Genomic DNA, 55,544 nt, shown 5'->3' on the forward strand with positions numbered 1-55,544 from the left:
CCGCGCAGCAGCGCGCGCTGGAGCCGCTGTCGGCCGAGTGGAACAAACTGGAAGGCCTACGCAAGCAGAAATGGCTGGAAATCGCCAACCGCTTCGCCTCGATGAAGCCGGACGAGCAACAGCGCGTGCACGAACGCATGCGCGACTGGCTGCGCCTGACGCCCGACCAGCGCCGCCAGGTGCGCGAGAACTTCGCCCGCACGCAGAAGATCACCCCGGGCCAGAAATCGGCCCAGTGGGAGCAGTACCAGCAGCTGCCGGAAGAGCAAAAGAAACAGCTGGCCGACAAGGCGCCCAAGAAACAGGTCGCCAATCCGCCCACGCCGACCCAGAGCAAAGCGCCGGTCGTGGCGCCGATCAAGGCCAAGCCGCCGGGCGCGGCATTGGTTCCGGGTACACCGGGCGCCGCCCCTGGCGCCACCGTGCCAGGCAGCGCCGGCAATGCCGGCAGCCCGGCAGCCGGCCTCGCGGCAGGCGGCAGCGCCGCGCAGATGCCCGGCGCATCCAACGTCGTGCCGGGCTCCATCCCGCCAGCCGCAGCGCCCGCCGCCGTCCCGGCAGCAGCCAGCGGCACCGCCCTGAACAGCCAGCCCGCATCCGCCAATGTCAAATAGCGCCCTGCTCGACCAGCCCGCACCGACCGTCAAACGCCGCCTGATCTCCATGGTGTACGAGCTGCTGCTGGCGTTCGCGGCGCTGTTCCTGCCCTTCCTGATCTTTGAAATCGCCTCCGGCGCGTCGCACACGCAGACGGCCGAGCACATGCGCCAGATGCTGGCCTTCCTGGTGCTGGGCGCCTACTTTATCCACCAATGGGTGCGCCAAGGCCAGACCCTGGCCATGCGCACCTGGCGCATCAAGGTGGTGCTGCCGGGCCACGCCCACGTGCCGCCCAAGATCGCCGCGCTGCGCTATTTGCTGAGCTGGGGCTGGGTGCTGCCCGCGCTGCTGGTGAACTATGCCTTCAGCCTGAACCGCTGGCAAGCGCTGAACGCGATCGGCGTCGGCATCCTCGCCTGGTCGCTGACGGCCTTCCTCAGCAAGGACCGCCAGTTCCTGCACGACCGCCTCGCCGGCACCCGCCTGGTGCAGCTGCCTAAACCCGAGAAGAAAGCGGTTAGCGCTCAAGCAAGCTGACAAACATCGCTGCCCCTGTGCAGCCAGTTAGTCATCAGAACGAAATACCATGCCCGTCGATGTCATTACGAATGAGTACGCTATCGGAACACTGAACGATGGCGACGGGGTGCTTCATACCCAATATATCGGGACCTGCACCGCGCTCGTTGGACGCGATGCCGTAAGCGGCACAGTTTTTCTCTGCCACCTGAACACCCCTCGCAGTATCCTTGCCCTGCCTGAACTTGTGGTCCAGCTGCGCGCGATGGGCCTGGATCTGTCCAACTTTCAGCTTTACAAACTCGGCGGCATCCATCCCATGTATATGTGGCTAGGGTCGCTGCCAATGGCCGTGCTTGGCTGGCTTTGGGCACATGAACCTGGCTTCGCCGCGATCTGCGCGCTGCTGCCTTTTCTCTTTGCCCTGACTCGCCTTAGCCTGCGATATCAGTTGTGGCGTACGGGTGCATTCACACATCGTCCGCGCTCACTAGGATATTGCAGGAAAAGGCTCGGCTTGGGCAGGACCAGGGTGACGGTAGTGGCTTCGCGAAAAGACCTGGCGCCAAGAGTCGAGTCCTACGCGGACGATCCACGAGACGATGAATTCGCCACCTGGACTTACAAGTGGACCAAAATGCGCAAGGCGGCAAACTCCGCCTGATCTTGAAAGTGCTGTGTGCGGCCGTTGCAGGCCGCCCCCGGTTCAGAAGCGTTCGAAGCCCTGCAGGTAGCGCCACTCGCCGAGCGGCAGGCTGGACATGGCGATGCGGCCGATGCGGATGCGCTTCATGGCCACCACTTTCAAGCCCACCAGCTTGCACATGTGCTGGATCTGGCCCGGCTTGGGCGACTTCAGCGCGAAGCGCAGGCGCTGCTCGTTCTGCCAGCTGACCTTGATCGGCGGCAGCGGCTTGCCGTTGTACGGCAGGCCGTGGTTCAGCAGCGCCAGGCCGTTGTCGGCGATGCTGCCCTCCACTTCCACGATGATTTCCTGCTCCAGCCCTTCGCCCAGCTTGCGCGTGATGCGGAAGTCCTGCGTCAGCACCACCAGGCCGCTGGCCACGGTCTCCAGCGGCGATTCCAGCGACAGGTTGGCCAGGTGGCGCTTGAGGAAGCGTTCGCCGCGCGCGGACTCGGCGCGGGTGGCTTCGCTCAGCAGGCTGAACACCGGCGGGCCTTCCTTGTCGATGCCGGCGCTGATGCCGGGCGGCTTGTTGAGCAGGATGGTGACCGGGGCGATCTCCAGCAGCGTGGCGTCCTTGTCCAGCTCCACGGCCTGTTCCGGCGCCACGCGCGCGCCCGGCTCCTCGACCAGCACGCCGTCCACGCGCACGAAGGCGCCTTCGATGTACAGCTCGGCCTCGCGGCGCGAGCATGGGAGCATGTCCGCCACGCGTTTGGCGAGGCGGATGGTGTTGTCTTGTTCGGTCATAAGTTGTTGAAATAGGCCGCGAAAACGGCGGCCGTGCGTTCGAGGCCGGCGCGCGGCGCATCGAGATGGGTGACGAGGCGCAGGCGCGGCGCCATGGAGACGCGGATCTGCGCGGCATGCAGGGCGGCCTGCAAGCCCGCCGTGTGCTGCGGCGGCACGTCCACGTAGAAGATATTGGTTTGCGGGGTGCTGACTTTCAGGCCGGGGATCCTGGCCAGCTCGGCGGCCAGGAAGGCGGCGTTGGCGTGGTCCTCCGCCAGGCGGCCCACGTTGTGCCGCAGCGCGTACAGGCCGGCCGCCGCGATCACGCCGGCCTGGCGCATGCCGCCGCCCAGCATCTTGCGCCAGCGCTTGCCCTGCCCGATCAGCGCGCGCGAACCGCACAGCACCGAGCCGACCGGCGCGCCCAGGCCTTTCGACAGGCACACGGACACGCTGTCGAAGCCCTGCACCGCGTCGCGCAGGCTGAGGCCCTGCTGCACGGCGGCGTTGCAGATGCGGGCGCCATCCAGGTGCGTGGCCAGGCCGCGCTGGTGCGCGTAGGCGGTGGCTTGCGCCACGTAGGCCGCCGGCAGCACGCGCCCGCCGATGGTATTCTCCAGCGCCAGCAGGCGCGAACGGGCGAAATGCACGTCGTCCGGCTTGATGTTCGCTTCGATGTCGGCGATGGCGACGCTGCCGTCGGCCTGGTTGGGCAAGGGCTGCGGCTGGATGCTGCCGAGCACTGCCGCACCGCCGCCTTCGTAGCGGTAGGTGTGCGCTTCCTGGCCGACGATGTATTCGTCGCCGCGGCCGCAGTGGGCCAGCAGCGCGATCAGGTTGGACTGGGTGCCCGATGGCGCGTACAGGGCCGCTTCGAAGCCGAACAATTCGGCGGCGGTGTCCTGCAGCAGGTTGACGGTGGGGTCGTCGCCGTAGACGTCGTCACCGGTATCGGCGGCGCGCATCGCGTCCAGCATGGCGGGACTGGGGCGGGTTACGGTGTCACTGCGAAGGTCTATCCACTGCTCACTCATGTTCCCGCCCTTTTCGTCTATTCAGCTTTGGCTAACTGCTCCGCAAAGAAGCGATTGCCCATTTCTTCCAGTCCCAGCGTCTCCAGCACCTCCTGCAAGCGCTCCGTCGGACGGCGGCGCGGCAGGTTTTTGTAGCTGGCGATGATGAGTTCATTTTTCATCGAGTGCTCCCAGCCAACCAGCTCGGTCACGTTGACGTGGTAGCCATGCGCCTCCAGTTGCAAACAGCGCAGCACGTTGGTGACCTGGCTGCCGAATTCGCGCGTGTGGATGGGGTGGCGCCAGATTTCGGTCAGCGGGCTTTTCAGCTGCTTGGCCTTGTTCTTCTTCAGCACCGTGGCCACTTCGGCCTGGCAGCACGGCACCAGCACCATGAACTTGGCCTTCTTCTTCAGCGCGAAGGCGATGGCGTCGTCGGTGGCGGTGTTACAGGCGTGCAGCGCGGTGACGATGTCGATCTGCTCGGGCAGCTCTTTCGACTCGGTCGACTCGGCCACCGACAGCGGCAGGAAGGACATGCCCTTGAAGCCGAACCTGGCGGCCAGCTCCTGCGAGCGCGCCACCAGCTCGGCGCGCGTCTCGATGCCGTAGATGTGCGAGCCGTCTTCCAGGTGCTTGAAGAACAGGTCGTAGATGATGAAGCCGAGGTAGGACTTGCCGGCGCCGTGGTCGACCAGCGACACGCCGGGACGCAGTTTCCCCTCCTGGGCCTGTACTTCCCTGAGCAGCGGCTCGATGAACTGGTACAGGTGGTAGACCTGCTTCAGCTTGCGGCGGCTGTCCTGGTTCAGCTTGCCGTCGCGCGTGAGGATGTGCAGCTCCTGCAGCAAGGCCACCGACTGCCCTTCGCGGATCTCGGGCATGTTGGCCGCCACTGTGACGGTGTCGCCCAGCGGCGCCGGCCTGGCCGGCTTCGCTGCGGTCTTCACTGCTGTTTTAAGCTGCTTCATCGATCCACGCCTGCTGGATCGCTTCCAGAACTTTTTCGCCGCCACGGGTGTGGTCGTCGTCGAAGCCATCCAGGTCCACCACCCAGTTGTGCAGGTCGGTGAAGCGGATGGTGATCGGGTCGATCTCGGGGTATTTGTCGTACAGCGCTTCGGCGATGGCCGTGATGTCACTCCATTTCATGCTGCGCTCCTCAGTGCCCGCCTTCGCTGGCATGGTTGATGGTGTACTTCGGAATCTCGACCACCAGGTCTTCGTCCGCCACCACCGCCTGGCACGACAGGCGCGACACCGCTTCCAGGCCCCAGGCCTTGTCCAGCAGGTCTTCTTCGGTTTCGCTGGCTTCGCTCAGCGAATTGAAGCCTTCGCGCACCAGCACGTGGCAAGTGGTGCAGGCGCAGCTCTTTTCGCAGGCGTGCTCGATGTGGATGTCATTTTCCAGCATGACGTCGCACAGCGTTTTGCCGGCGGGAGCTTCGACTACCGCGCCTTCAGGGCACAGCTTGGCGTGGGGCAGGAATACGATTTGAGGCATTGTGTTCTTTCAGATTTTTCAACTTAACCCGCGACCTGGTCCAGCGATTTGCCGGCCAGTGCGCTGCGCACGCTGCGGTCCATGCGGCGCGATGCGAATTCTTCGGTGCCGCGCGCCAGGGCTTCCACCGCCAGCTTGACGGCCTGGTGGTCCACCGTGCCGTCCACGGACTGCTGCAGCACCGCGCGCGTCTGCGCCATCAGCGCGTCCACCTCGATGCGCTCGGCGTCGTCCAGCAGGCCCGCGTCCTCGTCCAGCGCGGACTGCGTGGCCAGCAGGATGCGCTCGGCCTCCACCTGTTCTTCGCGCAGCGCGCGGGCCTTCATGTCCACGTCGGCGGACTTGTAGGAATCCTGCAGCATGCGCGCCACGTCGTCGTCGCCCAGGCCGTAGGACGGCTTGACCGAGATCGACGCTTCCACGCCGGAGCGCAGTTCGCGCGCCGACACGGACAGCAAGCCGTCGGCATCGACTTGATAGGTGATGCGGATGCGCGCCGCGCCGGCCGCCATCGGCGGAATGCCGCGCAGCTCGAAGCGCGCCAGCGAACGGCAGTCGCTCACCAGCTCGCGCTCGCCCTGCAGCACGTGCACTGCCAGCGCGGTCTGGCCGTCCTTGAAAGTGGTGAACTCCTGCGCTCGGGCGCAAGGAATGGTGGAATTGCGCGGGATGATCTTCTCGACCAGGCCGCCCATGGTTTCAATGCCCAGCGACAGCGGGATCACGTCCAGCAACAGCCAGTCGTCGCCCGGCGCGCGGTTGCCGGCCAGCAGATTGGCCTGGATGGCGGCGCCCAGCGCCACCACCTTGTCCGGGTCGATATTCGCGTGCGGGATGGTGTGGAAGTATTCGCTCACGGCGCGCTGCACATGCGGCATGCGCGTGGCGCCGCCCACCATCACCACGCCGTCCACGTCGTCCGCGTCCACATTGGCGTCGCGCAGCGCTTTCTTGATGGCGTTCATGGTCTTGCCGACCAGGTGCCTGGTGATCTCGGCGAAGGTCTCGGCGGTGATCTTGAGATGTACTTCCTCGCCTGAACTCAGCGCGGCATCCACCGTCACTTCGGACTTGGTGGACAGCAGTTCCTTGGCTTCGCGCGCCTTCACCATCAGCACGGCGGTGTCTTCATCGGACAGCGGCGCCAGTTTTTCCTGCTCGTGGATCCAGCAGAACAGGCGGTGGTCGAAGTCGTCGCCGCCCAGCGCGGAGTCGCCGCCGGTGGACAGTACTTCGAATACGCCCTTGCTCAGCTTCAGGATGGAGATGTCGAAAGTGCCGCCGCCCAGGTCGTACACGGCGAACAGGCCTTCCGAAGCGCTGTCCAGCCCATAGGCGATGGCGGCGGCGGTCGGCTCGCTCAGCAGGCGCAGCACGTTCAGGCCGGCCAGCTGGGCCGCGTCCTTGGTGGCCTGGCGCTGCGCGTCGTCGAAGTAGGCCGGCACGGTGATTACGGCGCCTACCAGGTCGTCGCCCAGCGAGTCTTCGGCGCGCTGGCGCAAGGTGGCCAGGATCTGGGCCGAGGTTTCCACCGGCGACTTCACGCCGGCCACGGTCCGCAGCTGCACCATGCCGGGTTCATCGACGAAGTCGTACGGCAGGTTCTCGGCGTAGGCGATGTCCTTCAGGCCACGGCCCATGAAGCGCTTGACGGAGACGATGGTGTTCTTCGGGTCGGTGGTCTGCGCGGCCTGGGCCTTGTAGCCGATATTGGCGTGGCCATTCGGCAGGTAGCGCACCACGGAAGGCAGCAGCGGGCGGCCCTCCTCGTCGTTCAGCACTTCGGGGATGCTGTTGCGCACGGTGGCGACCAGCGAATTGGTGGTGCCCAGGTCGATACCCACCGCCAGCCGGTGCTGGTGCGGCGCGGTCGACATGCCGGGTTCGGAAATCTGCAGTAGTGCCATAGGTTCTCGTGCTGTATGCCTGGTGGCGAGTTACGCCTCGAGGGCGTCGAAGGCGAAGCGGACTTCTTCGCCGAATTTTTCAAGGAACATCAGCGCGCGCACGCCTTGCGCGGCGGCGTGGAAGTCGCCAGCCGTGATACTGCGCTCGATGTCGGTCAACTGCTCTTTGCGCGCGGCGCGCAGCTGGCCGTCCAGCTTTTCCAGCAGTTCCAGGTCCTTGCCGCTGCGCGCGTCGTCCAGCTCTTCGCGCCATTCCATCTGCTGCATGAGGAAAGCCGCCGGCATGGCGGTGTTCGACTCGGTCTGCAAGTCCACGCCATTGAGCTCGCACAGGTATTGCGCGCGCTTCTGCGGGTTTTTCAGGGTCTGGTAGGCTTCGTTGGCCCGCGTGGCCCATTGCATGGCGACGCGCTTTTCTGCATCGGTGGCGTTGACGAAACGGTCGGGATGGACGCGGCCCTGGACGTCGCGGTAGGCGCTGTCAAGCGCCTCCTTATCGACGGCGAACTGCTGCGGCAGGTGGAAAAGTTCGAAGTGGTTTTGCACGGCGCATTACAAAGAAACTGCGGGTTTAGATACGGAAGCTTTCGCCGCAGCCGCAGGCGTCTTTTTCGTTCGGATTGTTGAACTTGAAGCCCTCGTTCAGGCCTTCGCGCGCAAAGTCCAGTTCGGTGCCGTCGATGTACGGCAGGCTTTTCGGGTCGACGAACACCTTCACGCCGTGCGACTCGAACACGCTGTCCTCGTCCGTCACTTCGTCCACGTACTCCAGCTTGTAGGCCAGACCGGAGCAGCCCGTGGTGCGCACGCCGAAGCGCAGGCCGATGCCTTTGCCGCGGCGTTCGATGTAACGGTTGATGTGCTTGGCCGCTTTTTCGGTCAGGGTAATTGCCATGCTGTCCTCCGGCGTTTAAGCCGCTGTTGCCACTGGTGCCGCGTGTTTGGCCTTGTAGTCTTCAACTGCCGCCTTGATGGCGTCTTCAGCCAGGATGGAGCAGTGGATTTTCACCGGCGGCAGCGCCAGTTCTTCGGCGATGGCGGTGTTCTTGATGGCCAGCGCCTGGTCCAGGGTCTTGCCCTTGACCCATTCGGTCACCAGCGACGACGAGGCGATCGCCGAGCCGCAGCCGTAGGTCTTGAATTTCGCATCTTCGATCAGGCCATCGGCGCCGACCTTGATCTGCAGCTTCATCACGTCGCCGCAGGCAGGCGCGCCCACCATGCCGGTGCCGACCGATTCGTCGCCCTTTTCAAAGGCGCCGACGTTGCGTGGATTTTCGTAGTGGTCCAACACTTTTTCCGAGTATGCCATTTTGATGCTCCTGTAATCTTAAAATTAGTGCGCTGCCCATTGGATCGAATTGATGTCGATCCCTTCTTTGAACATGTCCCACAGCGGCGACAGTTCGCGCAGCTTGCCGACCTTGGACTTCATCAGTTCCACCGCGAAGTCGATATCCTTCTCGGTGGTGAAACGGCCGATGGTGAAACGGATCGAGCTGTGCGCCAGTTCGTCGCTGCGGCCCAGGGCGCGCAGCACGTAGGATGGCTCCAGCGACGCCGAGGTGCAGGCCGAACCGGACGACACGGCCAGGTCCTTGACCGCCATGATCAGCGACTCGCCTTCCACGTAGTTGAAGCTCACGTTCAGGTTGTGCGGCACACGGTGTTCCATGTCGCCGTTGATGTAGGTTTCTTCAATCTCCTGCAGGCCGGCTGCCAGGCGGTCGCGCAGCGCCTTGATGCGCGCGATTTCGCTCTCCATCTCCACTTTCGCCAGGCGGAACGCTTCGCCCATGCCGACGATCTGGTGGGTCGGCAGGGTGCCGGAGCGCAGGCCGCGCTCGTGGCCGCCGCCGTGCATCTGCGCTTCGATGCGCACGCGCGGCTTGCGGCAAACGTACAGCGCGCCGATGCCTTTCGGGCCGTAGGTCTTGTGGGCGGTGAAGGTCATCAGGTCGACCTTGGTCTTCTGCAGGTCGATCACCACCTTGCCGGTCGCTTGCGCGGCGTCGCAGTGGAAGATGATGCCTTTCGAGCGGCACAGCGCGCCGATCTCGTCGATCGGCTGGATCACGCCGATCTCGTTATTGACCAGCATGACCGAGATCAGGATGGTATCCGGGCGGATCGCCGCTTCCAGCTGGGCGATGGTGATCAGGCCGTTGTCCTGCGGTTCCAGGTAGGTGGCTTCGAAGCCCACGCGTTCCAGTTCGCGCACCGTGTCCAGCACTGCCTTGTGCTCGGTCTTCACGGTGATGATGTGCTTGCCCTTGGTCTTGTAGAACTGCGCCGCGCCCTTGATGGCCAGGTTGTTCGACTCGGTGGCGCCGGAGGTCCAGATGATTTCGCGCGGATCGGCGTTGACCAGCGCAGCCACGTGGCCGCGCGCCTCTTCCACCGCTTTTTCAGCGGTCCAGCCGTACATATGGCTGCGGGAAGCGGGATTGCCGAACTGCTCGCGCAGGTAGGGGATCATCATGTCGGCCACGCGCGGGTCGATCGGCGTGGTGGCCGAATAGTCCATATAGATCGGGAAGTGCGGCGCGGTCTTGAATTCAACCGGGGCTACCTGGGCGACGTTTTTTTCTGGGGCGTTCATCTATTACTCCAATCAGCGTATCTGCGTACTGCGAATCTATTAACCGACGGCGGCGTTGCGGTGCATCACCACCACGGCCTGCTCGGCGTGTTTTTGCCTTTGTTGATCGACCAGATCCTGCAGCGATACGGAGTCCAGGTAATCGACCATTTTTTCATTCAATGTGGCCCACAGTTCGTGGGTCATGCAACGCGCGCCGGTGGCGGCGTCCGCCCCATGGCAGTTTTCCTTGCCGCCGCACTGGGTGGCGTCCAGCGGCTCGTCGACGGCGATGATGATGTCCGCCACCGTGACTTTGTCGGCGCGGCGGGCCAGGCTGTAGCCGCCGCCGGGGCCGCGGATCGATTCGACGATCTCGTGGCGGCGCAACTTGCCGAACAGCTGCTCCAGGTAAGACAGCGAAATGGCCTGGCGCTGCGAAATGCCAGACAGCGTGACCGGGCCTTTGCCTTGGCGCAAAGCCAGATCGATCATCGCAGTCACTGCAAAACGGCCTTTGGTGGTCAGACGCATCACAACCTCGGTTCGGTTAAAATATCGTTCCTTCCAAGCAGTCGAAACCCTGATTAGTTGAACGATTTAGTCAAGTATACCAAACTTGACCAATTTTGTCAGGCACCCCTGGCAAGCCGCTTACTTGCCCTTCAGGCGCGCAGCAGCCGCAACGGCCCGAACAGGGCGTGCATGTCGCGGTTGCCGATAAATGACAGGTTATAAGGGTGCTCGGCCACGATCTGCGGCAGCGCCTGCACCACGGGCAAGCGGTTCAGCTGCTCGGCGATCTTTCCCCACAGGATGAGCGTAGGCTGGGCCGGCTCCAGCGCGGCGATCACCGTTTCAAAGAACGGCAGCCAGGCTTTCGCGTCTTTCACGGGAGCAACATGCGGACGGAACACCAGCGAGGCGTTCAGCAGCAGGAAGCCGTGCCCGATGAGTTTGTGCTGGATGCCGGCCAGGGTCTGGGTCGCCTGCGCGCTGCCGCGCGCCTGGGCGGCCACGGCGGCCAGCGCCGCGCCGGCGGTGTTGTCGGCGGCCAGCAGGCCGTCCGCCACCAGCAGCATTTTCATGAAATTGCGCAGCGAGGTGGCCTTGTTGACCGGCTTGGCCAGGCCGCCACCCGCCTGGTCCGACCACAGCCCTTTGACGGCGCCGTCCATGAAGCAGACGCCGGTGGCGCTTTCCGCGCGCGGATAGGGCCCCTCGCCCACCAGCACATAGCGCACCCGGTCCAGCGGCAGCTCGAAAGCGGCGAACAGGCGCAATTCAGTGGGCAGGTAGTTGTCCGCGGCCAGCGCCGGCAGATAGGCCGGATCGGCCGCCGCCATCGCTTCCAGGCCGCGCAACAGGACCGCACGCCAGGAGGCGTCGGCACGGTCCAGCGCTTGCAGTATGGGGGCTGGGAGGGGCGGTGTATGAGGCATGGGGCAAGATTTTACCTTAGCCCCGCATTCCCCGCTTGCGGCCGCCCCGGCAGGGCCGCTGAATCAGCTCAGCACGGTGGACTGGTTGATGCCGATCAGCTCCGCGCCGTCGGCGTTGGCCACGGCCAGATGGGTTTCGGCGGCCATCGCGGCCACCGGTGTCGGAACGGGATTCCAGTAGTTATCCACCAGCGACTTGATCACGCTTTCCGCCGTGGTGGCGCCAACCGCCCCCTCCAGCACGCGCACCTGGGCAGCGGCGGCGGCGCCGCTGTATTTGGCGATCTCGGCCGGCGTGTCGATGACGGACGTGAAGTAGGTGGAGAACAGCATTTTGTTGGCAATGGTCGCCTTGTCGGCCGCGTTGGCGCCCTCCTTGCTGGCGGCAGCGATGATCTGCGTCGCCACCGTGGCGCGGGTGACTTCGTGGTTTTTCAGGGCATCGGTCCAGAACGTCAGGCCGGCCAGCAAGGGATCGCGTCCCAGCAGATGCTGGTAGGCGGCGGTGACAAAGACGGCATCGGTGACATTGCCGTACAGGGCTGCCGACTCCGCGCTGCCGCTGAAATTGTTCAGGACGTCCCGCACGCCGCTATGGGTGTTGTAGGACGCCTGCAGGTCCGTCAGATTGGTGGGCGCGTTGGCATTGGCCAGGTAGGTGGAAAGGGACTTCAAGCCGTTGTAGTCGGCTGGACGCCAAAGGTTGGCCAAATAAAGCTGTTGGGCAAGCAAGGTATAGTCTTCTGCGGTGGCCATGTTTATCCTGGATAGGTGGACTGGCCACCATCATGCATGCACATTGAAGATATTGCAAATATCATAATACTAGTTACTGCAACACGAGTCCGGCCGCCAGCGCCAGCATGATGCAGCCGGTCAGTGCTTCGATGGTTTTCCAGACCAGGGGGCGCTGGAATACATCCGACAAGCGGCTGGCGCCGAAACCCAGCGCCGTGAACCAGAGCAGCGAGGCCGTCATCGCGCCCACCGCGAAGCTGGCGCGCTGATGGGCAGGATAGTTGCCGCCCAAGGTACCCAGCAAGACCAGCGTATCCAGGTAGACGTGGGGGTTGAGCAGCGACAGCGCCAGCACGCTGACCAGGGCGCGCTGCAGGCTGGGCGGCACCGCGCCCGCCTGCAGCTGCAGCGCGTCCGCGCGCAGCATGGCGGCCCAACTGCGCAGGCCGTACCACACCAGGAACGCCGCCCCGCCCCAGCGCGCCAGGCCCATCAGCAGCGGCGAGTCCTGGATCAGCGCACCCATGCCGGCCACGCCGGCGCCGATCAGCAGCACGTCAATCAGGATGCAGGTCGCTACCGTTACCGCCACATGCTGGCGCCGCACGCCGACCCGCAACACGTGGGCATTCTGGGCGCCGATGGCCATGATGAGGCTGGCGCCGAGGCCCAGGCCGTTGAAGAAGACGTGCGTAGTAAACATGGCAAGCTCGCTGATGAGTGGGGATGCACGCATTTTCCATGGCTTGCCGCCGTAGATGAAGCTGGATTAATATTGTTCAGGATACTTAAGAATCGCTAATCTGGAGATTGCCATGCTGCCCGACACCCGCCAGGCCGAAGCCCTGCTGGCCATCATCGACACCGGCAGCTTCGAGCAGGCCGCCGCGCTGCTGCACGTGTCGGCCTCGGCCGTGTCGCAGCGGGTCAGCGCCATGGAGGTGGCGCTGGGCACGCCGCTGGTCATCCGCAGCCGTCCCTGCCGCCCCACCAGCGCCGGCCAACGCCTGGTGCAATACCTGCGCCGCAGCAAGCTGCTGGAAGACGAATTTCTGTCCGCCATGCAAGAGGAGGACGCCCGCCCGCTCAGCGTGTCGCTGGCCGTCAACAACGATACGCTGGGCACCTGGCTGCTGCCGGCCCTGGCGCCTTTCCTGATCAAGGAGAACATCCTGCTCGACCTGTCACTGGACGACCAGGACCACACGTACACGCTGATGGAGCGCGGCCAGGCGCTGGCGGCCATCTCCACCGAGGCGCAGCCCATGCGCGGCTGCGTGGCTCAGCCGCTGGGCGTGATGCGCTACCGCATGCTGGCCTCGCCCGCCTTCGCCGCGCGCTGGTTCCCGGGCGGCCTGAGCCGCAAAGCGGCGCTGACGGCGCCAATGATGGTGTTCGACCGCAAGGATTTGCTGCAAGCGAACTTCATGCAGCGCGAATGCGGCCTGCTGCCCGGCAGCCATCCCTGCCACTACATCCCCGCCAACGAAAGCTTTCTGCGCTGCATAGACCTGAGCCTGGGGTACGGCATGGTGGCCGAGCAGCAGGTGGGCGACCGGCTGGCCAGCGGCGCCCTGCTCGACCTGGCGCCCGGCAAGTTCAGCGACGTGGCGCTGCACTGGCACACCTGGCGCGTGCAGTCGCCGCGGCTGGAGCGCCTGAGCGCGGCCATACTGGAAGCTGGACGGCGCAGCCTGCTGCCGTCGTGAACGCGCAGCGGCGCCCTGCGGCGGCGCCTGCCCCGCACGGAAAAATGGCTATAATTGCAAGCAATTCACTCAGAGGTGCCCCATGCCGCCGTCTCCCGATCTCTCCAAACTGAAAATCGACCGCGACGCCCAAGCCCAGCTACCGGGCCAGCGCGCGCGCCGGCGCAAGTGGATAAAGATCGCACTGGTGCTGCTGGCGCTGGCGGCGGCGGGCGTCGTCATCAGCCGCCAGGCCGGCGGCAAGGCGGACGTGGAAACGGTGACGGTGTCGCAGGCTTATCCCTCGCAGAACTACACCTTGCTCAATGCCACCGGCTATGTGGTGGCACAGCGCAAGGCGGCGCTGTCGTCCAAGGCCACCGGACGGCTGGAGTGGCTGGGTGTGCTGGAAGGCTCGCGCGTGAAGAAGGACGAGATCGTGGCGCGGCTGGAGAACCGCGATGTGAGCGCCACGCTGGGCCAGGCGCAGGCCAACATCAAAGTGGCGCAGGCCAACCTGGAACAGGGCCAGGCCGAGCTGCAGGACGCGCAGCAGGCCTACAAGCGCGCCGGCGAACTGCTGGGGCAGAAGTTCATCGCGGCGGCCAGCTACGATACGGCGCAGGCGCGCTACAACAAGGCCAGGGCCGCCATCGCGGCGCAACGCGCGGCCATCGCGGCGGCGCAGGCCAACGCGCAGGCCGCGCAAGTGGCGCTGGACCAGACCGTCATCCGGGCGCCGTTCGACGGCGTGATCCTGACCAAGAGCGCCAACGTGGGCGATAACATCACGCCCTTCTCCTCCGCCGCCGACAGCAAGGGCGCGGTGGTGACCATCGCCGACATGGACACGCTGGAGGTGGAGGCGGACGTGTCCGAGTCCAGCCTGTCGAAGATCAGGGCGGAGCAGCCGGCCGAAATCCAGCTTGACGCCTTCCCCGAGCTGCGCCTGGCCGGCGTGGTGTCGCGCATGGTGCCCACCGTGGACCGCAGCAAGGCCACCTTGCTGGTGAAGGTGCGCTTCATCGACCGCGACCCGCGCGTGCTGCCGGACATGAGCGCCAAGGTGGCGTTCCTTTCCAAGCCGGTGCCGGCCGAGGACAAGGCGCCGGTGACGGCCGTGCAGCCGGCCGCCATCGCCACGCGCGGCGGCAAGCCGGTGGTGTTCGTGGTGGCGGACGGCAAAGCGCGGCAAGTGGCCGTGAGCAGCGGCCGCAAGGTCGGCGAGCTGGTGGAGGTGAAAGGCGTGAAGCCGGGCGACAAGCTCGTGTCGAACCCGGACGCCAGGCTGCAGGACGGGCAGGCAGTGTCGGTGGCGAAGAAATGACCGCGCCCGGCAGCGAAGCGCTGGTGCGCATCGAGCACCTGGTGAAATCCTACCGGCGCGGCGGCCAGCACGTGCCGGTGCTGACCGACATCACGCTCGACATCCAGGCCGGCGACTTCACCGCGCTGATGGGACCGTCCGGTTCCGGCAAGAGCACCCTGCTGAACCTGATCGCCGGCATCGACAAGCCGGACTCCGGCCTGCTGCGCGTGGACGGCCTGGACATCGCTTCCATGTCCGAGACCGACCTGGCGCACTGGCGCGCGGCCAACGTGGGTTTCATCTTCCAGTTCTATAACCTGATGCCGGTGCTGTCCGCGTTCGAAAACGTGGAGCTGCCGCTGCTGCTCACGCCCCTGTCCCGCCGCGAGCGGCGCGAGCGGGTGGCGCTGACGCTGTCCATGGTGGGCCTGTCGGAGCGCATGGACCACACGCCCAACGAGCTGTCCGGCGGCCAGCAGCAGCGCGTGGCCATCGCGCGCGCCATCGTCACCGACCCCACACTGATCGTGGCCGATGAACCCACCGGAGACCTGGACCGGCAATCGGCCAGCGACGTGCTGGCGCTGATGCAGCAGCTGAACCGCGAACTGGGCAAGACCATCATCATGGTCACCCACGACGCCCATGCGGCGCAGCAGGCGCGTACCCTGATCCACCTTGAAAAAGGCGAGCTCATCGCCACGCCCGGGTAGCCGGCCCGCGCCACGCATCTGTCACGCAAATGCCATGTACCTGCTCAAGCTGATCTTCAAGAACGCCCTGCGCCACAAGCTGCGCACCGGGCTGACCGTGCTTGGGCTGGTGGTGGCCACGCTGTCCTTCGGCCTGCTGCAAACGGTGGTGGACGCGTGGTACGCGGGCGCCGAGGGCGCATCCAACACCACGCTGGTCACCCGCAACGCCACCTCGCTGGTGTTCCCGCTGCCGCTGGCCTACCAGGCGCGCCTGCGCGCGGTGGACGGCGTGACCGGCGTGGGCTACGCCAACTGGTTCGGCGGCGTCTACAAGGACCCAAAGAACTTCTTCGCGCAATTCGCCATCTCCGGCCAGAGCTACCTGGACATTTATCCGGACTACCTGCTGCCGGAGGAAGAACGGGCCGCCTTCCTGCGCGACCGCAAGGGCGCCATCGTCGGCCGCAAGCTGGCCAACCAGTACGGCTTCAAGGTGGGCGACACCATTCCCATCAAGGGCACCATCTATCCCGGCCAATGGGAATTCGCGGTGCGCGGCATCTACGACGGAAAACAGGAGTCGACCAACACCGCCACCATGTTCTTCCATTGGGACTACGTGAACGAGGGCCTGAAGAAAATCTACCCGCGCCGCGCCAACCAGGTGGGCGTGTACGTGGTGCGCATCGCCCGCGCCGAGGACGCCGCCGCCACCTCCAGCGTGATCGACTCGCAGTTCCGCAACTCGCTGGCCGAAACGCTGACCGAAACCGAGAAGGCGTTCCAGCTCGGCTTCGTGTCCATGTCCGAGGCCATCGTGGTGGCGGTGCGGGTGGTGTCCTTCGTGGTCATCGTCATCATCATGGCGGTGATGGCCAACACCATGGCCATGAGCGCGCGCGAGCGGCTGGGCGAATACGCCACGCTGAAAGTGCTGGGCTTCGGCCCGGGCTACCTGGCGGCGCTGATCTTCGGCGAATCGCTGCTGCTGTCCGTGTTCGGCGCCGCGCTCGGCATCGCCCTGCTGTTCCCGCTGGCGGCCATCATCGGCTCGGCCATGGGCACCATGTTCCCGGTGTTCCAGGTGGCGCCGCCCACCCTGCTGCTGCAGGGCCTGGCCGCGCTGCTGATCGGCGTGGTGGCGGGCATCGCGCCCACCATCCGCGCGGTGCGCGTGAACATCGTCGAGGGCCTGAGGAGCATAGGCTGATGCGGATCCCCCTCTCCTATGTCGCGCGCAACCTGTGGGCCAGGCGCCTGACCACCGTGCTGACGGCCGGCGGGCTGGCGCTGGTGGTGTTCGTGTTCGCCACGGTGCTGATGCTGGACGAGGGCTTGCGCACCACGCTGGTCACCACCGGCGAGTACGACAACGTGATCCTGATACGCCGTTCGGCCGAAAGCGAAGTACAGAGCGGCGTTGAGCGCGCGCAGGCCAACATCGCCGCCAGCCACGCCGCCATCGCGCTCGGCGCGGATGGCCAGCCCATGATCTCGAAGGAGACCGTGGTGCTGATTTCGCTGCTCAAGCGCGGCTCGGACAAGCCGTCCAACGTGGTGATACGGGGCATAGACCAGCGCGGCCTGGTGCTGCGCCCGCAAGTGAAGCTGAGCGCCGGCCGCATGTTTCGGCCCGGCGCCTCCGAGATCGTGGCCGGGGCCAGCATCGCCAAGCGTTTTGCGGGCGCGGGCATCGGCGAAAAGCTGCGCTTCGGCCAGCGCGAGTGGACCGTGGTGGGCCTGTTCGACGCCGGCAACAGCGGTTTCGATTCGGAGATATGGGGCGACGCGGACCAGCTGATGCAGGCCTTCCGCCGCAACGGCTATTCGTCCATGGTGCTGCGGCTGGCCGACAGCGGGCTGTTCGCGCGCTTCAAGCAGGATATCGAGTCCGACCAGCGCCTGACGCTGGAGGCCAAGCGCGAGCAAACCTTCTATTCGGACCAGTCGCGCGCGCTGTCCACCTTCATCAGCATACTGGGGCTGACGCTGTCGATCATCTTTTCGATCGGCGCCATGATAGGCGCGGCCATCACCATGTATGCGTCGGTGGCCAACCGCACCGGCGAAATCGGCACGCTGCGGGCGCTGGGCTACCAGCGGCGCAACATCCTGGCCGCCTTCCTGGCCGAGTCCATGCTGCTGGCGCTGGCCGGCGGCGCAGCGGGGCTGGTGTTCGCATCCTTCATGCAGTTCCTGTCCTTCTCCACCACCAACTTCCAGTCCTTCTCGGAACTGGCGTTCGGCTTCCGGCTCGATGGCGCCATCGTCGTCAAGACCTTGCTGTTCTCGCTGGCGATGGGCTTCATCGGCGGCTTCCTGCCCGCCGTGCGCGCCGCGCGCATGAAGATCGTGGACGCGCTACGGGCGGCCTAGCCTTGGCAGATCGCTTGCCTGCGCGCCATAAGCCACCGCAATATGCGTCGAGATTTTATTAGCGATTTGCAATATATAGACAAGTGTAGACACAATCCCAGATACTTTGTGTCAAACTATATTGACCGTCAGACAAACTTCCGCCGATTCCACCTTCCCGCCATGCGCTTTCCGCCCCGCCGAGCCTTGCTGTGCCTGCTGCTGATACTGGCCGCACTCGCCACGCTGGGTGCGCGCCACGCGCAGGCGGCGGGCACGCGCACGGTGCTGGTGCTGTACTCGCTGGGTTCGGACTCCGCGTCGGAGTGGCAGCGGCTGGTGCGCAAGGGCATGGATGACGAACTGGCCAGCAAGCGCTGGGGCGACGCGCCCGACATCTTCGAGGAGCACTTCGACTCCGTGCGGGTGGGCGAACAGGCGTCGCTGGACAGCATGGCGCCGTACCTGCGCACCAAATACGCCAGCGTGAAGCTGGACGCCATCGTCACCGAAAACCACCTGGCGGCTGGGTTCCTCAACAGCCACCCGGACCTGTTCCCAGGCGTGCCGCGCTACTACGTCAACCACGGCCGCCGCAACTGGCGCCCCGGCGACGGCGAAGCACTGGAACTGGCGCCGGACTATGGCCGCATGCTGGGCGTGATCCCGCTGGTGGCGCCCAGCGTCAAGCGCATCGTGGTGGTGGGCGACCAGACGCCCCGCGTGCAGGAATGGATCGCCGGCGTGCGCGCCGCGTCGCGCCCGTACAGCAAGCAGATCGCCTTCGACTATTGGGACCAGCAGGGCTTTAGCGAGCTAGTCCGCCGCGCCGCCATGCTGGGCGAAGACACGGCCATCCTGATGTTTGCCACCCACCGCGGCCAGGAAGGCGGCGCCGGCACGCCGCCGGATGTGGCGCGCAAGCTGGCGGCGGCGTCGCCGGTGCCGGTGTTTACGCACGTGGAGTCGCTGGTGCTGCCGGGCGTCGTGGGCGGCTACGTGCTGAGCGGCGAAGCCATAGGCCGCGTTATCGCGCGCATCCTGCAGGGCCAGCCGGCCGACCTGAGCGGCGTGCAGCGCTACATTTTCGACCACCCCACCGCCGAGCGCCACCAGTTGCGCAACCTGCCGCAGGAAGCGCTGCTGCGCAACCGCCCGGTCAGTGTGTGGGAGCTGTACCGATGGCAGATTCTCCTGGGCGCCACTCTGATCCTGCTGGAAGCCGCGCTGATCACGGTGCTGGTGCGCGTGCTGCGCTCGCGCCGCAACGCGCTGGCCGCGCTGAACGACGAGCGCAACAACCTGGAAGACCGGGTGCTGCACCGCACGCTGGAACTGCTCACGGTAAACAGCAAGCTGGAACAGCTGGCCACCACCGACCCGCTGACCGGCATCGCCAACCGGCGCCGGATGACCGAACAGATTTCCAAGGAACTGGACCGCGCGCGCCGCTACAAGCACCCGCTGGCGCTGCTGATGGTGGACATCGACCACTTCAAGCGCATCAACGACACCTACGGCCACGACGTGGGCGACCAGGCCATCGTGGCGGTGGCGGGTGCGCTGTCGGCGGCCATGCGCAGCATCGACCTGGTGGCGCGCTTCGGCGGCGAGGAGTTCGTGCTGCTGATGCCGGAGGCGTCCCTGGAGACGGCCGGCGGCGCGGCCGAGCGCCTGCGCGAGACCGTGGCGCAGCTGCGCATCGACCTGGACGGCGGACTGACGGTGTCGCTGACGATCAGCGTGGGCGTGGCGGCCTCCTATCCGCAGGAGGCCCCGGATTCGCCCTCCGCCCTGCTGGTGCGGGCCGACAAGGCGCTGTACCAGGCCAAGAAGGAAGGCCGCGACCGGGTGGTGCTGAGCGCCGCCTGATCGCTGCTTACTCGGCGTCCGGCTGCTGCGCGGGATGCGCGGCCTGGAACGCGGGCAAGGCCGCGCAATTGGCCGCGATGCGCGCGATGTTGGGATACGGCGCCAGGTCTACTTCAAAACGCTCCGCGTTGAACACTTGCGGCGCCAGGCAGCAGTCGGCCAGGGTCGGCGTGTCGCCGTGGCAGAAGCGGCCCGTGGCGCCGTCGCGCGCCAGGTGCGCTTCGAAGGTGGCCAGGCCCAGGCGCATCCAGTGCCGTATCCATTCCAGCTTGGCCGCCTCGTCCAGCTTGAGCGTGTGCACCAGGTATTTGAGCACGCGCAGATTGCTGAGCGGATGCGTGTCGCAGGCGATGGTCATGGCCAGCGCGCGCACGCGCGCGCGGCCCGCCGCGTCGGCCGGCAACAGCGCAACCTGCGGATACTGCTCCTCCAGGTATTCCACGATCGCCAGCGACTGCGTCAGCAGCGTGCCGTCGTCATCGAGCGCGGGCAGCAGCGCGCCCGGATTGACCTCGCGGTAAGCCTCGCCCAGCTGCTCGCCGCCGCCGCGCAGCAGGTGCACCGGCACCGCCTCGTAAGGCAGCGCTTTCAGGTTGAGCGCGATGCGGACGCGGTAGGCGGCCGAGCTGCGGAAGTAGGTGTAGAGCTTCATGCTCCGCGCTCCTGATAGTGCACCACGGTCTGGTCGATGGCGCCGAAGATGCTGGTGCCTTGCGCGTCGAACATCTCGATGCGCACGCTGTCGCCGAACTTGAGGAAGCCGGTGGCCGGCTTGCCGCCTTCAATGGTTTCGTACATGCGCACTTCGGCCAGGCAGCAGTAGCCCACGCCGCCGTTGGCGATGCTGGAGCCGTGCAGGCTGCCCTGCTTGTTGGACACGGTACCCGAACCGATGATGGTGCCGGCCGCCAGTTCGCGCGTCCTGGCGGCGTGCGCCACCAGCTGGGCGAAGCTGAAGGTCATGTCTTCGCCGGCGTTCGGCTTGCCGAATGGCTGCGCGTTCAGGTGCACGGTCAGCGGCAGGTGCAGCTTGCTGTCCGCCCAGTGCGCACCCAGTTCGTCCGGCGTGACGGCCACCGGCGAGAACGCGCTGGCCGGCTTGGAGTTGAAGAAGCCGAAGCCCTTGGCCAGCTCGTTCGGGATCAGGTTGCGCAGCGAAACGTCGTTTACCAGCATCACCAGGCGGATGGCCTGGGCCGCGTCGGCCTCGCTGGCGCCCATCCTGACGTCGCCGGTGACCACCGCCACTTCGGCTTCCAGGTCGATGCCCCACTCTTCGCTCAGCGCATAGATGTTGTCGCGCGGGCCGACGAAGCTGTCCGACCCGCCCTGGTACATCAGCGGATCGGTGTAGAAGGAAGCCGGCACGTCGGCGTTGCGCGCCTTGCGCACCAGCTCCACGTGGTTGATGTAGGCCGAGCCGTCGGCCCACTGGTAGGCGCGCGGCAACGGCGAATGGCAGGCGCTTTGGTCGAAGGGCTGCGCATCGGCGGCGCGGCCTTCGTTCAGGGCGGTGTACAGGGCGGCCAGTTGCGGCGCGCTGAAGTCCCAGTTGTCCAGCGCGGCCTGCAGCGTGGGCGCGATGCCGGCCGCGCTGACGCACTGCTTCAGGTCGCGGCTGACGATAAGCAGGGCGCCGTCACGGCTGCCGTTTTTCAGGGTGGCGAGTTTCATTGTTTATGCTCCGGTGGCGGGTGCGTGCATCCAGGCGGCGTGCTTGGGCGCTTTCTTGGTCCTGGACCATTCTTCCAGCATGTCCCATTTGACCTGGTCCAGCTTGCGCATCATTTCCGGCGTGCCGGTGTTGACCGACAGCTCCAGGCGGTGGCCGTTCGGATCGAAGAAATAGATGGATTTGAAGATGGTGTGGTTGACGGGGCCGATCACGTCGATGCCGGCGGCGCTCAGGCGCTGCTTGGCTTCCAGCAGCTCGTCCATCGTCTCCACTTCCATGGCCAGGTGCTGCACCCAGGCCGGGGTGTTGTGGTCGCGGTCCATGGCCGGCTGGGTGGGCAGTTCGAAGAAGGCCAGCACGTTGCCGTGGCCGGCGTCCAGGAACACGTGCATATACGGGTCCGGCGCCTTGGTGGACGGCACTTCGTCTTCGGCGATGGCCAGCACGAAGTCCATGTTCAGGTGCTTGACGTACCACTCGACGGTTTGCTTGGCGTCCTTGCAGCGGTAGGCGACGTGGTGGATTTGCTTGATCTTCATGATGGTCTCCCGGGGATATGTCGATATTAGAATCCAGAATGAGATATCATACAAACGGTATTTTTCAATCGATTTATCGGATTTCCCAATGAGTCCTACCCTGCGCCAGATGCGCGCCCTGGTCGCCATCGCCAAGACCGGCAGCTTTACGCTGGCGGCCGAGTACCTGAACCTGACGCAATCCTCGCTGAGCGGCCAGATCAAGGAACTGGAGCAATTGCTGGGCGTTAAGGTAGTGGAGCGCAATACCCGCCGCGCGCAGCTCTCCGAGCTGGGGCGCGAACTGTATCCGCTGTTCGACAAGATGATCGAGGACCTGGACGGCGCCATGGCCGACATCGCCAACCGCAAGGCGCTGAAAAAGGGCACCGTGCGGGTGGCCGCGCCGCAGATGATGGCCTGCACCCTGCTGCCGGAGGTGATTGCCGCCTACCGCGCGGCCTACCCGGCAGTGCAGGTGATGCTGGTGGACTGCCCGGTGGAAAACGTGTCCGGCCGCGTGTTCAGCGGCGAGGTGGATTTCGGCATCGGCCCGGAACGCGACCCGGCGGCGGAGATCGCGGCGCAGTTGCTGTTCGAGATGCCATTCGTGCTGGTGCTGCCGGTGGCGCATCCGCTGGCCGACAAGCCGAGCGTGACGTGGAGCGACGTCAACGAGCATCCGCTGATCGCGCTGCAGGGCCAGTTCACCGAGCGGCTGCTGCGCGACGTGGCGCTCAATCCCTACAACGAGGTCACTTTCATGACCACTGCGCTGGCCATGGTGAACGCCGGCCTGGGCGTGACGGCCTGCCTGCCGTACGCGGCGCCGATGGTGAAGCTGTACGGCTTGCAGATGCGCCTGCTGCAGGAGCCGGAACTGACGCGGCGCTTCTTCGTCTATACCAAGAGTGCGCGCTCGCTGTCGCCGGCCGCGCAGAGCTTTGCCGACTTCCTGTTCCAGTTCGTGGCGGCGCACGAGTGGAATATTCCGCAGTCCTAGGCCTGGACCTCAGGCAAGGCAGCAGTTGCTCTGGTAGCCCAGCACCAGTTCATCGAGCAGGCCGCGCACGGCCGGCACCAGGCCGCGGCGCGACGGGAACACCGCGTGCACCAGGCGGAACGGGAAGTTCAGCTGAGGCAGCACGCGCTCCAGCAGGCCGCTGTCCAGGTCCGCCTGCACCTGCGCCTGCGGCAACTGGGCCACGCCCAGGCCGTCGATGGCGGCCAGCTTCAAGGTCGGCATATCGTCCGTCACCATGCGCGGCGCGTGCGTGACGCTGACGCTGGCGCCGGCCACGTTGATGAAGTTCCACACGAATTTGTCGCCCGGCCGCGCCATGGCCAGCGTGGGCATGTGCGCCAGGCCGGCCGCGTCCATGGGGCGCGGCAGCTGCTCGAACAGGCGCGGACTGGCCACCAGGATGGGTTCGGACCGCGCCAGCACCCGCACCGCCAGGTCGCTGTCGTCCAGCGGCGGCGTGCGCACCCGCAGCGCGATGTCGATACCCTCCTCGATCACATCGACGCGGCGGTTGGTGGCGTCTATCGCCACGCGCACCAGCGGGTTGGCGGCCAGGTACCTGGAAATGATGCAGCCGACGCCGTTTTGCAGCAGCCCCAGCGGGGCGCTCAGGCGCACCAGTCCCTGCGGCGTGGAACGGGTGCGCTCGATGGCGTCGCGCGCGGCCTGGGCCTCGGCAACCACGGCGGCGCAATGGCGGTAGAAGGTCTGGCCCGCTTCTGTGACGGAAATACGACGCGTGGTGCGGTTCAGCAGGCGCACGCCCAGGTCCTGTTCCAGGGCTACGATATGCCTGCTGAGACGGGATGCCTGCATGCCCAGCGCCGACGCGGCAGCGCTGTAGCCGCCATGTTCGACAACTTTAGCGAAAAGATACATGTCGTTAAGGTTTTCCGCTGCCATTTCGTCAAGTCCGATTATTCTATTTTTGCAAAAGTGATTTGCATTATCCCCTCTTCCGCGTTGATTGTTGCAGGTATACCCTGCCCAAATTGTTTTATTTATTGCGACCATCATGAATATCTTGCACATCGATTCAGCTTGCCTGGGCGATAACTCTGCTTCCCGCCAATTGAGCGCCGCCGCCGTCGAGGCGCTGTGCGCGGGCGCGCAAGCCAGCGTGGTCTACCGCGACCTGTCGGCCGCGCCGCTGTCGCACGTGAACGGCCCGCTGATGCAAGTGATGCGCTCCGAATGGAACACGGCGCTGCCGATGAACGCCGAGCTCAGCGCGGAAGCGCTGCTGACCGAGTCGCTGCTGGCCGAGTTCATGGCCGCCGACGTGCTGGTGCTGGGCGCGCCCATGTTCAACCTGTCGGTGCCGTCCACGCTGAAGGCCTGGCTGGACCGCGTGCTGCTGCAGGGCCGCACCTATGACGTGGGGCCGGACGGCCGCACCGTCGGGCTGGCGACGGGCAAGCGCGTGGTGCTGGTCTCGACCCGTGGCGGCCAGCCGCACGAGATGCTGGCAGACCACCAGGAGTCCTACCTGAAGGCCGTGTTCGCCATCATGGGCGTGGCGCAGGTGGACGTGGTGCGCGCCGAAGGCATTGCGCTGGGTGCGGAACTGCGCGCGCAAGCCATCCAGGGCGCGCTGCGGCAGGCTGCCCAATTGCGTGTGGCGGGATAGCACGCCGGCGTCCCGCAGCGGCTGCCGCGCGCGGCGCTGTTCGCTATAATTTGCCCATGTCAGCCAACACTATCGAGATCAACCGGCAGATGGACAAGTTCGCCGGACACCACAGCGTGTGGGTGTTCGGCTATGGCTCGCTGATCTACAAGGCGGACTTCCCCTATCTGCAGCGGCGCCCGGCCAGTATCGCCGGCTGGTCGCGGCGCTTCTGGCAAGGCTCGCACGACCATCGCGGCACGCCCGCCGCGCCGGGCCGGGTGGTCACCATCATCCCCGAGGCCGGCGCCATCTGCCATGGCATGGCTTACCTGATCACGCCGGCCGTGTTCGAGCACCTGGACTACCGGGAAAAGAACGGCTACTTGCGGGTGGCGGTGGAGATGGCGTTCGACGACGCGGACGCGGCGACGGCGGGTGCGGCCGACGCCGCCGAAGGCGTGGTGTACGTGGCGCGCGAGGACAACGAAGCCTTCCTGGGCGAAGCGAGCGAAGAGGAAATCGCCCGCCACATCGCCCGTTCCGCCGGCCCCAGCGGTCCCAACAGCGACTACCTGACCCACCTTGCCATCGCCCTGCGCGAACTCGGCAAGCACGACGCCCACGTCTTCACCATCGAGCAATACCTGCTGGAACTCATCGCCAGCAACACCTAGCACGCGGCGGGCAACCGGCCGGCGGCAGCGTGAGAATGTGTGCATTTTCCATGTATACAAGCTGATATTCTCTCGTTACCGGCCAGGCTAGGCCATCTGAGGGCGCGCGATGAAACTACCTCCCCTGACCCACGGTATTGCGCAGCTGAGCGTTCATGAACTCGTGCAAGCCATGCAATGCATGCCCGTGGGCGTGACCATCATCGACAGCGCTTTGACGATGCGTTTCTGGAACGATGCCTTCTGCCGTCTGCTGAACTTTACGGCAGACGTCATGCGTCCCGGCGTAACGCTGCCGGACTTGTTTTACTTTAACGCCCGGCGCGGCGAATTCGGGCCGGGCGATCCGGAACGGCAAGTCGAGGAGCGCATTCAGCTCAGCAAACAATTCCAGCCCCATCATTTCACCCGCACGCGCCCCGACGGCACGGTGCTCGACATCACCGGCAGCGTCATCCACGACGAGAACGGCGAGGCCCAGGGTTTCGTCACGATCTATCAGAACGTGACGCTGGAACACCAGCACGAGCAGCGTCTGCTTGCCGCCAACCAGGAACTGCAGATTGCCTATGACGACTTGAAGCAGGCGCAAATCGGCTACGCGGAGATGGAGGAGGACAGGCGCCGCTATTACCAGCTGGCGGCGCGCGATCCGCTGACCGGTTTGTTTACGCGCTACTACATGGAAGATGCGGCGGCCCGCATGATCGAATTGCACGAGCGCGAGGAGTCAGCGCGGCTGGCCTTATTACTGTTCGATATAGACCATTTCAAAGACATCAACGACGCGTGCGGGCACCTGAGCGGCGATGTCGTGCTGCGCCGCGTGGGCCAGCTGCTGGGCGGCTTGTCGCGCCGGGCCGATGTCGCGGTGCGCTACGGCGGCGACGAATTTGCCATCTTCCAGTCCGGCGTCAGCGCCAACGATTGCCTGGCCTTCGCCGAGCGGTTCCGCGAAGCGGTGCAGGCACTTCGCTTCGACGGCAACCTGGCCGGGCGCCGGCTCTCCATCAGCGCCGGCGTCGCCGAGCACCGCATCGGCGAATCCATGAACGACCTGATCGAGCGCGCCGACGCCGCGCTGTACGTGGCAAAGCGCGCCGGCCGCAATTGCTCGCGCAAGGCGCCGTAAGCCCTTAACGCATCGAAACCAGTACCACCGGCAAACCACCCCAGGCGATAGCTACCCCGTTCAACTTGCCTGCCGTACCGCTCGGCAGAGCACGATCACACGGATCACACGGGTGTGATCGCGCAATTTCGTACAGGGCCGATGCGCAGAATCCGATTGCCACCCAGCAGAGCTGGCCATCGGCGCTAGCAGCGGCAGGATGATACTGATCCATCGCCAGCCCATCTATCCTCCCCTTGCTCAGAACAGGTCCATCTGCCCCGCCGCCGCTGCGGTCCTGGCTTTGGCGCCCAGCGCCGGGACCACCAGCGGGCGCTTGAACTGCGTGGCGTCGAGCTGGCTGAAGCGGCTGCCGCGCTTTTCCATGCCGAAGCGGCGGATGGCCTTCTCGGCGCGCTGCCGTATCAGCTCGGCCCACACGCCCTCGCCCTTCATGCGCTTGCCGAAATCGCTGTCGTAGTCCTTGCCGCCGCGCATGTCGCGCACGCGGTTCATGACGCGCTGGGCGCGGTCCGGGAAGTGCGCTTCCAGCCATTGCTGGAACAGCGGGTTCACTTCCCACGGCAGCCGCAGCACGATGTAGTTGGCGTGCATGGCGCCGGCCTCGAAGGCCGCTTCCATCACCCGCTCCAGGTCCGGCTCGGTAACAAAGGGAATTACCGGCGCGATGCTGACGCCCACCGGTATGCCGGCCTCGGCCAGCATGCGGATGGTGCGCAGGCGCCGCGCCGGGGCCGCCGCGCGCGGCTCGAGCGTGCGGGCGATGGCCGGGTCCAGCGTGGTGATGGTGATGGCGGCCGAGGCCTGCCCCCTGGCCGCCATGGCCGCCAGCAGGTCGATGTCGCGCTCGATCAGCGCGGACTTGGTGATCAGCCCCACCGGATGCCCGCATTCGTGCAGCACCTCCAGCACGCGCCGCGTGATGCGCAGGCTGCGCTCGCAGGGCTGGTAGGCGTCCGTGTTGACGCCCAGCGCGATTGGCTCCGGCACGTAGGCCGGCCGCGCCAGCTCCTGCCGCAGCAGCTCGGGCGCGTTCACCTTGGCGAAGATCTTGCTCTCGAAGTCCATGCCGGGCGACAAGCCCAGGTAGCTGTGCGTGGGCCGCGCAAAACAATAGATGCAGCCGTGCTCGCAGCCCCGGTAAGGGTTGAGCGACACGCTGAACGGAATGTCCGGCGAGCTGTTGCGGGTAAGTATGGACTTGGCCACTTCGTCCGTGACGTGCGTCTTCCACACGCGCGGAGCGGCGGGGTCGTCCTCCTCGTGTTCCCAGCCGTCGTCGAACTGCTCGCGCCCGTAGGCCTCGTAGCGGCCCTGCAGATTGCTGAGCGCGCCGCGCCCCTTCTGCGCGCGCAGCGGCGCCGGCGGCAGCATGGCTTGCCCTTCAAAGTCGTCTTCATCCATGGCCATTCCAATACTGTATGCATATACAGCATTCTATGCCGCATGGCGCGTCCGCGCAACAGTGATTATTGGAGAGATTTCCCCTCCGGACGGCAGCGCATAATCACCGAGGTCACTCGATTATCCGACAGGGAATTCCCATGCTGAAAAACCTGAAGATCGCCACCCGCCTGGGTTTCGGCTTTGGCAGCGTCGTTTTGCTGCTGCTCATTTTGTCCATCATAAGTGTCCAGCGCCTGGGCACCATCAACGAAAGCACGCGCGTCATCTACGAGGAACACTACGCCAAGGTAGTGCTGATCAACGGCGTGCTGACCAACAGCATGGACAACGCGCGCCAGATGCGCAACATCCTGCTCTCCACCAGCGATGCCGAAGTCGAAAAATACCGGCGCCTGGTCGATGCCAACCGCAGCGAAATGACGGACGGCCTGGGCAAGGTGCAAAAACTGCTGAGCACGGACGCCGGCAAGCAGATGTACAAGAACATCATCGACAAGCGCGAACTGGTGGCCGCCAAGTACGAGCCCTTCTACGCGCTCGTGAAGAGCGACCGCAAAGCCGCCATCGACTTCCTGAAGACCGATTTCGTGCCCACCAACGACGTGTTCTGGGCCGCGCTGGAAGCGCTGGCCAAATCGCAGGGCGAGCTGATGGACAAGGCCGCCAGCGAGGCCGCCGCCACCTACGAGTCGACCCGCACGCTGGTGATCGCGCTGGCGGCGCTGGCCATCATCCTGGCGGTGGCCATCGCGGCCTGGATCACGCTCAGCATCGTGCGCCCGATCCGGCAAGCGGTGCAGGTGGCCGAACGGCTCGAAGCGGGCGACTTGTCGATTGAAATCAACGACAGCTCCAAGGACGAAACCGGTCAGCTGCTGCGCGCCATGCGCAACCTGGTGGCCAAGCTGAACCAGGTGATTTCCGGCCAGAAGCGCGCCGTCGAGGCCGCCAACCGGGGCAACTTCGACAGCCGCATCGACCTGAACGGGCTGCAAGGCTTCCAGAAGGACTTGGGCGAAGGCCTGAACCAGCTGATGGTGACCACCGGCGCCAGCATCGACGACGTGGTGCGCGTGATGGGCGCGCTGTCGGAAGGCGACCTGAGCAAGACCATCACCAAACCCTACGAGGGCGCGTTCGACGACCTGAAGCGCTACGCCAACAACACGGTGGAGAAGCTGGGGCTGGTGATCGACGGCCAGCAGCGCGTGGTGGCGGCCGCCAACCGGGGCGACTTCCAGGCGCGCGTGGAACTGGCGGGGCTGCAAGGCTTCCAAAAGGAACTGGGCGAAGGCCTGAACCGCCTGATGGTGACCACCGGCGCCAGCATTGCCGACGTGGTGCGCGTGATGGGCGCGCTGGCGGACGGCGACCTGAGCAAGACGATCGACAAGCAGTACGAAGGCAGCTTTGCCGAGCTGAAGGAATACGCCAACAACACCATGGCCAAGCTGCTGCAGGTGGTGACGGAAGTCAATTCCGGCGCCCAGTCGCTGGCCAGCGCGTCCGAGCAAGTGAGCGCCACGGCGCAGGCGCTGTCGCAGGCTTCCAGCGAACAGGCCGCCAGCGTGGAGGAAACCAGCGCCTCCATCGAGCAGATGACCTCCTCCATCGCCCAGAACACCGACAACGCCAAGGCCACCGACGGCATGGCGGCCAAGGCTTCGCAGGAAGCCAGCGAGGGCGGCGAGGCGGTGGACGCCACCGTGGCGGCCATGAAGCAGATCGCGCGCAAGATCGGCATCATCGACGATATCGCCTACCAGACCAATCTGCTGGCGCTGAACGCGGCCATCGAGGCGGCGCGGGCCGGCGAGCACGGCAAGGGCTTCGCGGTGGTGGCGGCCGAAGTGCGCAAGCTGGCCGAGCGCAGCCAGGTGGCGGCGCAGGAGATCGGCGAAGTGGCCACCAGCAGCGTGGAACTGGCCGAGCGGGCCGGCGTGCTGCTGGAACAGATGGTTCCCAACATCAAGAAGACGTCGGGACTGGTGCAGGAGATCGCCGCCGCGTCCGAGGAGCAGTCGGCCGGCGTGGCGCAGATCAACTCGGCGGTCAACCAGCTCAGCCAGACCACGCAGCAGAATGCCAGCAGCTCGGAGGAGCTGGCCGCCACGGCCGAGGAGATGAGCAGCCAGGCCGAACAGCTGCAGCAGACCATGGGCTTCTTCAAGGTGAACGCGGCGCCGCAGGCGCCGCGCCGGCAGGCCCAGGCGCCGATGCGCAAGCCGACCGCCGTCAAGATGGTGCGCAACCGCGACCTGTACGCGTCGGCGGCGCCGGCCGGCGAAGAGCTCGACGAGGCCGAGTTCGTGCGATTCTGAGCGGCCCCGCCCTGACGCGGGGCCGCTCCGTCCTGCGTTTTCCGCTGCGTTTTCCCTTGCCCGCCCCGCCACGCAGCGGGGCGGGAGCTTCGCTGCCGGGCCGCTAGCTGGTATCATGCGCACTGTCCCAGGTGCCGTGCGCCCGGCGCCGATGCGCCGCGCACGCTATCCGATGTCACCAACACCGCCAGCCCATGGCCGCGCTCCCTGCTGCGGCGGGCTGCTTTTTGACCCGAATCGACCACAACATGACCAATACGAACAACAATCTGCCTTCGCTTGGCGCCCGCATCGCGCTCGCCTTCGGCACCTTCTTCCGCACGCTGTCGGACCCGCAGTTCGCCGCCCGCCTGCAGCGCATCAACTCGCGCGTGGCCGGCGCCACCGCAGCAGCGCCCACCGCCGCGCCCACTGCCGCACCGACCGCCGCCCCCACCCCGGCGCCAACGGCCGCGCCCACCGCGCCGCCGGCCCCCGTCATCCTGCGCGAAGCCACGCCGGACGCCGCCTTGCAGCTGCTTAGCCTGCTGCAGCGCGAAGCGCGCCTGATCGACTTCACCCAGGAAAACCTGAGCGCCTACGCCGACGCCGATATCGGCGCCGCCGCGCGCGTGGTGCACGAAGGCTGCGCCAAGGTGCTGCGCGAGCACTTCACCATCGAACCGGTGCGCGCCGAAGCCGAAGGCACGCGCGTCACGCTGGAGGAAGGCTTCGATGCGGCCGCCGTGCGCCTGACCGGCAACGTGGTCGGCAAGGCCCCGTTCAAGGGCAGCTTGAGCCATCGCGGCTGGCGCGCCACCAGCGTGCGCCTGCCGAAGCTGGCCGAGGCGCATGACGCCAAGGTACTGGCACCTGCGGAGGTGGAACTGTGAGCGAGAATCTGAATAACAACGCGCACACCCCGCGCTACGCCATCGGCATCGACCTTGGCACCACCCACAGCGCGCTGTCCTATGTAGACCTGCAGGCCAGCGACGGCGAGAAGACCGCGCAATCGGTGCTCGGCGTGCCGCAGCTGACCGCGCCAGGCACGGTGGAAGAACTGCCGCTGCTGCCCTCCTTCCTGTATCTGCCGCACCCGGACGAATTGGCGCCGGGCCAGCTGGCGCTGCCATGGCAGGCCGACGGCGAAGGCGAGGCACCCACCGCCGTGGCGGGCGAAATGGCGCGCAGCCGCGGCGCCACCACGCCGATCCGCCTGGTGTCCAGCGCCAAGAGCTGGCTGTGCCACCCCGGCGTGGACCGCCGCGCCGCCATCCTGCCGAACGACGCGCCGGAAGAAGTGACGCGCGTGTCGCCGCTGGAAGCGTCCACGCGCTACCTGTCGCACCTGCGCCAGGCATGGGACGCCGCCCATCCGGATGCCCCGTTCACGGAGCAAGCCGTCACCGTCACCATCCCGGCCTCGTTCGACCCGGCCGCGCGCGAGCTCACGGCCGACGCGGCCAAGGCCGCGGGCTACCAGGCATTGACCTTGCTGGAGGAGCCGCAAGCGGCCCTGTACAGCTGGATCCAGGGCAGCGAAGGCCGCTGGCGCAAGGAAGTCAAACCCGGCGACATCATCCTGGTGGTGGACGTGGGCGGCGGCACCAGCGACTTCTCGCTGATCGCCGTGCTGGAACGGGACGGCGTGCTGGAACCGCACCGCGTGGCCGTGGGCGACCATATCCTGCTGGGCGGCGACAATATGGATCTGGCGCTGGCCCACCTGGTGGCGCGCAAGCTGGCCGCCAACGGCACCCAGCTGGACGCCTGGCAGCTGCGCGCGCTCACCTACGGCTGCCGCGCCGCCAAGGAAGCCCTGCTGGCCGACGCCAGCGTGGAAAGCTGGCCTATCGTGGTGCCGAGCCGCGGCTCGAAACTGATCGGCGGCTCGATCCGCACCGAGCTGACGCGCGCCGAAGTGAGCACCTTCATCCTGGACGGCTTCTTCCCGCAGGTGGAAGCCTCGGCCCGCCCTGCCGTGCGCACCCGCGCCGGCTTGACGCAGCTGGGCTTGCCGTATGCGCAGGACGCCGCCGTCACGCGCCACCTGGCGTCCTTCCTGGCGCGCCAGCTGGGCGCCACCAGCGAGCTGCAAGGCTATGAAGGCAGGCAGACCGCCGATGCCACGTTCCTGCACCCGACCGCCGTGCTGTTCAACGGCGGCGTGTTCAAATCCGAACTGCTGGCCAAGCGCGTGATGGACACCATCAACGACTGGCTGTACCTGGAAGGCGCCGAACCGGCCCGCATGCTGGGCGGCGCGGACCTGGACCTGGCGGTGGCGCGCGGCGCGGCCTACTACAGCTACGTGCGCCGTGGCAGCGGCGTGCGCATTCGCGGCGGCACGGCGCGCTCGTACTACGTGGCGGTGGAATCGTCGATGCCGGCCATCCCCGGCATGGAGCCGCCGATCCAGGCGCTGTGCGTGGCGCCGTTCGGCATGGAGGAAGGCAGCGAGATGGAACTGCCGGGCCAGGAATTCGGCCTGGTGGTCGGCGAGCCGGTGGACTTCCGCTTCTTCGGTTCCTCCACCCGCCGCCAGGACCAGATCGGCGACATGCTGGACTTCTGGGGCCCTGAGGAACTGCAGGAGCTGAACGCGATCCAGATGACGCTGTCGCCGGAAGGCCGCCAGCCGGGCGACGTGGTGCAGGTGCGCCTGCACGCCCAGGCAACGGAGTCGGGCACGCTGGAGCTGCTGGCGGTTTCCAACGACAATGGCCAGCGCTGGAAGGTGGAGTTCGACGTCCGCGCAACCGTCGGCGAGTAATGAAGCCTTACCTCGTCAGCATCGACCTGGGCACCACCAACACGGTGCTGGCCTACTGCGAGCCCGGCTCGGACGAGGTCAAGCTGTTCGACATCGACCAGCTGGTGGCGCCCGGCGAGATAGGCACGGCGCCGCTGCTGCCGTCGCTGCGCTACCACCCGGCCGAGGGTGAGCTGGCGGCGGGCGAGCTGCAGCTGCCGTGGCGTGAGCCCGACGTGGCCGGCGTGGCCGAGGTGGCTAGCGGGCGCCTGGCGCGCAAGCTGGGCGCGCAGGTGCCGGGCCGGCTGGTGGCCAGCGCCAAGAGCTGGCTATCGCATCCCAATGTGGACCGCATGGCGGCCATCCTGCCGTGGGGCGCGGAGCCCGACGTGGCCAAGGTGTCGCCGGTGGCGGCCAGCGCCGGCTACCTGGCGCATCTGCGCGCGGCGTGGAACCAGCGTTTCCCCAAGCAGCCGCTGGAACAGCAGCAGATCGTGCTGACGATACCGGCCTCCTTCGACGAGGGCGCGCGCGCGCTGACGCTGGAGGCGGCGCGCATGGCGGGCCTGCCCAAGCTGCGGCTGCTGGAAGAGCCGCAGGCCGCATTCTACGACTGGCTGTACCGCCACCGCGCCACGCTGGCGCAGGACCTGGCGCAAACGCGGCTGGTGCTGGTGTGCGACGTGGGCGGCGGCACCACGGATTTCAGCCTGATCAAGGTGGAACTGCCCGCCGGCGGCGGCGATCCCCTGCTGACGCGCATTGGGGTGGGCAACCACCTGATACTCGGCGGCGACAATATGGACCTGGCGCTGGCGCGGCGGGTTGAAGCCCGCCTGGCCGGCAGCGACGCGGGCAGCACGCCTGCGGTGCGCCTGTCGGCGGCGCGCATGGCGCAGCTCACGGAGCGCTGCCGCGCCGCCAAGGAACAGCTGTTGGCGGCCGATGCGCCGGACAGCGTGGCCGTGACGATGCTGGGCTCGGGCTCCAAGCTGGTCGGCGGCTCGCGCTCGGTCGAGCTGACGCGCGAGGAAGTCGAGGCCATGGTGGTGGACGGCTTCTTCCCGCTGGGCGCGGCGGACGAGGAAGCCAGGCGCACGCGCGGCGGCATCGTGGAGTTCGGCCTGCCCTACGCCAGCGACCCTGCCATCACGCGCCACCTGTCCAGCTTCCTGCACCAGCACGCGGCCGCCGCACGCGCGGCCTTGGGCGCGGCGCCGCACGCCAGCCTTGCGGTGCCGGACACCCTGCTGCTGAACGGCGGCGTATTCAGGGCCGACGCGCTGGCGGCGCGGCTGGAGGCCACGCTGTCCGCCTGGCGCGGCGCGCCGGTGCAAGTGCTGCACAACGATAATCCGGACGTGGCTGTCGCACGCGGCGGCGTCGCTTACGCCATCGGCAAGCAAGGCCGCGCCCCCACCATTGGCGGCGGGTCCCCGCGTTCCTACTTCCTGCTGCTCGACAGCGATGCCGCCAGCAACGGCGCAGCAAGCGGCGCAGGCGCGGCCGCTGCGGACGCGCCCGCTGCGGCCGATGCCGGAGACGACGCCGGGGCGCTCGTGCGCCACGCACGCCGGGCCGTCTGCATCCTGCCGCGCGGCGCGCAGGCCGGCAGCGAAGTCCGTCTTGCGGAACGCACCTTCGCGCTGCGCCTTGGCCGGCCGGTACGCTTCCACATCGTCTCATCGACCGCCGATTCGGGCGCCGCGCCGAGCGCGGGGGAGCTGGTTGAACTCGATCCATCCTCCTATGTGCGCCTGCCGCCCATCGCCACCGTGCTGCGCGACAGCGGCGACGCGGCGGCACGCAAGGAAATCCCGGTCCAACTGGCCGCATCGCTGAGCGAAGTGGGCACGCTGGAAGTGCATTGCGTAGCCAGCGAAGGCGGCAAGCCACAGCGCTGGCTGCTCGAATTCCAGCTGCGCGCCCACGGCGCCCCCTCGGCCGAAGATGGCGCCGATGAGATCACCCTGCCGCCCCGCTACAAGGACGCGCTGGAGAGAATCGAGCGCATCTTCGGCAGCCGCGCGCAGCAGGTGGACAGCAAGGAAGTGCGCCAGCTGGGCCGCCAGCTCGACCACTTGCTGGGCGCGCGCGAGTCCTGGCCCACGCCGCTGCTGCGCCACCTGTTCGACGCGTTGCTGCAGCGGGCCAAGGGCCGCCGCCGCTCTGCCGAGCATGAACGCGCCTGGCTCAACCTGGCCGGCTATTGCCTGCGGCCCGGCTTCGGCCATACGCTGGATGCCTGGCGCATCGAGCAGCTGTGGGCCATGTTCGACAGCGGCCTGCAGCACCACAAGGACAGCCAGGCCTGCTCGGAATGGTGGACCTTGTGGCGCCGCGTCTCCGGCGGGCTGGACGCCACGCAGCAACTGCGGCTGCTGGACGATTTCGCCTTCAACCTGCAGGCCGACGAGCAGGAGCGCGGCCGCCGTCCCGTCACGCTGGTCAACGGCAGCGAGGAAGACATGCTGCGCCTGGGCGCATCGCTGGAACGCATCCCGTCGGCCTACAAGGGCGAGATCGGCGAATGGCTGCTGGGCCAGGTGCAGCAGCTTGCCACGGCGTCTGCAGCCAAAGCCGACAAGGCCGAAGCGGCGCTGGGCCGCTTCCTGTGGGCACTGGGCCGGGTGGGCTCGCGCCAGCCTTTCCACGGCAGCGCGCACGACGTGGCGCCGGTGGAAACGGTTGAGCAGTGGCTGGCGGCGCTGCTGACGCTGGACTGGAAGAAGGTGGAACCGGCAGGCTTCGCCGCCGCCCACCTGGCGCGCATGACGGGCGACCGCACGCGCGACATCAGCGAAGAACTGCGCGCGCAGATCCTGCAGCGCATGGAAGCGACGCGCGCGCCGGCCGCCTGGAGCGCCATGGTGCGCGAGGTGGTGCAGCTCGACCAGGCCATGGAGAAGCGCATGCTGGGCGAGGCGCTGCCGCCGGGGCTGAAACTGCTCAGTTGATCGCCGGCCCGGCTGATGCTCTACTCAGCCGGGCGCCCCGCCCGGACGTAGCCTTGCTGCTGCGCCACGAACCCGTCGAACGCCGCGATCAGCGGCGCGAACTTTTCCTCGTCGCCTTCCAGCTGCGCCAGCGCGTACGCCGTGGCTTCCAGCGTGGACAGCTGGTCCGGCGCGTGCGCCTTGCGGATCAGGTAGTGCGACGCCGGGACCTCGCGCAGCGGCAAGCGCGGCAGGCGCTGCAAGGCCGGGTTCAGATAAAGCATCTTGCGGCTCTTGCGCCAGGTGGCGTCCAGCACCACCAGCTTCAGGGAGGCCGGCTCGCCGGCCCAGGCCGGATCGAACGGCGGCGCGGGGGCGATGCCCAGCGAGGCGCCGCCCGGCGTTTCAGGATACAGCAGCAGCGCACGGCGCGCGCCGCCCAGCAAGGCGTCGAGCCGCTCCGGCTCGAAACTCTCGCCCACTTCCAGGCGGCTGTCCGGCAGGGACAGATGCAGCAGCCGCGCGCTGTTCTTGGCATTGGCCACTTCCAACGGATGCTGGAGTATCAGCACTTCGGCGGCGCTGGCGAGCGGCGCAATCCAGCGGCAGATGCAGCCCGATTGCGGCCGCAGGCAGGCCGCGCACATGGGACGTTTGTTTGAGGAAGACATGTGCGATTGTAGCGCATGCCCTCCCGGCGGCTAAGTCAGCCGCGCCAGTTCGCGCCCGGCCACCGCGCGCCGCGCATGCCGTCCCGGCAGCGCCGCGCCGGCCAGGCCGCCAGTCTGCGATTCGGACAATTTGAACACGCTGACCGACTGCGCCAGCTGCGCCGACTGCTCCTGCATGGCCGCTGCCGCAGCGGCAGCCTGCTCCACCAGCGCCGCATTCTGCTGCGTCACCTGGTCCATCTGCGTGATGGCGAAGTTGACCTGCTCGATGCCGACGCGCTGCTCCTCGCTGGCGTCCGCGATCTCGGTCATGATGCCGGACACCTTGGCAATGCTGGCGACGATATCGTCCATGGTGCGCCCCGCCTTGTCCACCAGTCCGGTGCCCGCCTCCACCTGGTGCACCGAGGTGTCGATCAGCTGCTTGATTTCCTTGGCCGCCGAGGCGGAACGCTGCGCCAGCGTACGCACTTCGGACGCCACCACCGCGAAGCCCCGGCCCTGCTCACCGGCGCGCGCCGCTTCCACGGCCGCGTTCAGCGCCAGGATGTTGGTCTGGAAGGCGATCCCGTCGATGACGCTGATAATGTCGACGATTTTGCGCGACGAATCGTTGATCGAGCCCATCGTCGCCACCACTTCCGACACCACCGCGCCGCCGTGGCTGGCGATCTCGGACGCCTCTACTGCCAGCTGGCAGGCCTGGCGCGCGTTCTCGGCGTTGATCTTGACGGTCGCCGTCAGCTGCTCCATCGAGGACGCCGTCTCCTCCAGCGAGCTGGCCTGTTCTTCGGTGCGGGCCGACAGGTCCAGGTTGCCGGCCGCGATTTCGCTCGACGCTTCAGCCATATTGTCGGTGCCGCCCCGCACCTGGCCGACAATATTGACCAGGTTGGTGTTCATATTCTTCAGCGCGTGCATCAGCTGGCCCGTTTCGTCATTGGACGCCACCACGATGTCGCTGGTCAGATCGCCGGCGGACACCGATTCGGCCACCTTCACCGCTTCGCTGATCGGCCGCGTGATGGTGTGCGTGATGTACCAGGCAAAGCCCACCCCCAGCGCCACCGCGGCCAGGCCCAGCATGATGAGCATATTGCGCCCGCTCTCATAACCCTGCTGGATTTTGGCCGCCATCTCGTCGAGCTGGCGCTTCTGCGTGTCGGCCAGCTTCTGCAGCGCGGCCAGGTAGACGATGCGGTTGCGCTCCATGTCCTGCTCGAAGATGCGCTTGCCCAGTTCCAGGTCGCCGTCCGCCTTGGCCTTGAAGACCACCTTGCGCGCATCCACGTAGGCCTTGCGCGCCGCCAGGATGGCGGCGTGTTCAGCCTTGCCGTCCGGGTCCTGCAGGATGGTGCCGAGCGCGTCCTGCAATTCGGTGGCGCGGCCCGAGGCCTGTGCCATCTGCTGTTCAAAGCCTTTCTGGTCGGCCGCGTCCTGCACCTTCCAGGCGGCCGTGGTGCGGGCGGCGTTCACTTCCACCACCTTCTGCCACTCGGCCACCATGCGCTCCACCCGCACGTGGTCGCGCAGCAGCGCGTCGGTCATGGCGCTGGCCTGTTGCATGCGCACGATGCCGACCAGGGTCAGCGCCGTCAGCAACAGCAGCACGACAGTGAAAGCCAATCCCAGCCGGACCCCGATCTTCAGATTCTTCATCCCAGTCTCCTCGTGCCAAGTTTTAGTGTCTTTTAGGCAGTCTGAGCGCATTTCTATTGGAATGCAACAATTAACTGAAAGCAATTTTTCCAGATTGACCAGGACAAAGACGCAAACTAGGCTGGCGGCGGGACGGTGCCCAGCAGTTCGTCCATGTGTGCAAGGACGCCGGGGTCCTTCAGCACCGCGCGCAGCCACAGGTGCAGCGGCAGGTCGCCCCAGCCGGCGGCCTTCTCGGCCAGGTACGCCACCGGGCTGTGCGGCTCGGTCTGACGGAAGAACGCCGCCACCTGCCGCAGCTGGGCCAGCGCTTGCGCGCGGTCCAGGGGTGGGCCGCCGGCTTGCGCGCCGTGCGCGCTGCCCGGCGTGCCGGCCGCGTTTGCGGCGGCCTGCACGCCGGCACCGGCTGCGGGTGTGGCCAAGGGCGCGACAAAGTCGATGGCGTTGAGCAGCGCCTCGCGCGCGGCGCCAAAGCCCGGCCCGTCCGCGCCCAGTTGCGTCTCCACCACGCGTTCCAGTTCCTGCAACGAGGCCAGGCAGTAGCGCGCGTCGGCCAGCAGGGCGTCGTTGAACCGGGGCCGGTTGCGGCGCCGCTCCGCATCCAGTTCGGCCAGGCCCGGCCCGGCCGGCGCCGCCAGCGCCCGGGGGCTCCAGCCGGCATGCTCGGCGCCGGCCGCGCAGGCGGCGTTCAGGCGCTGGCGCGCCGCATCGAAGCTGGCCATGCACACGGCGCCGTCTTCGGTCACCGCGATCTCTTGCACCAGCTGCGGCGTGCGCGCCAACAGCCAATGCAGGTTGCCGGCGCGCTGTTCGGTGTCGCCATCCTCGATGGCGGGATGCAGAGCGTCCCAGTAGCGCTGGCACAGGCCGGCCAGCAAGGCATAGCCGTCGCCCAGGCCCCGAAAGCCGCGCGTGCGCGCGTGCGCCTCCGCCAGCCACACGGCCAGCCGCAGGTCCTTGCTGCGGCACTCGATCAGCGCGGCGCAGCGCACAGCCACGAAGGGCCAGTCGGCCTCTTTCAGCGCCGTCACCCACTCGCCCTGGTCCAGGGTGGGATCGTCCGCCAGCCGCGCCCTGACGATGTCGTCCACTTCGCTGCTGAAGGAAATGTCTTCGCCGCAGGCTTGCGACGTGCTGATGGGTTGCAGTAGTTGCGCGAGGTTGAACACAGGCGTCGGCATGGCGCGCTCCCTTTACTTGATGATGTATTTGAACTGGCCCTGGCGCGTGGCGCCGGCCTTGATGCCGGTGATCGCCACGCCGTCCGCCATGCGCGCCAGCACCGCCTCCGCCAGCGCCGGCAACAAGGCGCCGTTCAGGATGTGGTCTACATTGCGGGCGCCGGAATCGACTTCGGTGCAGCGCGCCAGCACCGCTTCGACCAGCGCCTGGTCGTAGCTGAATTCGGCCTTGTGGCTGCTGCGGATGCGCTGCCCGATGCGCTCGAGCTTGAGCGCGACTATGCGGCCCAGCACCTCGTCGGCGATCGGGTAGAAGGGCACCAGCTGCATGCGCCCCAGGAAGGCCGGCTTGAAGTGCTTCATCAGCTGCGGCCGGGCCAGCAGCTCCAGCTCGGCCGGGGCGGGCCGCTCCGCAAGCGGCTTGTTCAGGCACGCCTGCATGATGGCCGCCGACGCCACATTGGAGGTGGCGATGATGATGGTGTTGCGGAAGTCGATTTCGCGTCCCTCCGCGTCATCCAGCACGCCCTTGTCGAACACCTGGTAGAACAGCTCGGCCACGTCCGGATGGGCCTTTTCGATTTCGTCGAGCAGCACCACGCTGTAGGGCGCGCGCCGCACCGCCTCGGTCAGCACGCCGCCTTCGCCATAGCCCACATAGCCGGGCGGCGAGCCTTTCAGGCCCGACACGCTGTGCGCTTCCTGGTACTCGCTCATATTGATGGTGATGAGCTTGCGCTCGCCGCCGTACAGCAGGTCGGCCAGCGCCAGCGCCATCTCGGTCTTGCCCACCCCGGACGGGCCGGTGAATAAAAACACGCCCTTGGGCTGGTCCGGATCGGCCAGGTTGGCGCGCGCGGTGCGCACGCGCTGCGCCACCGCGGCGACCGCTTGCGGCTGGCCGAGAATGCGCGCCTGCAGTGCCTGTTCCAGTTTCTGCACCGCCCGGATCTCGTCGCGCACCATTTTTCCGAGCGGGATGCCGGTCCAGGCGGACACGATGGCGGCCACCGTATGCGCGTCCACCTGCCGCGGCACCATCGGTTCGCCGCCCTGCAAGGCCAGCAGCTCTGCCTCCAGCGCGGCCATGGGAACGCCGCCGCCCACCGGTGGATGGCTGTTGCGCTGCACCTCCATGGCCGCGTGCAGCGCCTTCTCGCGCTCCCAGCGCTCGCTGTGCTTGCGGTATTCCTGCTGCAGCGTTTCGCGCGCCACGCGCAGTTCGCGCAGGCGGGCGCCATGCCTGCCATCCTTGCCTGCATCCGCGTCCTCGCGCTCCAGGGCGGCGATCTCGTAGCCGATACGCTCGACGCGCCGCTGCGCCTGCTCCACCAGTTGCGGCGCCGCGTTCTGGCCCAGCGCCACGCGGGCGCAGGCTGTGTCGAGCACGCTGACCGCCTTGTCCGGCAACTGGCGGCCGCTGATGTAGCGGTGCGACAGGCTGACCGCCGCCACCACGGCGTCGTCGCAGATGCGGATGTTGAAGTGCTTTTCCATCAGCGGCGCCACAGCGCGCAGCATGGCGCAGGCGGTGTCCTCGGCAGGTTCCTCCACCTTCACCACCTGGAAGCGGCGCGCCAGCGCGGCATCCTTCTCGAAGTACTTCTTGTACTCGCTCCAGGTGGTGGCGGCGATGGTGCGCAGCTCGCCGCGCGCCAGCGCCGGCTTGAGCAGGTTGGCCGCATCGCCCTGGCCGGCCGGGCCGCCGGCCCCTATCATGGCGTGCGCCTCGTCGATGAACAGCACGATGGCATGCGGGCTTTTGCGCACCTCGGCGATGACGTCCTTGAGCCGGTTCTCGAACTCGCCCTTGACGCTGGCGCCGGCCTGCAGCAGGCCCAGGTCCAGCGCGCGGATTTCCACGCCGCGCAGCACCTCGGGGACGTCGCCCGCCGCGATGCGCAGCGCCAGGCCTTCCACCACGGCGGTCTTGCCCACGCCGGCCTCGCCGGTCAGGATGGGATTATTCTGGCGCCGCCGCATCAGTATATCCATGGCCTGGCGAATCTCCGATTCGCGTCCGATCACGGGATCGAGCTTGCCGTCACGCGCCTGCTGCGTCAGGCTGGTGGTGTACTGGTCCAGCGCGGGCGTGGTCACGTTCAGCTGGCGCACCTGGTCGCCGCCGGCTGCCTCCGCGTGGGGCGCCTCGGCGCGGCCCTCCTCCTGCGAGCCGCGGGTGTACTTGTCCATATTGTGCTTGAGCTCATCGACCGGGAACCGCGCGAACAGCTTCGAGCCGCGTGCCGCCAGCTGCGCCAGGTCCGGCTCGGTCAGCAATGCCAGCAGCAGGTGGCCGCTGCGTATCAAGTCCGGCTGCGGCAGCGACAGCGAGGCAATCAGCCAGGCATGTTCCAGCAACACCGGCAAGTGCCTGGAAAACACCGGCGTGCGCGCGCTGCCGTTCTTGAAGCGCGCAATCTCGCTGCGCAGATCGCCGTCCAGCGCCTCCAGGCTGATGCCGCATTTGCGCGCGATCAGCACGAAGTCGCTCTGATCCTGTTCAAGCAGCGCCAGGAACAGATGTTCGAGGTCGACTTCGTACTGCCCCAGGCCGACACAGATGCTGGCGGCGCGGGTGGCCGCCAGGCGCGTGGTGTCGTTCAGTTTTGCGATCAGGGTTTTCAGGTTGATGCTCATGCATGTGCTCCGCTGTGGTGGATGGCGTAGTGCAGCGTGGACGGCTGCAGCACGGCGTCGAAGTTGACCTGTTCGAAAGCGGGAGAGACCGCCAGCACGCCGCTGATGACGAAGTTGACCCGGTTGATGCTGCCGGCCTGCAGTTCGATGCGCGTCCGCACCTGCCCCAGGCGCGGCTCGTGGCGCTCGATCGCCGCCTTCAGGCTGGCGCAGATGCGAGCCCGGTCGTCGCTGCTGCTCAGGCACATGCCGGCAAAATCGACCAGGCCGTAGTTGATGATGGAGGCGGCGCACTCCGGATAGTCTTCCAGCAGCGACTCCGGCAGCGCGGCGCGCGTGTTCAGCAAGTCCTCCAGGTCGCGCGCGACGGCCTCCTTCAGTTGGCCGGCCGCAGCACCGGCCGCCGCCTGGCTGCGCGCGCCCATCAAGCGGTCCATCAGGCCGGGAACATGGGTACCCATGGCTGCTCCTCTCAAAAAAAAATACCGCAGTGGCTTGCACTGCGGCGTTGCGCTTGCCAGGCGCTCAGGCGATGCGGTTGGCGGACAGGTCCCAGCCGCCGGACGTGTTGCCGCCCGCGCCGCCGGTGATTTTCTGCTGCGTGTATTTCCAGCGCACCTTGGAGAACTTGAAGCCGACTTGCTCGGTCAGGATGTCGCCTTCTTCCACCGATGGCGCCACTGCGCCGATCAGCACGTTCTCGATCTCGATCTCGAAGTACTTCACGCGCTCGCCCTGCGCGTCGGCCCGCATGAACTCGAACTTGGCCTTGGGGATGGTGCGGCCGGCCGAGCAGGTTTGCAGCAGGATGGGCGAGGCCAGGTCGGCCAGTTTGGAGATCACGATGTCGCGGTGCTCGCAGCGCTCGGCCGTATGGCCGCCGCCGGTGGAGGCGGTGGCGGACTTGGGCTGCTCGACACCGAAATTGACCGACTTGCATTCGATCCAGTCCTTGTGGCGGTCATCCGCCGATTCGCCCTTGATGCCATCAATGTACAGATAGACGTCGATTGCCATTGCATGCTCCTAGGTGAGGTTTAGGTGTTGGTCGATTGAGGCAACTCCGCGACCAGTCGGAGGGAAACGGAGAGTTCGTCAAGCTGGAAATGCGGCCGCAGGAAGGACACCGCGCGGTACACGCCGGGCCGCCCAGGCACTTCATGCACCTGCACCGACGCCTCGCGCAGCGGGAAGCGCGCCTTCTGGTCCTGGCTGGCGCTGTCGTCCAGCAGCACATACTTCATCAGCCAGCGGTTCAGGAAATCCTCCACGTTGGAGGCGGCGGCAAAGCTGCCGACCTTGTCGCGCATCATGGCTTTCATGTAGTGGGCGATGCGCGACACGGCGAAGATGTACTGCAGCTGGGACGACAGTACGGCGTTGGCGTTGGCCGCATCGGAGCTGTACTTGCGCGCCTTCTGCGCCGACTGCGCGCCGAAAAAGGCGGCATAGGCGGTGTTCTTGCAGTGCACCAGGGAGATGAAACCAAGGTCGCTCAGCTCCTTCTCGCGGCGGTCCGTGATCGCCACCTCGGCCGGGCACTTCAGGGCGACCTCCCCCTCGTCGGTCTTGAAGGTGTGGGTCGGCAGGTCGTCCACCAGGCCGCCGCCTTCCACCCCGCGGATGGCGGCGCACCAGCCGTAATCGGCAAAAGCACTGGTCAGCTTGGCGCCGAAGGCGTAGGCCGCGTTGCACCACAGGTATTTGTGATGGTCGGTGCCGTCCACTTCCTCGACGAAATTGAAGCCTTCCACCGTATTGCCGTCGACCGGGTTAAATGGCAGGCGGCCCAGGAAGCGCGGCAGGGTCAGGCCCACGTAGCGCGCATCTTCGGATTCGCGGAACGCTTTCCACTTGGCGTATTCCACCGTATCGAATACCTTGGCGAGGTCGCGCGGCCGCCCCAGTTCGCCATAGCTTTCCAGCCCGAACAGCTCGGGCGAGGCGGCGCTGACGAAGGGGGCGTGCGCGGCGGCGGCCACGTGCGACATCTGCTCGACGAAGTAGATGTCCTCTGGCTGGCGCGAGATTTCGAAGTCGCCCAGCAGGGCGGCGTATGGCGCGCCGCCGAAGGTACCGAATTCTTCCTCGTAGACCTTCTTGAACATGCTGCTCTGGTCAAACTCCAGCGCGCCCTGGAAGTCCTTCACCAGTTCGCGCTTGGTGGCGTTGAGCATGCGGATCTTCAGGTTCTGGCCGGTGGTGGAGTTCTTCACCAGGTAATGCAGGCCGGTCCAGCTCTGCTCCAGCTTCTGGAACGCCGGCGCATGCATGATGGCACTGAGCTGCCTGGAAATCATCGCGTCCAGTTCCGCCACGCGCGCGTCCAGTGTGCCGCTCAGGTTGTGCGATACCGGCATGCTGCCTTCCAGTACCTGGTTCACCAGCTCGGCGATGATGTCCTTGGCGCGTTCGTGTTCCACGCTGGACTTGGCCACCTTGCTTTGCTCGACGATCTCGTCGAGCAGGCCGGCGCTGTGTCCCGCGCCCGTTGGCGCGCCCTGCGGCTGCTGCAGTTGTGCCGACATGTCATTCCCCCTTGTCCGCAGGCGCGGCCAGGCTGTTGAGCTGGTCCGTGTTATTCAGCACATTGTTCAGGATGTCTTCCAGCCTGTCGTTGCCGGCCAGTTTGTTGCGCAGGTCGGCCAGCTTGCTGCGTGCGTCCAGCAGCCGGCTTAACGAGGGCACCTGCCGCACCACCGATTCGGGACGGAAGTCCGCCATGGCGTGGAATTGCAGCTCGACCGGGAAGTAGCCGCCGCCGGCCAGCTCGTTGGCCACCTGGAAGCGCGCCACCGGCGCCACGCCGGCCAGCACCTCGTCGAAGTTGTCGGCATCGATGTTGACGAACTTGCGCTCCTTCAGGCGCTTTGGCCCGGCCCCGGCGCTGCCGCCGAAATCGCCCACCACGCCAACCACGAAGGGCAGCTCCTTGTGCTCGATCGCGTCGCCGATCTCGACGTCGTAACTCATCTGCACGCGCGGTGCGCGCACCTTGCCCAGCCGTTTCTGGACGCTGTCGCCACTAGCCATTTTGGTTCTCCTTCAGGGTTATTTGAGCGCGCCGAACGGATCGGCAGCGTTGGATGCGGCCGGTTTCGCCGCCGGCTGCGCGCGCCGCGCCGGCGCCGCCACCGGCCTGCGCGGAGCGGCAGCCGGCGGCACCAGCACTTCCTCGCCCAGGCTGGTGCGCAGCAGGCGCGCCAGGTCCTTGGCCTCGGTGCGCAGCGAGCCGCTCAGGTTGTTCTGCTGGCTCAGATCCGCCAGCGCCTTGGTCGACAGGCGCAAGCCGCTGACGGCGATGATGCTGTTGCCAAGCTGGTCGCCGGGGTCGCGCTGCAGCGCTTCCTGCGCGTCCAGGATGGCTTCGCCGTAGCTGGCGCGGTCGAACTTCATCTGCGCCATCGACAGCCACGGCCCTTTTTCAGCCGGATAGCTGCCGGCCGCGCTGCGCAGCAGGCTCAGTGCCTTGTCCTGCTGGCCGGAGGCGGCCACGCGGCTCGCTTCGGTCAGCGCGCCGGCCAGCGTGGCGGCGGCAGGTGGGTCGGGTCGCAGCGGCGGCCCCTCGGCGGCGCAGGCGGACAGCAGCAGCGCGCATGCAAGACTGGGGAGTGTCGTTCCGGGCTTCAAGATGGTCTCCTTCGATGCTGGTGAAGGTCATTATTGAGGCAAGAATGACAACGGCGATTGCGATTGCGCAAGACCGGCGCCGGTCCATGGGAAGCGTGGCGGCGCGGCTTGCGCTGGCTCAAACACGCGTCGGCGCCGCTTGGTTTTAATGAATCCACGCCAAGCCCGCGCGCGCCAAAGGGAGTCCTCATGAAACACACCGCAGCAGCAGCGATCCTCTCCGCCCTGGCCTTGTCCGGTTGCGCCGCAGGCACGATAGCCGGCGCCGCCATGGAGCTGGCCGGACTGCGCAAGGCGCCCGAGCTGCCCGAGCTGCAAAAGCCGCCGCGCCAGGTGGCGATACGCCTGCATGCCAGCGGCAACCTCAACGCCGGAGGCGACGGCCAGCCGCTGGCGCTGTCGGCGCGCATCTACAAGCTGCGCCAGAGCGCCGCCTTCGAGCGCGCCAGCCTCCACGGTTTTCTCAACGCGCTGACCGAACGCGAGCTGCTGGGCGCGGACCTGGTCGAAGTGAAGGAAGTGCAGCTGATACCGGGCCAGCGCTACGAGGCGCTGGAAAGCGTGAGCCGCGAGGCGACGCGCATCGGCGTGGTGGCGCTGTTCCGCAAGCCGGCGCCGCAGCGCTGGCGCGCCGTCTTCTCTGCGGCGGAGGCGGAAAAGAGCGGCATCACCATCGGCCTGCACGCCTGCGCGCTGAGCGTGCCGGGCCAGCCGCTGGCGGGTACGCGCTGCCAGCCCTGACGCAATCTGTCACTTCATCCCGACAAAACCCATGAGCAAGGAGAACCTATGAGCACCGCGGCAAAAGTACTTTGGGGCGAAGGCCTGTTCCTACGCCCGCAGCACTTCCAGCAGCAGGACCGCTACCACGAGACGCGCTTGCAGCGCACCGCGCAGGCGCTGCAGCCCTACCTGTGGGGAGTGCTGGCGCTGGAATGGGACACGCCGGCGCTGCAAGCGAACCTGCTGCGGCTGCGCGCGCTGTCGGCCATCTTCCGCGACGGCGAGTTGAGCGACGCGCCCGCCAGCGACCCGCTGCCGCCGGCGGTGGACCTGGGCGCGCTGCCGCCCAGCGTGCAGGAAGTGACCTACTACGCCGCGCTGCCCTCGCTGGCGCCGGACAGCAGCAACTGCGCCCCTGCCGGGGCGCGCTACGCGCAAACGGAGCGCAGCACGGCCGATATCTACACCCAGGCGGCGCCGGCGGAGTTGAGCTATCTGCGCAAGGCGGTGCGCCTGGTGTCGGACCAGGAGCCGCGCGGCGGTTTCGAGTGCTTCCCGCTGATACGGCTGCGCCGTGTGGTTTCCGGGGTGTTCGAGCCCGATCCCGCATTCATCCCGCCCAGCCTGTCGGTAGCCGCCGCGCCGCGCCTGAAGATGCAGCTGGAACAGCTGATGGATGCGCTGCAGGCCAAGCTCAACGCGCTGCAGGGCCACATGCGGGAACCGAGCCGCAACGTGATCGAGTTCCGCTCCGGCGACGTCTCTGCCTTCTGGCTGCTGCATACCGTGAGCACCGCCAGCGCCACGCTGACGCACTACTTGCGCCATCCAGCGCTGCATCCCGAGCGCCTGTTCGAGGCCATGCTCGGACTGGCCGGGGCGCTGATGACCTATTCCAAGGCCTACACGCTGGCCAGCCTGCCAGCCTACCAGCATGACCATCCCGGCCCCTGTTTCGCGCAGCTGGACGGCATCGTGCGCGAGCTGCTCGACACGGTCATTTCGGCACGCTACTTTTCGATCGCGCTGGACGAGGAAAAGCCCTGCTACCACCGGGGCAAACTCGACTCGGGCAAGATCGACCACAAGACCACGCTCTACTTGGCCATCGGCGCGGCCATGCCGGCCCTGGAGCTGGTGGAGGCGGCGCCGCTGCGCATCAAGGCTGGCGCGCCGGACGACGTGGACCAATGCGTACTGACCGCCATGCCCGGCGTGAAGCTGACGCACGCGCCGCAAGTGCCGGCCGCCATCCCGCTACGGCCGGACACCTGCTACTTCACGCTCGAGAACAAGGGTGTGCTGTACGAACAAATGCTGAAGGCGCAGTCGATTTCGATTTACGTCCCGGCCGGCATCCGCGAGCTGCGCCTCGAACTGATCGCGGTGACGGCATGAGCGCCCAGATCGAACGGCGTGCCGCACCGTCCCTGCTCGGCAATCGCGCAGGGCCGGCGGCCGGGCCGCGCATCGCATCCTTGCTGGACCTGATGCACGAGGGCTTCTACGTGCTGTTCATGCTGAAGAACGGCTCGGCTCCGCCCGGCGAGCAGGAGTTCGCGGAAAAGGTGCTGACTTTCCTGGCCGGCTTCGAGAACGAGGCGCGGCGCCTGCGCGCGCACGGAACCGACATCGAAGCGGCCAAGTATGCCTACTGCGCCGCGCTGGATGAGACCATCCTGGCATCGGGCTTCCCGATCCGCGGGCCATGGGAGCGGCGCCCGCTGCAGTTGCGGGTGTTCGGCGACCAGCTGGCCGGCGAGCACTTCTTCGACCGGCTGGAGGATCTGCGCGCCAAGGGCGGCGTACGGCTGCAGGCGCTGCAAGTGTTCCATCTGTGCCTGCTGCTCGGCTTCAAGGGCAAGTATGCACTTGACAGCAGCGACAAGCTGGCCTGCCTGACCGCGCGCCTTGGCGACGAAATCTCCCACATCAAAGGCCGCAGCCGCGGTTTCGCGCCGCGCGCCGAGCGGCCGGACCAGGTGGCGCACAAGCTGCGCAGCGACGTGCCGCTGTGGACGCTGGCAGCGGTGTTCTCGCTGGCGGCGCTGGGGGTGTACGCCGGCATGAAGGCGTCGCTGGAGCATGCCACCCGGCAGGGCATGGCGGACTACGCTGGCCTGGTGAAGCTGGCGCCGCGCCAGGCCAGCCTCACCATCACCCTGCCCTGACCCAGGGCCGCTGCTCCGCACTACTGCGCAATCCGGAACTCGATGCGGCGGTTGCGGGCACGGCCCTCGCTGGCCGCATTGTCCGCCACCGGCCGGTCCGGCCCCAGGCCGGAGACGGCCACCATGCCAGGGCTGACGCCCTTCTGCGCCAGATAGGCCCGTACCGCCTCGGCGCGCGCCAGACTGAGCGCCAGGTTGGCGCCGCGCGGGCCGACATTGTCGGTGTGGCCGATCACTTCGACCATTTTCCCCTTCAGCTGGTGCAGCGCGCCGGCCATCTGGTCCAGGATCTCCCGGCCCGACGGCCGTATCGCCGCCTGCCCACTTTCAAATTCGATAATCCGTTTCGCCAGCGTCGCGTCCAGCAGCTCCTGCTCCGCCGTGCTCACGCGCAGGCCGTTGTTGACGGTGTAGGTCGGATTCAGGCTGGTGGCGGCATCGCTGGCGATCTGCTGCCGCAGCGCCTCGCTGGCCACCTCGCCGCGCAGGCTGACGCTAGTACCTTCCACTTTCAGCTCGCCCTTGCTGATCAGCTTCAGATTGGGGCCGATCAGCTTCTGCACATGGCCGCTCCAGTTGGGCGGCAGCGCCACGTTGCCGATGCCGATCTGGTCCACCACGTGCTCGGCGCCATACAGTTCGCGCAGGCGCCGCAGCATGGCCGCCTTGCTCGCCTCGTCCGGCAAGGTTCCGCTAACCCGCACCTGGCCGGATTTCGGCGCGGCCGGTTCGGCGGGCTGCGCATGCACCGGTCCGGCGCCTGCAATGGCGGCGCCGCACAGCAGCACGGCGGTAACGTAGCGCATGGCTTGCTCCTCAAGTGAAGGTTTCGTAAAACAGCGCGCAGGCAGATTCCAGCGTGAGCAGTTCCTGCTCCAGACAGGCCGACAGGCGCAGCACCTTGTGGTCGCCACGGATCATGTCGTCCACCCAGGCGGTGCTGTCGAAAGTGATCTGCTGCGTTTCCGCATATTGCGGGTCGATCACGCCGCGCAGCGTGGCCGGCGACGCGCCGGCAAAACCCAGCACCAGCGCGGGCCGGCCGGACAGCTCGCACATCAGCAGCGCCAGTTCCACGTCCACCTGGCGCAGGAAGGGCTCGGCCAGCGACAGCCACAGGGCCGCCACGGCCGGCCGGCAAAGCGGATCGCGCGGCAGTGGCAGCGCCAGGCTGCGCTCCAGCCGCGTGCTGCCGCTCCAGCCGAAAGGCTGCAGCAGCAGTCCCATCGCAAGCATCGTCCGGCGCGCCGAGATGCTGCTACGCTCCAGCGTCAGCATCGCATCCAGGCCGACCAGCGTGGTCCGCCCGAGGAAATCACTTAGCGAGGCAGCGTGCGCAGGGGCGTGCGGATCGATTTCCAGCGCGTTTGCAGACAAGGCATGCAACTGCGGTGCGGGATGCATGGCGGACGTCAGCGGCGCCATGCCGGCTGCCAGCGCACTCCAGAATGGCCTTAGCACGATGGGACTGTGGCGCAGGAAGGCGGGGGCGTCATCAACCTCCAGCACGCTCATTGCCAGGAAAGGAAAGCGCCGCTGCGACTGGTCGCTGCTGGCCACCAGATGACCCGCGATGGCACGACTGCTGCGCGTGCCGACGAAAGCGAAATGCAGCGGGCGCATGGCGTCGTAGTGCAGCTTCCAGCGCGGCTCCGCAGTCAGCCCGGTCATGGTGTCGGCCAGCCAGCCGTCCAACAATTCGACCAGCGCATGGTTGTCGCCGGCTTTGATAAAGTCGCTGCGCGCCGGAATTTTGCCGAAGTAGCCGATGCGGGCCAGTTGCGGCGTGCGTAACGGAGCAAGGCGGCTCATCGCGCGCCTCCCTGCGGCAGCGCGGCCAGGGCGGCAGGTGCTGCCACCGCAGACGCTGTACCGACTATGGATTCCGGCAGCGTCATGCCGCGCATGCCTTGCTCCTGCGGCGCAGCGCCGTTACCGGCCTCAGGACTGCTGGTGATCTTCAGATCCAGCGCCACACTGATGCCAGCATTGGTCCAGCGCAGCTCGTGCACGCCCTCCTCCTTGCGCATGCGCACCGCGGCGTCGATCATGCGTTTCAAGCCAAACTGGCCCGGCTCATTGAACAGCTCGACACTGCGGCCATCGAAGGCCACTGCCGTGATGCGCGCGCCCGGAATGCCTTGCGGGCCGGGGTGGACCATGCCGGTCCATTGCGCCGGCGTGTTCCGGTAGCGCAACTGCTGTCCGTCGATCTCCACCGTATATTCCAGCGTGCCCGGCGCGGGCAGCGGCTGGATCTGGAACACCGTTTGCGCGGCGGCGCTTGCGGCACCGACGCCGCCTGCGCCCAGCGGCGCTATCCAGCCTGGAAAGCGCGACACCGCCTGCGGCGACAGTGCAATGCCCATGTCGGCCCAGGTGCGCGGCGCCAGCGCGTCGCCGCGCCGCACCACCAGCGGTCCCATGGCCGTGGTGACGAATTTGGCCACCAGCCCATCGGGGCCGAAGAACTGGGCTATTTCCAGACTGCTGGCCTCTATTTTCGCGTCCGGCGAGAACGGATACTTGGCCGCCAGCGTGCGCTGGAACGGCTGGTACACCTGCGCCAGCCAGGTCTGGTTGAGGTCCGCCTCGGCCGGCCCGATGATCACGGCGAAGGTCTGCATCAACGGCCGCACCAGCAACGGCCGTATGGCGAGTTTCTGCTCGTCGCCCATCCCGGTCAGCATCTGCTCATCGACAAAGCGCAGTGCGTCGGCCAGTTCTGAGCCGGTGCCTTCCAGCGTCTGCTGCATGAACAGGCGCGCCCCTGGCCCGGGGTCGCCCTGGTTCTTCAGCGTGTTCAGGCGGGTGCGCAAGCGCGACAGCGCTTCCATGTAGCCACGCAGCAGCGTGGCGTTCTTGTCCCTGGCGGAGACCAGCCTGGCCACCGCCGCGAACGCGCGCCCCACCGTCCCCATCGGCCGCTCGAAACGGGCCGGGTCCAGCGGCACGGTTACCGGCGCGGGCGCGCGGCGCAGCAGGGTATGCTCGACCCACTCCGTGAAGCCGCGCTGCGCCTTCCGCGCCTCCGCGTTCGCCAGCGTGGGGTTGTCCCACGAGGTCTGCTCGTTGATGGTGTTGAGCACCTTGACGATGGGCGAGGACTGCGGATCGCCCAGCCGGTTCATGGCCGCCACCGCGCCGTTGAAACCGTCCAGGTCCGTCACGGCCACACCCTGGACGAACTTTTGCCACGCCCTGGAGAAGTCGCTCTTGTACATTTCCACCAGGTGCTTCTCGATCTGCTCCGGGCTGCCCGCCAAGGTCAGGTCGTCCTTGCTGGCTGTCCTCAGCACCCAGTCCGTGCTTTGCAACTCGCCGCTGGCAGCCTCGCGGATGGCGCCCTGGATATACTTCTCCCATGCCTCGCGCGTGAACGCGCCGGGGACGGCATGGCTGCCCGCCATCAGCGCCTGGTCCTGCTCGCCGACGATACGCACCACCGTCATGGCGGGGAAACGCGTGCCGGCGCGGGCACGGATGTCAGCATACACGCGGTCGCGCGCTGGCGTGCCGCGCACCACCCGCCGCAGGTTCTCGCGCGCCTGGTCCACCAGCGCCAGCTTCTGCTCGATGCGCGGCCAGGACGGATCGCCCGACTGCGCCAGGTAGAAGGTCAGCAGGCGCTCGGCGCTGCGTATCATCTGCTCACGCGGCATGGCGCCCCGGTTCGCTTCCAGCCAGCCGCGCCAGTAGCGCGTGAGCTGGTCGTTCAAATGCCCGGCCTCGGCACGCGGCGGGTCGGCCAGCATCAAATAAGTCTTGAGCGCGTTGTAGGCGTCGTCAACGTTGAGCGGATCGGCATCGGCATACTGGCGGGAGGCAGCAGGCGCAGCCGCTACGGCTGCGGGTGCGGGCGCAGCCGCCGGCTGCCCCGCCCCCACAGGCGCCGCCAGTTGCTCCGCATTGGCGTTCATCTCGAACAACAGCGCTTCCAGCCTGGCCGCCACCGGCATGACCATCACCTCTTTCACGCCCGCGTAGTATTCCTGGCGCAGCTTGCGCTCCAGCAGGCCGCCCTGGTACAAGCCCATGCTGATAGCCCATGGCCGCTCGCGCGCGAACTTTTCCAGCTGTTCGATCCGGTCCTGCAGGATCTCCAGCGCCTCCAGGCGCGGCTGCAGGTCCACCCGCCCTTCCTGTAGCTTCGCCACCTTGTCCAGGTCCGCCTGCACATTGGCGGCCAGTTGGCGGTTGCCCATGTAAGACCAGGTCCAGCCGCCCAGTGCCCCGCCCAGCAGCACAACCGCGCCAAAGAACGCCGCATAGCGCAAGCGCGCGCTGGCACGGCTGGCGTATTGCGACACCAGCGCCTTGTCGGCGAACACCACGTCGCGAAACAGCTTGAAGAGAAAATAGCCGCCAGCCGAGCCATAGGGCATAGCTGCAACCTCCTGCCGTGCAGGACCGAGGGCCAGCTCGTAGCGCTCGGCGATGCGTTGCGACTGCGCGCTCAGGGGCTGCCCTTCCTGCAGGGCGCTGGAAAAGTAGAAGCCCCGGAACACGGGTTGGAACTGGAAGGGATTTTCCTCGAACAGCGTGGCCAGGAAGGCCCGTAGCGGCGCGCGCATGGATGCGAACTCCATCGGAAAAGTGAAAATGCCCGGCGCCATGCGCGTGCGGCGCGGCTGCGCCATGTTCGCCATGCCCATATCGACCAGGCCCGTGTGCAGCTCATCAAAACCCTGGTCGAAGAAGGCCAGCAACTCCTGGCTGCCCGCCCTGCGCTTGTAGGGCATGGTGGCGCCCCAGACCCGCTCGCGCTCGCTGCTTTCGCCTTGGCAGAAGAAGTCGCTGAAGCCCGCGATCAGGTCGGCCTTGGTGAACAGCACGTACACCGGCGCGAACACCTCCAGGCGTTCGATCAGGTCCTGCACCCGCTTGCGCAGGCTGCGCGCCAGCCTGAGCGCGCCATCCGGGTCGCTGCGCAGTTCCGCGACGCTGACCGCGACGATGATGCCATTCACCGGCGCACGCTTGCGGTGCTTCTTCAGCAAATCCAGGAAACCACGCCACTCGTCCAGGTGTTCGTCCTCCACCGCGTAGCGGCCCGCCGTATCGAGCACAATGCCGTCGGCGGTAAAGAACCAGTCGCAATTGCGGGTGCCGCCCGCGCCGTGCACCGCGCGCGCGTCGGCAAACGGAAATTGCAGGCCGGAGTTGATGATGGCGCTGCTCTTCCCTGCCGATGGATTTCCGATGACCATGTACCACGGCAGCTGGTACAGCGCACGCGATCCCGGCATGCGGCCCAGCTTGGAACCCTTGATGGTGGCGATCGCCTTCAGCATGCCGCTGCGGACTGCGTCCACTTCCTGCCGGCCGGCGCCCACATCCTGTACCTGAGCTTCCGCAGGCGCCCTGGCCGCTTCCAGGCCGACAGTGGCGCGCGCCGTCTTCCTGCGCTTCAGCCAGCGCGCCAGCAGCCACGCCAGGACGGCCGCCGCCAACGCCGCCACTGCCCAGATCAATGCCAGTTCCAGCAGTTCGGCGCCGAGATAACACAGTGCCGCCGTGGCGATGAACCCGGCAATGGTGAGATTGCGGGAGTCGGTGAGGAACAGCCAGATTCGTCGCATGATGATAGCTCCGTGGCGCCTGTGGGCGGACCAGAACTATGTTGCCACCTGCCCCGCCTTGCATTGTTGACACAGAACAAGACTCAACGTTTGCGCTGCATCGCCTCCGGCAAACGCAGCTCGGCGTGGCCGAAATCCATCATGGTCCAGCGGCCTCCCCAGGTCAGGCCTGCCGCCTCGGCGGCCTCGCCGTACAGGCGATAGCCGCGCATGGCCCAAGGATCCCTTTCGGAGATCACCAGTTTGCCGTCGCGCAGAAAGGCGCAGTCGGCGGCCAGGCCGAACTGGTGGTAGCTCTGAAAAGCCCTGGCATTGGTGACACTGGCGCCAGTGCTGGCCAGCAGGTCCTGCCGCTCCGGGCTGCGGTAGCCCTCTAGTAGCGCCATGTCATAACCATGGCGCTCCTTCATGATGCGGAACACCAGCAGCAGACGCTGTTCGAAGCCGGGATGAAGCTGTTGCCAGCTGCGGTTGGCGCCCGCCAGCAGGGGCCGCACGCGCACCACCTCCGTCGCCGCGAATGCCAGCGGCGGCACGGGCGGCGGGGGCGCCAGCTGTTCACCCTTGAGCAAGACGGCCACCTGGCCGTTGGCTTCATAGCCTGCGCTATCGAAGGCAGGAAGCGCCAGCCGGCGGCCGGCCACCAGCGCCAGCGTGGGCGGCAGCAGCGTCAGCAAGGCGCCGCTAGCCAGCAGCCAGGCATAGCGCCCCCGCAGCAAGGCGCGGCAGCGCAACAGCGCCAGCTCGAACAGGGCATCGCGGCCGGCCGGGAATAGCAGCAGCCATCCGCCAAGGCACACCAGCAGAAACAACAGCAACAAGGAAACGGCAAGCATGGTGCGCTCCGTCAAAGCGTGGCCGGGCGGCTGGCCGCACACTGAAGGCGGCCGTACCGGGATCGCTCCATCGTATGTCGTCCGCCGCCGCGCGGTTCCGAAGCAGATCAAACCATGGGAGGATAGATTGGATAAATCCACACCACCTCAAAGACCGGACCTGTTCGCCGCCGTGCAGCCGGGCGATGGCAGCCGGCGCATCCTGGCCAGGCTGGAGAACAGCGGCAAGGCGAATACGCCGGGCGCGCGCCTGGCACGGCTGCAGCCCGGCCAGCTCGTGATGCGCCTGGCGCTGCTGGCCATGGTTGCAGCGGCCATCGCTGGCGTCAGCTACCATGGACTGGCACCGGCCCAGCGTAGCCAGCCAGTTGTGCTGGTGGCGCCCGTGGCGCCGCTGGTCATCGCGCCGGACGAAGTGGAGCGGCGCGCCGCGGCCATCGTCAACGAGCCGCTGCCGGCTATCACCCCGCTCCGGCGCAAGCTAGCTGCGGTCGCCATTGCTGCCGGCCCGCGCGCCCCGCAGGTGCGCCAGGGCCACCAGGCCAGTCAAGCACCCGCGGCCCCGCACTCCCCCACGCACTCCGCCACCAGCCCTGCCTCACGTTCCGCCGCGCCGGTCCATACGGCCGCCGTGCCGCCAGCGGACAGCGACTTGGCGCTGCTGACGGCGCTGGTGGCCCATAGCGGCAACCAGCCTGGCGCCGGCCCGCACAGGCGCGACGAGGTCGAACGCAACGACGGCGACAGCACCGACGCCCTGCTACGCCGTTGCCAGCGC

At 66.9% G+C, this 55,544-nt stretch carries 53 protein-coding genes (2 of these 53 running past the window's edge); 21 read left to right on the forward strand and 32 right to left on the reverse strand.

The window, feature by feature from the left end:
- The 3 genes in view from ASD15_RS15515 to ASD15_RS32370 are tightly spaced (at most 49 nt apart) and all read left to right on the forward strand, a layout consistent with a single transcriptional unit that may run on beyond the window.
- A protein-coding gene (locus ASD15_RS15515; RefSeq protein ID WP_082551858.1) for a DUF3106 domain-containing protein crosses the window boundary here: on the forward strand, positions 1 to 614 show its 3' portion. Its footprint begins 193 nt before the window's first position; the window shows 614 of its 807 coding nt (coding positions 194–807); its start codon lies off the left edge, out of view; the stop codon is at positions 612 to 614.
- On the forward strand, positions 604 to 1,137 hold the full coding sequence (locus tag ASD15_RS15520) for an RDD family protein (protein WP_057155849.1): 534 nt from the start codon (positions 604 to 606) through the stop codon (positions 1,135 to 1,137). Before ASD15_RS15515 ends, ASD15_RS15520 begins: the two co-directional genes overlap by 11 nt.
- 49 nt (positions 1,138 to 1,186) lie before the next feature.
- The gene (locus ASD15_RS32370; protein WP_157200959.1) at positions 1,187 to 1,783 is read left to right on the forward strand and encodes a hypothetical protein; all 597 of its coding nucleotides are present in this window, start codon (positions 1,187 to 1,189) and stop codon (positions 1,781 to 1,783) included.
- 42 nt (positions 1,784 to 1,825) lie between these two features.
- On the opposite strand, the gene ASD15_RS15530 is transcribed toward ASD15_RS32370, so the two are convergent.
- The 14 genes from ASD15_RS15530 to ASD15_RS15595 all read right to left on the reverse strand — a co-directional run bounded on the left by ASD15_RS15530 (position 1,826) and on the right by ASD15_RS15595 (position 12,424).
- Positions 1,826 to 2,554, reverse strand: a complete 729-nt coding sequence (locus tag ASD15_RS15530) for an rRNA pseudouridine synthase (RefSeq protein ID WP_057155851.1) — start codon at positions 2,552 to 2,554, stop codon at positions 1,826 to 1,828.
- The gene (gene ltaE / locus ASD15_RS15535; RefSeq protein WP_057155852.1) at positions 2,551 to 3,570 is read right to left on the reverse strand and encodes a low-specificity L-threonine aldolase; all 1,020 of its coding nucleotides are present in this window, start codon (positions 3,568 to 3,570) and stop codon (positions 2,551 to 2,553) included. Before ltaE ends, ASD15_RS15530 begins: the two co-directional genes overlap by 4 nt.
- A gap of 17 nt (positions 3,571 to 3,587) precedes the next feature.
- Positions 3,588 to 4,520, reverse strand: coding sequence for an SAM-dependent methyltransferase (locus ASD15_RS15540; protein ID WP_057155853.1), 933 nt, complete (start codon positions 4,518 to 4,520; stop codon positions 3,588 to 3,590).
- Positions 4,507 to 4,701 carry a Fe-S cluster assembly protein IscX gene (gene iscX, locus ASD15_RS15545; RefSeq protein ID WP_057155854.1) on the reverse strand — a complete coding sequence of 65 codons (195 nt, stop codon included), beginning with the start codon at positions 4,699 to 4,701 and terminating at the stop codon, positions 4,507 to 4,509. The genes ASD15_RS15540 and iscX overlap by 14 nt, the downstream gene beginning before the upstream one ends.
- Before the next feature lie 10 nt (positions 4,702 to 4,711).
- Positions 4,712 to 5,053, reverse strand: a complete 342-nt coding sequence (fdx, locus tag ASD15_RS15550; protein ID WP_056405212.1) for an ISC system 2Fe-2S type ferredoxin — start codon at positions 5,051 to 5,053, stop codon at positions 4,712 to 4,714.
- 23 nt (positions 5,054 to 5,076) lie between these two features.
- Complete coding sequence (gene hscA / locus ASD15_RS15555) at positions 5,077 to 6,960, reverse strand: Fe-S protein assembly chaperone HscA (protein WP_057155855.1); 1,884 nt, start codon at positions 6,958 to 6,960, stop codon at positions 5,077 to 5,079.
- Between the two features lie 30 nt (positions 6,961 to 6,990).
- Positions 6,991 to 7,506 (reverse strand): Fe-S protein assembly co-chaperone HscB, encoded by a 516-nt coding sequence (gene hscB / locus ASD15_RS15560; protein WP_057155856.1) that lies wholly within the window; start codon positions 7,504 to 7,506, stop codon positions 6,991 to 6,993.
- Between the two features lie 25 nt (positions 7,507 to 7,531).
- A complete protein-coding gene (gene iscA, locus ASD15_RS15565) occupies positions 7,532 to 7,855 on the reverse strand; it encodes an iron-sulfur cluster assembly protein IscA (protein ID WP_056405219.1) in 324 nt (107 codons plus the stop codon).
- A 15-nt stretch (positions 7,856 to 7,870) separates the two neighbouring features.
- The gene (gene iscU, locus ASD15_RS15570; protein WP_057155857.1) at positions 7,871 to 8,272 is read right to left on the reverse strand and encodes a Fe-S cluster assembly scaffold IscU; all 402 of its coding nucleotides are present in this window, start codon (positions 8,270 to 8,272) and stop codon (positions 7,871 to 7,873) included.
- 24 nt (positions 8,273 to 8,296) lie between these two features.
- Entirely contained in the window at positions 8,297 to 9,562 is a 1,266-nt protein-coding gene (locus ASD15_RS15575; protein ID WP_057155858.1) for an IscS subfamily cysteine desulfurase, read from the reverse strand.
- A 39-nt stretch (positions 9,563 to 9,601) separates the two neighbouring features.
- Positions 9,602 to 10,075: a Fe-S cluster assembly transcriptional regulator IscR gene (iscR, locus tag ASD15_RS15580; RefSeq protein WP_056405225.1), complete on the reverse strand. Its 474-nt coding sequence runs from the start codon at positions 10,073 to 10,075 to the stop codon at positions 9,602 to 9,604.
- A gap of 131 nt (positions 10,076 to 10,206) precedes the next feature.
- A complete protein-coding gene (locus tag ASD15_RS15585) occupies positions 10,207 to 10,983 on the reverse strand; it encodes a hypothetical protein (RefSeq protein ID WP_057155859.1) in 777 nt (258 codons plus the stop codon).
- Between the two features lie 63 nt (positions 10,984 to 11,046).
- Positions 11,047 to 11,739, reverse strand: coding sequence for a DUF4214 domain-containing protein (locus ASD15_RS15590; RefSeq protein ID WP_057155860.1), 693 nt, complete (start codon positions 11,737 to 11,739; stop codon positions 11,047 to 11,049).
- 73 nt (positions 11,740 to 11,812) lie between these two features.
- Positions 11,813 to 12,424 (reverse strand): LysE/ArgO family amino acid transporter, encoded by a 612-nt coding sequence (locus ASD15_RS15595; RefSeq protein ID WP_057155861.1) that lies wholly within the window; start codon positions 12,422 to 12,424, stop codon positions 11,813 to 11,815.
- A gap of 106 nt (positions 12,425 to 12,530) precedes the next feature.
- Here ASD15_RS15595 and ASD15_RS15600 point away from each other — a divergent pair, with 106 nt between their 5' ends.
- The 6 genes from ASD15_RS15600 (at position 12,531) to ASD15_RS15625 (ending at position 19,640) form a co-directional block, all read left to right on the forward strand.
- Positions 12,531 to 13,430: a LysR family transcriptional regulator ArgP gene (locus ASD15_RS15600; RefSeq protein WP_057155862.1), complete on the forward strand. Its 900-nt coding sequence runs from the start codon at positions 12,531 to 12,533 to the stop codon at positions 13,428 to 13,430.
- A gap of 82 nt (positions 13,431 to 13,512) precedes the next feature.
- Positions 13,513 to 14,736, forward strand: a complete 1,224-nt coding sequence (locus ASD15_RS15605) for an efflux RND transporter periplasmic adaptor subunit (RefSeq protein WP_057155863.1) — start codon at positions 13,513 to 13,515, stop codon at positions 14,734 to 14,736.
- Positions 14,733 to 15,431 carry an ABC transporter ATP-binding protein gene (locus tag ASD15_RS15610; protein ID WP_057155864.1) on the forward strand — a complete coding sequence of 233 codons (699 nt, stop codon included), beginning with the start codon at positions 14,733 to 14,735 and terminating at the stop codon, positions 15,429 to 15,431. Before ASD15_RS15605 ends, ASD15_RS15610 begins: the two co-directional genes overlap by 4 nt.
- 34 nt (positions 15,432 to 15,465) lie before the next feature.
- Positions 15,466 to 16,623, forward strand: coding sequence for an ABC transporter permease (locus tag ASD15_RS15615; RefSeq protein ID WP_057155865.1), 1,158 nt, complete (start codon positions 15,466 to 15,468; stop codon positions 16,621 to 16,623).
- Positions 16,623 to 17,789 carry an ABC transporter permease gene (locus ASD15_RS15620; RefSeq protein ID WP_057155866.1) on the forward strand — a complete coding sequence of 389 codons (1,167 nt, stop codon included), beginning with the start codon at positions 16,623 to 16,625 and terminating at the stop codon, positions 17,787 to 17,789. The genes ASD15_RS15615 and ASD15_RS15620 overlap by 1 nt, the downstream gene beginning before the upstream one ends.
- Before the next feature lie 162 nt (positions 17,790 to 17,951).
- Positions 17,952 to 19,640 carry a GGDEF domain-containing protein gene (locus ASD15_RS15625; RefSeq protein ID WP_057155867.1) on the forward strand — a complete coding sequence of 563 codons (1,689 nt, stop codon included), beginning with the start codon at positions 17,952 to 17,954 and terminating at the stop codon, positions 19,638 to 19,640.
- 7 nt (positions 19,641 to 19,647) lie between these two features.
- Here the strand turns inward: ASD15_RS15625 and maiA are convergent, their stop codons facing one another.
- Genes maiA through ASD15_RS15640 form a run of 3 tightly spaced genes read right to left on the reverse strand, consistent with a single transcriptional unit; the run spans position 19,648 to position 21,854 of the window.
- Complete coding sequence (gene maiA / locus ASD15_RS15630) at positions 19,648 to 20,292, reverse strand: maleylacetoacetate isomerase (protein ID WP_057155868.1); 645 nt, start codon at positions 20,290 to 20,292, stop codon at positions 19,648 to 19,650.
- Positions 20,289 to 21,314 carry a fumarylacetoacetate hydrolase family protein gene (locus tag ASD15_RS15635; protein ID WP_057155869.1) on the reverse strand — a complete coding sequence of 342 codons (1,026 nt, stop codon included), beginning with the start codon at positions 21,312 to 21,314 and terminating at the stop codon, positions 20,289 to 20,291. Before ASD15_RS15635 ends, maiA begins: the two co-directional genes overlap by 4 nt.
- A gap of 3 nt (positions 21,315 to 21,317) precedes the next feature.
- A complete protein-coding gene (locus tag ASD15_RS15640) occupies positions 21,318 to 21,854 on the reverse strand; it encodes a VOC family protein (RefSeq protein WP_057155870.1) in 537 nt (178 codons plus the stop codon).
- A gap of 88 nt (positions 21,855 to 21,942) precedes the next feature.
- Here ASD15_RS15640 and ASD15_RS15645 point away from each other — a divergent pair, with 88 nt between their 5' ends.
- Positions 21,943 to 22,836: a LysR family transcriptional regulator gene (locus ASD15_RS15645; protein WP_057155871.1), complete on the forward strand. Its 894-nt coding sequence runs from the start codon at positions 21,943 to 21,945 to the stop codon at positions 22,834 to 22,836.
- A gap of 9 nt (positions 22,837 to 22,845) precedes the next feature.
- On the opposite strand, the gene ASD15_RS15650 is transcribed toward ASD15_RS15645, so the two are convergent.
- Positions 22,846 to 23,736 (reverse strand): LysR substrate-binding domain-containing protein, encoded by an 891-nt coding sequence (locus ASD15_RS15650; protein WP_229418203.1) that lies wholly within the window; start codon positions 23,734 to 23,736, stop codon positions 22,846 to 22,848.
- A gap of 136 nt (positions 23,737 to 23,872) precedes the next feature.
- Between ASD15_RS15650 and ASD15_RS15655 the strand changes: the two genes are divergently transcribed.
- The 3 genes from ASD15_RS15655 to ASD15_RS15665 all read left to right on the forward strand — a co-directional run bounded on the left by ASD15_RS15655 (position 23,873) and on the right by ASD15_RS15665 (position 26,275).
- Positions 23,873 to 24,487 carry an FMN-dependent NADH-azoreductase gene (locus ASD15_RS15655; protein ID WP_082551859.1) on the forward strand — a complete coding sequence of 205 codons (615 nt, stop codon included), beginning with the start codon at positions 23,873 to 23,875 and terminating at the stop codon, positions 24,485 to 24,487.
- Between the two features lie 56 nt (positions 24,488 to 24,543).
- Positions 24,544 to 25,143 (forward strand): gamma-glutamylcyclotransferase, encoded by a 600-nt coding sequence (locus ASD15_RS15660; protein ID WP_057155874.1) that lies wholly within the window; start codon positions 24,544 to 24,546, stop codon positions 25,141 to 25,143.
- Positions 25,144 to 25,252: 109 nt separating this feature from the next.
- Positions 25,253 to 26,275: a diguanylate cyclase domain-containing protein gene (locus tag ASD15_RS15665; RefSeq protein ID WP_229418204.1), complete on the forward strand. Its 1,023-nt coding sequence runs from the start codon at positions 25,253 to 25,255 to the stop codon at positions 26,273 to 26,275.
- A 240-nt stretch (positions 26,276 to 26,515) separates the two neighbouring features.
- On the opposite strand, the gene ASD15_RS15670 is transcribed toward ASD15_RS15665, so the two are convergent.
- Positions 26,516 to 27,685 carry a PA0069 family radical SAM protein gene (locus ASD15_RS15670; protein WP_057155875.1) on the reverse strand — a complete coding sequence of 390 codons (1,170 nt, stop codon included), beginning with the start codon at positions 27,683 to 27,685 and terminating at the stop codon, positions 26,516 to 26,518.
- Positions 27,686 to 27,819: 134 nt separating this feature from the next.
- On the opposite strand from ASD15_RS15670, the gene ASD15_RS31765 reads away from it, so the two are divergent.
- The 4 genes from ASD15_RS31765 to ASD15_RS15690 all read left to right on the forward strand — a co-directional run bounded on the left by ASD15_RS31765 (position 27,820) and on the right by ASD15_RS15690 (position 35,694).
- Positions 27,820 to 30,003: a methyl-accepting chemotaxis protein gene (locus ASD15_RS31765; protein WP_082551860.1), complete on the forward strand. Its 2,184-nt coding sequence runs from the start codon at positions 27,820 to 27,822 to the stop codon at positions 30,001 to 30,003.
- Between the two features lie 248 nt (positions 30,004 to 30,251).
- Entirely contained in the window at positions 30,252 to 30,875 is a 624-nt protein-coding gene (locus tag ASD15_RS15680) for a DUF2760 domain-containing protein (protein WP_057156109.1), read from the forward strand.
- Positions 30,872 to 32,758, forward strand: a complete 1,887-nt coding sequence (locus tag ASD15_RS15685) for an Hsp70 family protein (RefSeq protein ID WP_229418206.1) — start codon at positions 30,872 to 30,874, stop codon at positions 32,756 to 32,758. The genes ASD15_RS15680 and ASD15_RS15685 overlap by 4 nt, the downstream gene beginning before the upstream one ends.
- On the forward strand, positions 32,758 to 35,694 hold the full coding sequence (locus tag ASD15_RS15690; protein ID WP_057155876.1) for an Hsp70 family protein: 2,937 nt from the start codon (positions 32,758 to 32,760) through the stop codon (positions 35,692 to 35,694). Before ASD15_RS15685 ends, ASD15_RS15690 begins: the two co-directional genes overlap by 1 nt.
- Positions 35,695 to 35,714: 20 nt before the next feature.
- Here the strand turns inward: ASD15_RS15690 and ASD15_RS15695 are convergent, their stop codons facing one another.
- The 9 genes from ASD15_RS15695 to ASD15_RS15735 form a co-directional block, all read right to left on the reverse strand.
- Positions 35,715 to 36,344, reverse strand: a complete 630-nt coding sequence (locus tag ASD15_RS15695; protein ID WP_057155877.1) for a tRNA-uridine aminocarboxypropyltransferase — start codon at positions 36,342 to 36,344, stop codon at positions 35,715 to 35,717.
- Positions 36,345 to 36,374: 30 nt separating this feature from the next.
- Entirely contained in the window at positions 36,375 to 38,003 is a 1,629-nt protein-coding gene (locus tag ASD15_RS15700) for a methyl-accepting chemotaxis protein (RefSeq protein ID WP_057155878.1), read from the reverse strand.
- A 116-nt stretch (positions 38,004 to 38,119) separates the two neighbouring features.
- Entirely contained in the window at positions 38,120 to 39,184 is a 1,065-nt protein-coding gene (gene tssA / locus ASD15_RS15705) for a type VI secretion system protein TssA (RefSeq protein ID WP_229418207.1), read from the reverse strand.
- Positions 39,185 to 39,196: 12 nt separating this feature from the next.
- Positions 39,197 to 41,824 carry a type VI secretion system ATPase TssH gene (gene tssH, locus ASD15_RS15710; RefSeq protein WP_057155879.1) on the reverse strand — a complete coding sequence of 876 codons (2,628 nt, stop codon included), beginning with the start codon at positions 41,822 to 41,824 and terminating at the stop codon, positions 39,197 to 39,199.
- The gene (tssE, locus tag ASD15_RS15715) at positions 41,821 to 42,285 is read right to left on the reverse strand and encodes a type VI secretion system baseplate subunit TssE (protein WP_057155880.1); all 465 of its coding nucleotides are present in this window, start codon (positions 42,283 to 42,285) and stop codon (positions 41,821 to 41,823) included. The genes tssH and tssE overlap by 4 nt, the downstream gene beginning before the upstream one ends.
- 64 nt (positions 42,286 to 42,349) lie before the next feature.
- Positions 42,350 to 42,841, reverse strand: a complete 492-nt coding sequence (locus ASD15_RS15720; RefSeq protein ID WP_057155881.1) for a type VI secretion system tube protein Hcp — start codon at positions 42,839 to 42,841, stop codon at positions 42,350 to 42,352.
- A gap of 20 nt (positions 42,842 to 42,861) precedes the next feature.
- Positions 42,862 to 44,352, reverse strand: coding sequence for a type VI secretion system contractile sheath large subunit (gene tssC, locus ASD15_RS15725; RefSeq protein ID WP_057155882.1), 1,491 nt, complete (start codon positions 44,350 to 44,352; stop codon positions 42,862 to 42,864).
- Between the two features lies 1 nt (position 44,353).
- A complete protein-coding gene (gene tssB / locus ASD15_RS15730) occupies positions 44,354 to 44,857 on the reverse strand; it encodes a type VI secretion system contractile sheath small subunit (protein ID WP_057155883.1) in 504 nt (167 codons plus the stop codon).
- 18 nt (positions 44,858 to 44,875) lie between these two features.
- Positions 44,876 to 45,454: a hypothetical protein gene (locus tag ASD15_RS15735; protein ID WP_307188282.1), complete on the reverse strand. Its 579-nt coding sequence runs from the start codon at positions 45,452 to 45,454 to the stop codon at positions 44,876 to 44,878.
- Positions 45,455 to 45,643: 189 nt separating this feature from the next.
- Between ASD15_RS15735 and tssJ the strand changes: the two genes are divergently transcribed.
- The 3 genes from tssJ to ASD15_RS15750 are packed head-to-tail and all read left to right on the forward strand — an operon-like array spanning position 45,644 to position 48,348.
- Positions 45,644 to 46,195: a type VI secretion system lipoprotein TssJ gene (gene tssJ, locus ASD15_RS15740; protein WP_057155885.1), complete on the forward strand. Its 552-nt coding sequence runs from the start codon at positions 45,644 to 45,646 to the stop codon at positions 46,193 to 46,195.
- Positions 46,196 to 46,243: 48 nt separating this feature from the next.
- Positions 46,244 to 47,575: a type VI secretion system baseplate subunit TssK gene (gene tssK, locus ASD15_RS15745; protein ID WP_057155886.1), complete on the forward strand. Its 1,332-nt coding sequence runs from the start codon at positions 46,244 to 46,246 to the stop codon at positions 47,573 to 47,575.
- Positions 47,572 to 48,348, forward strand: a complete 777-nt coding sequence (locus ASD15_RS15750; protein WP_057155887.1) for a DotU family type IV/VI secretion system protein — start codon at positions 47,572 to 47,574, stop codon at positions 48,346 to 48,348. Before tssK ends, ASD15_RS15750 begins: the two co-directional genes overlap by 4 nt.
- Positions 48,349 to 48,368: 20 nt before the next feature.
- On the opposite strand, the gene ASD15_RS15755 is transcribed toward ASD15_RS15750, so the two are convergent.
- The 4 genes from ASD15_RS15755 to ASD15_RS15770 form a co-directional block, all read right to left on the reverse strand.
- Complete coding sequence (locus ASD15_RS15755) at positions 48,369 to 49,154, reverse strand: OmpA family protein (protein WP_057155888.1); 786 nt, start codon at positions 49,152 to 49,154, stop codon at positions 48,369 to 48,371.
- Positions 49,155 to 49,164: 10 nt separating this feature from the next.
- Positions 49,165 to 50,160, reverse strand: coding sequence for a type VI secretion system-associated protein TagF (tagF, locus tag ASD15_RS15760; RefSeq protein ID WP_057155889.1), 996 nt, complete (start codon positions 50,158 to 50,160; stop codon positions 49,165 to 49,167).
- Positions 50,157 to 53,930, reverse strand: a complete 3,774-nt coding sequence (tssM, locus tag ASD15_RS15765) for a type VI secretion system membrane subunit TssM (protein ID WP_057155890.1) — start codon at positions 53,928 to 53,930, stop codon at positions 50,157 to 50,159. The genes tagF and tssM overlap by 4 nt, the downstream gene beginning before the upstream one ends.
- An 83-nt stretch (positions 53,931 to 54,013) precedes the next feature.
- Complete coding sequence (locus ASD15_RS15770) at positions 54,014 to 54,766, reverse strand: M15 family metallopeptidase (RefSeq protein WP_057156112.1); 753 nt, start codon at positions 54,764 to 54,766, stop codon at positions 54,014 to 54,016.
- A 127-nt stretch (positions 54,767 to 54,893) separates the two neighbouring features.
- On the opposite strand from ASD15_RS15770, the gene ASD15_RS15775 reads away from it, so the two are divergent.
- A protein-coding gene (locus ASD15_RS15775) for a hypothetical protein (RefSeq protein WP_157200960.1) crosses the window boundary here: on the forward strand, positions 54,894 to 55,544 show its 5' portion. Its footprint extends 93 nt past the window's final position; only the first 651 of its 744 coding nucleotides appear in the window; it begins with the start codon at positions 54,894 to 54,896; its stop codon lies off the right edge, out of view.

This window comes from Massilia sp. Root351 (genome assembly GCF_001425045.1).
GTDB lineage: Bacteria > Pseudomonadota > Gammaproteobacteria > Burkholderiales > Burkholderiaceae_D > Rugamonas.

Coding starts and splice junctions, on each gene's coding strand:
- ASD15_RS15520 (WP_057155849.1), top strand. CDS start 604: ATGTCAAATAGCGCCCTGCTCGACCAGCCCGCACCGACCGTCAAACGC.
- ASD15_RS32370 (WP_157200959.1), top strand. CDS start 1,187: ATGCCCGTCGATGTCATTACGAATGAGTACGCTATCGGAACACTGAAC.
- ASD15_RS15530 (WP_057155851.1), bottom strand. CDS start 2,554: ATGACCGAACAAGACAACACCATCCGCCTCGCCAAACGCGTGGCGGAC.
- ltaE (WP_057155852.1), bottom strand. CDS start 3,570: ATGAGTGAGCAGTGGATAGACCTTCGCAGTGACACCGTAACCCGCCCC.
- ASD15_RS15540 (WP_057155853.1), bottom strand. CDS start 4,520: ATGAAGCAGCTTAAAACAGCAGTGAAGACCGCAGCGAAGCCGGCCAGG.
- iscX (WP_057155854.1), bottom strand. CDS start 4,701: ATGAAATGGAGTGACATCACGGCCATCGCCGAAGCGCTGTACGACAAA.
- fdx (WP_056405212.1), bottom strand. CDS start 5,053: ATGCCTCAAATCGTATTCCTGCCCCACGCCAAGCTGTGCCCTGAAGGC.
- hscA (WP_057155855.1), bottom strand. CDS start 6,960: ATGGCACTACTGCAGATTTCCGAACCCGGCATGTCGACCGCGCCGCAC.
- iscA (WP_056405219.1), bottom strand. CDS start 7,855: ATGGCAATTACCCTGACCGAAAAAGCGGCCAAGCACATCAACCGTTAC.
- iscU (WP_057155857.1), bottom strand. CDS start 8,272: ATGGCATACTCGGAAAAAGTGTTGGACCACTACGAAAATCCACGCAAC.
- ASD15_RS15575 (WP_057155858.1), bottom strand. CDS start 9,562: ATGAACGCCCCAGAAAAAAACGTCGCCCAGGTAGCCCCGGTTGAATTC.
- iscR (WP_056405225.1), bottom strand. CDS start 10,075: ATGCGTCTGACCACCAAAGGCCGTTTTGCAGTGACTGCGATGATCGAT.
- ASD15_RS15585 (WP_057155859.1), bottom strand. CDS start 10,983: ATGCCTCATACACCGCCCCTCCCAGCCCCCATACTGCAAGCGCTGGAC.
- ASD15_RS15590 (WP_057155860.1), bottom strand. CDS start 11,739: ATGGCCACCGCAGAAGACTATACCTTGCTTGCCCAACAGCTTTATTTG.
- ASD15_RS15595 (WP_057155861.1), bottom strand. CDS start 12,424: ATGTTTACTACGCACGTCTTCTTCAACGGCCTGGGCCTCGGCGCCAGC.
- ASD15_RS15605 (WP_057155863.1), top strand. CDS start 13,513: ATGCCGCCGTCTCCCGATCTCTCCAAACTGAAAATCGACCGCGACGCC.
- ASD15_RS15610 (WP_057155864.1), top strand. CDS start 14,733: ATGACCGCGCCCGGCAGCGAAGCGCTGGTGCGCATCGAGCACCTGGTG.
- ASD15_RS15615 (WP_057155865.1), top strand. CDS start 15,466: ATGTACCTGCTCAAGCTGATCTTCAAGAACGCCCTGCGCCACAAGCTG.
- ASD15_RS15620 (WP_057155866.1), top strand. CDS start 16,623: ATGCGGATCCCCCTCTCCTATGTCGCGCGCAACCTGTGGGCCAGGCGC.
- ASD15_RS15625 (WP_057155867.1), top strand. CDS start 17,952: ATGCGCTTTCCGCCCCGCCGAGCCTTGCTGTGCCTGCTGCTGATACTG.
- maiA (WP_057155868.1), bottom strand. CDS start 20,292: ATGAAGCTCTACACCTACTTCCGCAGCTCGGCCGCCTACCGCGTCCGC.
- ASD15_RS15635 (WP_057155869.1), bottom strand. CDS start 21,314: ATGAAACTCGCCACCCTGAAAAACGGCAGCCGTGACGGCGCCCTGCTT.
- ASD15_RS15640 (WP_057155870.1), bottom strand. CDS start 21,854: ATGAAGATCAAGCAAATCCACCACGTCGCCTACCGCTGCAAGGACGCC.
- ASD15_RS15645 (WP_057155871.1), top strand. CDS start 21,943: ATGAGTCCTACCCTGCGCCAGATGCGCGCCCTGGTCGCCATCGCCAAG.
- ASD15_RS15650 (WP_229418203.1), bottom strand. CDS start 23,736: ATGTATCTTTTCGCTAAAGTTGTCGAACATGGCGGCTACAGCGCTGCC.
- ASD15_RS15655 (WP_082551859.1), top strand. CDS start 23,873: ATGAATATCTTGCACATCGATTCAGCTTGCCTGGGCGATAACTCTGCT.
- ASD15_RS15660 (WP_057155874.1), top strand. CDS start 24,544: ATGTCAGCCAACACTATCGAGATCAACCGGCAGATGGACAAGTTCGCC.
- ASD15_RS15665 (WP_229418204.1), top strand. CDS start 25,253: ATGAAACTACCTCCCCTGACCCACGGTATTGCGCAGCTGAGCGTTCAT.
- ASD15_RS15670 (WP_057155875.1), bottom strand. CDS start 27,685: ATGGCCATGGATGAAGACGACTTTGAAGGGCAAGCCATGCTGCCGCCG.
- ASD15_RS31765 (WP_082551860.1), top strand. CDS start 27,820: ATGCTGAAAAACCTGAAGATCGCCACCCGCCTGGGTTTCGGCTTTGGC.
- ASD15_RS15680 (WP_057156109.1), top strand. CDS start 30,252: ATGACCAATACGAACAACAATCTGCCTTCGCTTGGCGCCCGCATCGCG.
- ASD15_RS15690 (WP_057155876.1), top strand. CDS start 32,758: ATGAAGCCTTACCTCGTCAGCATCGACCTGGGCACCACCAACACGGTG.
- ASD15_RS15695 (WP_057155877.1), bottom strand. CDS start 36,344: ATGTCTTCCTCAAACAAACGTCCCATGTGCGCGGCCTGCCTGCGGCCG.
- ASD15_RS15700 (WP_057155878.1), bottom strand. CDS start 38,003: ATGAAGAATCTGAAGATCGGGGTCCGGCTGGGATTGGCTTTCACTGTC.
- tssA (WP_229418207.1), bottom strand. CDS start 39,184: ATGCCGACGCCTGTGTTCAACCTCGCGCAACTACTGCAACCCATCAGC.
- tssH (WP_057155879.1), bottom strand. CDS start 41,824: ATGAGCATCAACCTGAAAACCCTGATCGCAAAACTGAACGACACCACG.
- tssE (WP_057155880.1), bottom strand. CDS start 42,285: ATGGGTACCCATGTTCCCGGCCTGATGGACCGCTTGATGGGCGCGCGC.
- ASD15_RS15720 (WP_057155881.1), bottom strand. CDS start 42,841: ATGGCAATCGACGTCTATCTGTACATTGATGGCATCAAGGGCGAATCG.
- tssC (WP_057155882.1), bottom strand. CDS start 44,352: ATGTCGGCACAACTGCAGCAGCCGCAGGGCGCGCCAACGGGCGCGGGA.
- tssB (WP_057155883.1), bottom strand. CDS start 44,857: ATGGCTAGTGGCGACAGCGTCCAGAAACGGCTGGGCAAGGTGCGCGCA.
- tssJ (WP_057155885.1), top strand. CDS start 45,644: ATGAAACACACCGCAGCAGCAGCGATCCTCTCCGCCCTGGCCTTGTCC.
- tssK (WP_057155886.1), top strand. CDS start 46,244: ATGAGCACCGCGGCAAAAGTACTTTGGGGCGAAGGCCTGTTCCTACGC.
- ASD15_RS15750 (WP_057155887.1), top strand. CDS start 47,572: ATGAGCGCCCAGATCGAACGGCGTGCCGCACCGTCCCTGCTCGGCAAT.
- ASD15_RS15755 (WP_057155888.1), bottom strand. CDS start 49,154: ATGCGCTACGTTACCGCCGTGCTGCTGTGCGGCGCCGCCATTGCAGGC.
- tagF (WP_057155889.1), bottom strand. CDS start 50,160: ATGAGCCGCCTTGCTCCGTTACGCACGCCGCAACTGGCCCGCATCGGC.
- tssM (WP_057155890.1), bottom strand. CDS start 53,930: ATGCGACGAATCTGGCTGTTCCTCACCGACTCCCGCAATCTCACCATT.
- ASD15_RS15770 (WP_057156112.1), bottom strand. CDS start 54,766: ATGCTTGCCGTTTCCTTGTTGCTGTTGTTTCTGCTGGTGTGCCTTGGC.